Source organism: Actinoplanes sp. NPDC051346 (assembly GCF_040682215.1).
GTDB lineage: Bacteria > Actinomycetota > Actinomycetes > Mycobacteriales > Micromonosporaceae > Actinoplanes.
Genome location: NZ_JBFBAJ010000002.1, coordinates 303,048 through 360,034 on the forward strand (window position 1 = coordinate 303,048; position 56,987 = coordinate 360,034).

The 56,987-nt window shown below is 69.5% G+C and carries 51 protein-coding genes and 2 pseudogenes (1 of these 53 only partly in view); 29 read left to right on the forward strand and 24 right to left on the reverse strand.

The window, feature by feature from the left end; translation table 11 throughout:
• The 3 genes from AB0M36_RS05805 to AB0M36_RS05815 form a co-directional block, all read left to right on the forward strand.
• Positions 1-2,751 (forward strand): fibronectin type III domain-containing protein (locus AB0M36_RS05805; protein ID WP_364153025.1); only part of this gene is annotated, 2,751 nt, incomplete at its 5' end.
• 202 nt (positions 2,752-2,953) lie between these two features.
• The gene (locus tag AB0M36_RS05810; protein WP_364153028.1) at positions 2,954-3,841 is read left to right on the forward strand and encodes a serine protease; all 888 of its coding nucleotides are present in this window, start codon (positions 2,954-2,956) and stop codon (positions 3,839-3,841) included.
• A gap of 208 nt (positions 3,842-4,049) precedes the next feature.
• Positions 4,050-5,039, forward strand: coding sequence for a hypothetical protein (locus AB0M36_RS05815; RefSeq protein WP_364153031.1), 990 nt, complete (start codon positions 4,050-4,052; stop codon positions 5,037-5,039).
• 16 nt (positions 5,040-5,055) lie between these two features.
• Here the strand turns inward: AB0M36_RS05815 and AB0M36_RS05820 are convergent, their stop codons facing one another.
• Positions 5,056-6,546, reverse strand: coding sequence for a protein kinase (locus tag AB0M36_RS05820; RefSeq protein WP_364153034.1), 1,491 nt, complete (start codon positions 6,544-6,546; stop codon positions 5,056-5,058).
• Positions 6,547-6,643: 97 nt separating this feature from the next.
• Positions 6,644-9,073, reverse strand: a complete 2,430-nt coding sequence (locus tag AB0M36_RS05825; RefSeq protein WP_364153036.1) for an EAL domain-containing protein — start codon at positions 9,071-9,073, stop codon at positions 6,644-6,646.
• Between the two features lie 390 nt (positions 9,074-9,463).
• Here AB0M36_RS05825 and AB0M36_RS05830 point away from each other — a divergent pair, with 390 nt between their 5' ends.
• The 5 genes from AB0M36_RS05830 to AB0M36_RS05850 all read left to right on the forward strand — a co-directional run bounded on the left by AB0M36_RS05830 (position 9,464) and on the right by AB0M36_RS05850 (position 13,277).
• Positions 9,464-9,547: a hypothetical protein gene (locus AB0M36_RS05830; RefSeq protein WP_364154264.1), complete on the forward strand. Its 84-nt coding sequence runs from the start codon at positions 9,464-9,466 to the stop codon at positions 9,545-9,547.
• Positions 9,548-9,662: 115 nt separating this feature from the next.
• The gene (locus AB0M36_RS05835) at positions 9,663-9,914 is read left to right on the forward strand and encodes a hypothetical protein (RefSeq protein WP_364153038.1); all 252 of its coding nucleotides are present in this window, start codon (positions 9,663-9,665) and stop codon (positions 9,912-9,914) included.
• A 123-nt stretch (positions 9,915-10,037) separates the two neighbouring features.
• The gene (locus tag AB0M36_RS05840; RefSeq protein ID WP_364153040.1) at positions 10,038-10,580 is read left to right on the forward strand and encodes a carboxymuconolactone decarboxylase family protein; all 543 of its coding nucleotides are present in this window, start codon (positions 10,038-10,040) and stop codon (positions 10,578-10,580) included.
• Positions 10,581-10,742: 162 nt separating this feature from the next.
• Positions 10,743-12,176, forward strand: a complete 1,434-nt coding sequence (locus AB0M36_RS05845) for a phthalyl amidase (protein ID WP_364153043.1) — start codon at positions 10,743-10,745, stop codon at positions 12,174-12,176.
• A 78-nt stretch (positions 12,177-12,254) separates the two neighbouring features.
• Positions 12,255-13,277 carry a saccharopine dehydrogenase gene (locus AB0M36_RS05850; RefSeq protein WP_364153045.1) on the forward strand — a complete coding sequence of 341 codons (1,023 nt, stop codon included), beginning with the start codon at positions 12,255-12,257 and terminating at the stop codon, positions 13,275-13,277.
• Positions 13,278-13,280: 3 nt separating this feature from the next.
• Here AB0M36_RS05850 and AB0M36_RS05855 read toward each other — a convergent pair whose 3' ends face one another.
• The 3 genes from AB0M36_RS05855 to AB0M36_RS05865 are packed head-to-tail and all read right to left on the reverse strand — an operon-like array spanning position 13,281 to position 16,834.
• Positions 13,281-14,648 (reverse strand): FAD-dependent monooxygenase, encoded by a 1,368-nt coding sequence (locus AB0M36_RS05855; protein ID WP_364153048.1) that lies wholly within the window; start codon positions 14,646-14,648, stop codon positions 13,281-13,283.
• Between the two features lie 18 nt (positions 14,649-14,666).
• Entirely contained in the window at positions 14,667-15,665 is a 999-nt protein-coding gene (locus AB0M36_RS05860; protein ID WP_364153050.1) for a hypothetical protein, read from the reverse strand.
• Entirely contained in the window at positions 15,662-16,834 is a 1,173-nt protein-coding gene (locus tag AB0M36_RS05865) for a tyrosine/phenylalanine carboxypeptidase domain-containing protein (protein ID WP_364153053.1), read from the reverse strand. The genes AB0M36_RS05860 and AB0M36_RS05865 overlap by 4 nt, the downstream gene beginning before the upstream one ends.
• A gap of 158 nt (positions 16,835-16,992) precedes the next feature.
• Between AB0M36_RS05865 and AB0M36_RS05870 the strand changes: the two genes are divergently transcribed.
• The 6 genes from AB0M36_RS05870 to AB0M36_RS05895 are packed head-to-tail and all read left to right on the forward strand — an operon-like array spanning position 16,993 to position 21,134.
• Complete coding sequence (locus AB0M36_RS05870) at positions 16,993-17,397, forward strand: YbaB/EbfC family nucleoid-associated protein (protein ID WP_364153056.1); 405 nt, start codon at positions 16,993-16,995, stop codon at positions 17,395-17,397.
• On the forward strand, positions 17,387-17,719 hold the full coding sequence (locus AB0M36_RS05875; RefSeq protein ID WP_364153059.1) for a type VII secretion target: 333 nt from the start codon (positions 17,387-17,389) through the stop codon (positions 17,717-17,719). The genes AB0M36_RS05870 and AB0M36_RS05875 overlap by 11 nt, the downstream gene beginning before the upstream one ends.
• Positions 17,716-19,272 (forward strand): hypothetical protein, encoded by a 1,557-nt coding sequence (locus AB0M36_RS05880; protein ID WP_364153062.1) that lies wholly within the window; start codon positions 17,716-17,718, stop codon positions 19,270-19,272. The genes AB0M36_RS05875 and AB0M36_RS05880 overlap by 4 nt, the downstream gene beginning before the upstream one ends.
• Positions 19,251-19,742: a hypothetical protein gene (locus tag AB0M36_RS05885; protein WP_364153065.1), complete on the forward strand. Its 492-nt coding sequence runs from the start codon at positions 19,251-19,253 to the stop codon at positions 19,740-19,742. The genes AB0M36_RS05880 and AB0M36_RS05885 overlap by 22 nt, the downstream gene beginning before the upstream one ends.
• A complete protein-coding gene (locus AB0M36_RS05890) occupies positions 19,739-20,743 on the forward strand; it encodes a hypothetical protein (RefSeq protein WP_364153068.1) in 1,005 nt (334 codons plus the stop codon). Before AB0M36_RS05885 ends, AB0M36_RS05890 begins: the two co-directional genes overlap by 4 nt.
• A 49-nt stretch (positions 20,744-20,792) precedes the next feature.
• Positions 20,793-21,134 carry a class I SAM-dependent methyltransferase gene (locus tag AB0M36_RS05895; protein WP_364153071.1) on the forward strand — a complete coding sequence of 114 codons (342 nt, stop codon included), beginning with the start codon at positions 20,793-20,795 and terminating at the stop codon, positions 21,132-21,134.
• A gap of 12 nt (positions 21,135-21,146) precedes the next feature.
• On the opposite strand, the gene AB0M36_RS05900 is transcribed toward AB0M36_RS05895, so the two are convergent.
• From AB0M36_RS05900 to AB0M36_RS05915, 4 genes are all read right to left on the reverse strand, one after another.
• The gene (locus AB0M36_RS05900; protein WP_364153073.1) at positions 21,147-22,676 is read right to left on the reverse strand and encodes a hypothetical protein; all 1,530 of its coding nucleotides are present in this window, start codon (positions 22,674-22,676) and stop codon (positions 21,147-21,149) included.
• On the reverse strand, positions 22,673-22,831 hold the full coding sequence (locus AB0M36_RS05905; RefSeq protein WP_364153076.1) for a hypothetical protein: 159 nt from the start codon (positions 22,829-22,831) through the stop codon (positions 22,673-22,675). The genes AB0M36_RS05900 and AB0M36_RS05905 overlap by 4 nt, the downstream gene beginning before the upstream one ends.
• A gap of 122 nt (positions 22,832-22,953) precedes the next feature.
• Positions 22,954-24,300, reverse strand: a complete 1,347-nt coding sequence (locus tag AB0M36_RS05910) for a M14 family zinc carboxypeptidase (RefSeq protein ID WP_364153078.1) — start codon at positions 24,298-24,300, stop codon at positions 22,954-22,956.
• Between the two features lie 118 nt (positions 24,301-24,418).
• The gene (locus AB0M36_RS05915) at positions 24,419-25,816 is read right to left on the reverse strand and encodes an alkaline phosphatase PhoX (RefSeq protein WP_364153081.1); all 1,398 of its coding nucleotides are present in this window, start codon (positions 25,814-25,816) and stop codon (positions 24,419-24,421) included.
• Between the two features lie 113 nt (positions 25,817-25,929).
• Between AB0M36_RS05915 and AB0M36_RS05920 the strand changes: the two genes are divergently transcribed.
• Complete coding sequence (locus AB0M36_RS05920; RefSeq protein WP_364153084.1) at positions 25,930-26,670, forward strand: GntR family transcriptional regulator; 741 nt, start codon at positions 25,930-25,932, stop codon at positions 26,668-26,670.
• An 8-nt stretch (positions 26,671-26,678) separates the two neighbouring features.
• Here the strand turns inward: AB0M36_RS05920 and AB0M36_RS05925 are convergent, their stop codons facing one another.
• Positions 26,679-28,025 carry a phytase gene (locus tag AB0M36_RS05925; protein ID WP_364153087.1) on the reverse strand — a complete coding sequence of 449 codons (1,347 nt, stop codon included), beginning with the start codon at positions 28,023-28,025 and terminating at the stop codon, positions 26,679-26,681.
• A gap of 95 nt (positions 28,026-28,120) precedes the next feature.
• A complete protein-coding gene (locus tag AB0M36_RS05930; RefSeq protein ID WP_364153090.1) occupies positions 28,121-29,719 on the reverse strand; it encodes a methyl-accepting chemotaxis protein in 1,599 nt (532 codons plus the stop codon).
• 135 nt (positions 29,720-29,854) lie between these two features.
• Here AB0M36_RS05930 and AB0M36_RS05935 point away from each other — a divergent pair, with 135 nt between their 5' ends.
• Positions 29,855-30,715, forward strand: a complete 861-nt coding sequence (locus AB0M36_RS05935; protein WP_364153093.1) for an ABC transporter substrate-binding protein — start codon at positions 29,855-29,857, stop codon at positions 30,713-30,715.
• Positions 30,716-30,749: 34 nt separating this feature from the next.
• On the opposite strand, the gene AB0M36_RS05940 is transcribed toward AB0M36_RS05935, so the two are convergent.
• On the reverse strand, positions 30,750-31,079 hold the full coding sequence (locus tag AB0M36_RS05940) for a hypothetical protein (RefSeq protein WP_364153095.1): 330 nt from the start codon (positions 31,077-31,079) through the stop codon (positions 30,750-30,752).
• 178 nt (positions 31,080-31,257) lie between these two features.
• On the opposite strand from AB0M36_RS05940, the gene AB0M36_RS05945 reads away from it, so the two are divergent.
• Positions 31,258-31,959 carry an endonuclease/exonuclease/phosphatase family protein gene (locus AB0M36_RS05945; RefSeq protein WP_364153097.1) on the forward strand — a complete coding sequence of 234 codons (702 nt, stop codon included), beginning with the start codon at positions 31,258-31,260 and terminating at the stop codon, positions 31,957-31,959.
• A 7-nt stretch (positions 31,960-31,966) separates the two neighbouring features.
• Here AB0M36_RS05945 and AB0M36_RS05950 read toward each other — a convergent pair whose 3' ends face one another.
• Positions 31,967-32,578, reverse strand: a complete 612-nt coding sequence (locus tag AB0M36_RS05950) for a hypothetical protein (RefSeq protein ID WP_364153099.1) — start codon at positions 32,576-32,578, stop codon at positions 31,967-31,969.
• A 195-nt stretch (positions 32,579-32,773) separates the two neighbouring features.
• On the opposite strand from AB0M36_RS05950, the gene AB0M36_RS05955 reads away from it, so the two are divergent.
• A complete protein-coding gene (locus tag AB0M36_RS05955; protein ID WP_364153102.1) occupies positions 32,774-33,388 on the forward strand; it encodes a hypothetical protein in 615 nt (204 codons plus the stop codon).
• Between the two features lie 43 nt (positions 33,389-33,431).
• Here AB0M36_RS05955 and AB0M36_RS05960 read toward each other — a convergent pair whose 3' ends face one another.
• Together AB0M36_RS05960 and AB0M36_RS05965 are read right to left on the reverse strand one after the other, a co-directional pair.
• Positions 33,432-34,400, reverse strand: a complete 969-nt coding sequence (locus tag AB0M36_RS05960; protein WP_364153104.1) for a zinc-binding dehydrogenase — start codon at positions 34,398-34,400, stop codon at positions 33,432-33,434.
• Between the two features lie 84 nt (positions 34,401-34,484).
• Positions 34,485-35,387 (reverse strand): helix-turn-helix transcriptional regulator, encoded by a 903-nt coding sequence (locus AB0M36_RS05965; RefSeq protein ID WP_364153106.1) that lies wholly within the window; start codon positions 35,385-35,387, stop codon positions 34,485-34,487.
• A 195-nt stretch (positions 35,388-35,582) separates the two neighbouring features.
• Between AB0M36_RS05965 and AB0M36_RS05970 the strand changes: the two genes are divergently transcribed.
• On the forward strand, positions 35,583-36,869 hold the full coding sequence (locus tag AB0M36_RS05970; protein ID WP_364153108.1) for a M23 family metallopeptidase: 1,287 nt from the start codon (positions 35,583-35,585) through the stop codon (positions 36,867-36,869).
• An 84-nt stretch (positions 36,870-36,953) separates the two neighbouring features.
• Here AB0M36_RS05970 and AB0M36_RS05975 read toward each other — a convergent pair whose 3' ends face one another.
• Positions 36,954-37,346, reverse strand: a complete 393-nt coding sequence (locus tag AB0M36_RS05975) for a hypothetical protein (protein WP_364153111.1) — start codon at positions 37,344-37,346, stop codon at positions 36,954-36,956.
• A gap of 12 nt (positions 37,347-37,358) precedes the next feature.
• Positions 37,359-38,117, reverse strand: coding sequence for an FHA domain-containing protein (locus AB0M36_RS05980; protein WP_364154266.1), 759 nt, complete (start codon positions 38,115-38,117; stop codon positions 37,359-37,361).
• Between the two features lie 360 nt (positions 38,118-38,477).
• Between AB0M36_RS05980 and AB0M36_RS05985 the strand changes: the two are divergent.
• A pseudogene (locus tag AB0M36_RS05985) lies at positions 38,478-38,579 on the forward strand (IS5/IS1182 family transposase); the annotation flags it as partial.
• A gap of 112 nt (positions 38,580-38,691) precedes the next feature.
• Here the strand turns inward: AB0M36_RS05985 and AB0M36_RS05990 are convergent.
• Entirely contained in the window at positions 38,692-39,297 is a 606-nt protein-coding gene (locus AB0M36_RS05990; protein WP_364153114.1) for a hypothetical protein, read from the reverse strand.
• Between the two features lie 634 nt (positions 39,298-39,931).
• Between AB0M36_RS05990 and AB0M36_RS05995 the strand changes: the two genes are divergently transcribed.
• Positions 39,932-40,459: an NADAR family protein gene (locus tag AB0M36_RS05995; RefSeq protein WP_364153116.1), complete on the forward strand. Its 528-nt coding sequence runs from the start codon at positions 39,932-39,934 to the stop codon at positions 40,457-40,459.
• Between the two features lie 216 nt (positions 40,460-40,675).
• Complete coding sequence (locus AB0M36_RS06000) at positions 40,676-41,515, forward strand: aldo/keto reductase (RefSeq protein ID WP_364153119.1); 840 nt, start codon at positions 40,676-40,678, stop codon at positions 41,513-41,515.
• Positions 41,516-41,572: 57 nt separating this feature from the next.
• On the opposite strand, the gene AB0M36_RS06005 is transcribed toward AB0M36_RS06000, so the two are convergent.
• Positions 41,573-42,382, reverse strand: a complete 810-nt coding sequence (locus AB0M36_RS06005) for a tyrosine-type recombinase/integrase (RefSeq protein WP_364153121.1) — start codon at positions 42,380-42,382, stop codon at positions 41,573-41,575.
• On the opposite strand from AB0M36_RS06005, the gene AB0M36_RS06010 reads away from it, so the two are divergent.
• From AB0M36_RS06010 to AB0M36_RS06020, 3 genes are all read left to right on the forward strand, one after another.
• Positions 42,342-43,013 carry a hypothetical protein gene (locus AB0M36_RS06010; protein WP_364153124.1) on the forward strand — a complete coding sequence of 224 codons (672 nt, stop codon included), beginning with the start codon at positions 42,342-42,344 and terminating at the stop codon, positions 43,011-43,013. The two genes, AB0M36_RS06005 and AB0M36_RS06010, sit on opposite strands and share 41 nt — an antisense overlap.
• A gap of 918 nt (positions 43,014-43,931) precedes the next feature.
• Positions 43,932-44,066: a HEAT repeat domain-containing protein gene (locus tag AB0M36_RS06015; protein ID WP_364154269.1), complete on the forward strand. Its 135-nt coding sequence runs from the start codon at positions 43,932-43,934 to the stop codon at positions 44,064-44,066.
• Between the two features lie 716 nt (positions 44,067-44,782).
• Positions 44,783-45,190: a hypothetical protein gene (locus tag AB0M36_RS06020; RefSeq protein WP_364153126.1), complete on the forward strand. Its 408-nt coding sequence runs from the start codon at positions 44,783-44,785 to the stop codon at positions 45,188-45,190.
• A gap of 157 nt (positions 45,191-45,347) precedes the next feature.
• Here AB0M36_RS06020 and AB0M36_RS06025 read toward each other — a convergent pair whose 3' ends face one another.
• Entirely contained in the window at positions 45,348-45,998 is a 651-nt protein-coding gene (locus tag AB0M36_RS06025; protein ID WP_364153128.1) for a hypothetical protein, read from the reverse strand.
• 305 nt (positions 45,999-46,303) lie between these two features.
• Between AB0M36_RS06025 and AB0M36_RS06030 the strand changes: the two genes are divergently transcribed.
• Positions 46,304-46,579, forward strand: coding sequence for a hypothetical protein (locus AB0M36_RS06030; RefSeq protein ID WP_364153130.1), 276 nt, complete (start codon positions 46,304-46,306; stop codon positions 46,577-46,579).
• Between the two features lie 1,087 nt (positions 46,580-47,666).
• On the opposite strand, the gene AB0M36_RS06035 is transcribed toward AB0M36_RS06030, so the two are convergent.
• On the reverse strand, positions 47,667-48,320 hold the full coding sequence (locus AB0M36_RS06035) for a tyrosine-type recombinase/integrase (protein ID WP_364153133.1): 654 nt from the start codon (positions 48,318-48,320) through the stop codon (positions 47,667-47,669).
• A 98-nt stretch (positions 48,321-48,418) separates the two neighbouring features.
• Between AB0M36_RS06035 and AB0M36_RS06040 the strand changes: the two are divergent.
• Positions 48,419-48,799, forward strand: a pseudogene (locus AB0M36_RS06040) (integrase core domain-containing protein); the annotation flags it as partial.
• Positions 48,800-49,066: 267 nt separating this feature from the next.
• Here the strand turns inward: AB0M36_RS06040 and AB0M36_RS06045 are convergent.
• The 3 genes from AB0M36_RS06045 to AB0M36_RS06055 form a co-directional block, all read right to left on the reverse strand.
• The gene (locus AB0M36_RS06045; RefSeq protein ID WP_364153135.1) at positions 49,067-49,291 is read right to left on the reverse strand and encodes a hypothetical protein; all 225 of its coding nucleotides are present in this window, start codon (positions 49,289-49,291) and stop codon (positions 49,067-49,069) included.
• Between the two features lie 122 nt (positions 49,292-49,413).
• Positions 49,414-50,199, reverse strand: a complete 786-nt coding sequence (locus AB0M36_RS06050) for a hypothetical protein (protein WP_364153138.1) — start codon at positions 50,197-50,199, stop codon at positions 49,414-49,416.
• A gap of 140 nt (positions 50,200-50,339) precedes the next feature.
• Positions 50,340-51,935, reverse strand: coding sequence for a M4 family metallopeptidase (locus tag AB0M36_RS06055; RefSeq protein ID WP_364153140.1), 1,596 nt, complete (start codon positions 51,933-51,935; stop codon positions 50,340-50,342).
• Positions 51,936-52,307: 372 nt separating this feature from the next.
• Here AB0M36_RS06055 and AB0M36_RS06060 point away from each other — a divergent pair, with 372 nt between their 5' ends.
• Both AB0M36_RS06060 and AB0M36_RS06065 read left to right on the forward strand, forming a co-directional pair.
• Positions 52,308-54,968 (forward strand): glycosyltransferase, encoded by a 2,661-nt coding sequence (locus AB0M36_RS06060; protein ID WP_364153142.1) that lies wholly within the window; start codon positions 52,308-52,310, stop codon positions 54,966-54,968.
• Positions 54,969-55,014: 46 nt separating this feature from the next.
• Positions 55,015-56,987 carry the 5' portion of a PQQ-binding-like beta-propeller repeat protein gene (locus AB0M36_RS06065; RefSeq protein ID WP_364153145.1) on the forward strand. 556 nt of this gene lie beyond the right edge of the window, so the window shows 1,973 of its 2,529 coding nt (coding positions 1-1,973); the start codon lies at positions 55,015-55,017; the stop codon falls past the right edge of the window.

Consider the following 56,987-nt stretch of genomic DNA (forward strand, 5'->3'; position numbering starts at 1 on the left):
ACGTTGTCGTCGAACCGGTCGATCACCGTCCCGGAGGGTTGCACCGCGGTCGGGGTGCGCTCGTGTGTGTTCACCAACCTGGATCCGACGTTGTCGTACACGTTCCGGGTCGAGGCGGTGGGGCCCTCGGGCGGCACGCTGTCGGCGGCCAGCTCCACCGGGGTGTTCCCGAACAAGCCGGGCGCCCCCGGCAAGCCGACAGTGGTCAACGGCGTTCCGGGCACCGTGACGGTCAATTGGACGGAGCCGGAGTCCGGCGGACCGGTCCTGACGTACTCGGTGCGGTCGCTGCCGGAGGTCAACCCGCCGGCCGGCTGCACCAACCAGGCGGTGTTCAGCTGCACCTTCACGGGTCTCGACCCGGCGGAGTCGTACACCTTCCAGGTCACCGCCACGGGCCCGTCGGGCAGCGAGGTGTCGCCGAGATCGGATCCGGTGTCCCCGGGTGCCCCGGCCGCTCCGGGCACGCCGACCGTGGCCGTCACCGCGCCGAACACGGTGCGGGTCACCTGGACGGCGTCGCCCACCAGCGGGGGAGCCGTCACCGGCTACACGGTGACCTCCGACCCGGTCGTCACGCCGCCCGCGGGCTGCGTGCTCACCGCCTCGTTGAGCTGTGACTTCACCGGTCTCGACGCCGCCAAGGCCTACACCTTCCTGGTGACGGCGGTCGGCGGCGCGGGCCGGACACCGTCGGTGGCGAGGTCGACGCCGATCACCCCGGCAGCGGCCGGGGTGCCGGGCACGGCCACGGTGCAGTTCGTCTCGGCCGGAACGGTCCGGGTCAACTGGACGGCGCCGGTCGGCGGCGGACCGGTCGACAACTACACGGTCACCGCCACGCCGGACGGCGGCAGCCCGCAGCCGGGCTGCACGAACGTGACTGCGCTCACATGTGACATCGCGGGGCTCGACGCCACCAAGACGTACACGTTCCTGGTGACGGCGAACGGCAAGGCGGGTAACACGCCCGCCGCGGCGCAGTCCGCGCCGCTCAGGCCGGCCGCCCCGGGCACACCGGCCGCACCGGCCGTGCAGCTGGGCGGGCCCCACGCGGTGCGGGTGACCTGGGAGGCGCCGGTTGGCGGCGGCCCGGTCGCGCAGTACTCGGTGGTGTCCGACCCGGCGGTGCCCGCGCCGGCGGAGTGCACGAATGTGACGGCCCTGGCCTGCACCTTCGGCAATCTGGACAGCGGTGTGCAGTACACGTTCCGGGTCGTGGTGACCGGACCCGTCGGTGGCGCGATCACCGGCGCGGCCTCGTCACCGATCATCCCGGGGCCGCCGGACGCGCCCGGCCGCCCCACGGTGGCCCTGACCGGTGTCGCCAACCAGGTGCGGGTGAGCTGGGAGGCGCCCAGCGAGGGTGCCGGCATCCAGGGCTACACCGTGCAGTCCACTCCGGGACGGCTGGGATGTGACGTGGCTGCCACGGCGGCCGCCACCTCCTGTGTGGTGTCGAACCTCAGCCCCACGCAGGCGTACACGTTCCGGGTGCTGGCCGTCGGCGTGACGTCCAGTGGCAACTCGGGCTTCAGCCCGCAGTCTGTCGCGATCACCCCGGGCGCGTTGGCGGCACCGACCGACGTCGACGTCGTCGCGGCGAACCGGCAGATCGCCGTGTCGTGGACGGCGTCGGCGAACGCGGGAAGCAAGGTGGCGTACTACCGTGCGACGGCCACTCCGGGTGGAGCCAGCTGCCAGACGGCGGACGGCACCACCACCGACTGCGCCATCACCGGGCTGACCAACCTGACCGCGTACACGGTGCAGGTGGTCGCGATCGGCGTCGAGGGCACGGGCAACTCTTCGCCCAGTGCGGCGTCGGCGCGGGTGCGACCCACTGCCGGCCCGCCCGGAGCACCGACCAACGTGACGGCGGCACCGCGTAACGGCAGTGCGCTGGTCACCTGGGCGGCACCGGCGTCGACCGGTGACGGCATCGCCCGCTACGTCGCTACGGCTTCCGGCACGCCGGACGGCCAGGCGTGCGTCACCCCGGACGGCGTAACCCTCAGTTGCGTCATCACCGGCCTGACGAACGCCAACGAGTACCGGATCACGGTCGTGGCGGTCGGTCGGGCGGCGAGTGGCATCTCGGCGCCCAGCACACCGCCCGCGGCGGTGACCCCGGCGGCCCCGCCCGCGGCGCCCACCGGCGTCACCGTCACACCCGGCACGTCGGACCTGACGGTCCGCTTCACTCCGGGCGAGGGGGGATCGGCGGCCGTGAACTTCACGGCCACCGCGGTCGGCGGTCCGTCCGCCGGTCCCTGCACGACGGCCAACGCGACGACGTACACCTGCCCCATCACCGGTGTGCAGCCCGGCCTCACCTACACGGTGACGGTGGTCGCCAACTCGGCGACCGCGGGCCTTCGCTCGGCGCCGAGCGCGCCGTCCGACACGGTGACGGCGTCGGCCTGGGCCGCGCCGACGCTGCCCAACCTCGCTCCGTCGGGGACCGCCCTGCTGGGTCCGTTGACCAGCTCGGCCGGTACAGCGTTGACGCTGGGTGGCACGACCACGCTGAGTGGGGCGGGGTTCGCCCCGTACGCCCGCCTCACCATCGGGTACTACCCGGGTCCGGGTGTCCTCGGATACGTGGTGGCGGACTCGACGGGCGCGTTCAGCGTGCAGGTGACGTTGAACACCGGAGCCGGGACGCGGACTCTCGTCGTGGGGGGTAGGCAAACCCCCACCTCGACCTCGTCCCGTTACCGGAACCTGACGGTGACCGTCGCCGGGTAGGGCGGTGCCGCTAGCGCGGTAACAGCGGTACACACGGGTCACCCCGGAGCCTCGGCTCCGGGGTGACCTGCTTCCGGGGCACGGGTTCCTCGCGACTGACGATTTACATGAATCGATATCGATGCCAGGATCGTGACACCGAGATCATGCGGTGTCCGCACAGTCGTCGACCCGGCAGCGGCACCCAGCAGAAGGGAACCTGATGCGCCTACGTCGTGCGCTTGCCCTCGGCACCGCCCTGTTTGCGACCGCCGGCAGCCTGCTCGTCGGCACCGCCCCCGCTCAAGCCGCCCCCGCCCCCGCTCCCGCCCCCGCCCCCGCTCCCGCCGGGCAGGCTGCCCCGGCGCTCGCCGCCCGGGCGGTCACGCTCGCCTCGACCATCAGGCTCAACAACTGCTCCGCCTCCCTGGTCCGCTACCCGAACTCCGCCAGCACCGACCGGGCGATGATGCTCACCAACGGGCATTGCTACGAGGGCGGCTTCCTCAATGCCGGGCAGGTGCTGCAGAACCGGTCCAGTAGCCGCTCCGGAACCCTGCTCAACAGCACCGGCGGCGCCCTGGGCACGCTCCGCGCCGACCGCCTGCTGTACGCGACGATGACCGGCAACGACGTCGCCCTCTACCGGCTCACCAGCACGTACGCCACGATTCAGAATCGCTTCGGGACCACCGCGCTGACCCTGTCGAACACCCACCCCACCGCGGGCACCTCGATGAGCATTCCCTCCAGCTACTGGCGCCGGATCTGGAACTGCAAGATCGACACCTTCGTCGGCACGTTGCGCGAGAGCCAGTGGACCTGGCATGACTCGATCCGGTACGACACCGCCTGCGACACCATCGGCGGCACCTCCGGGTCGCCGATCGTCGACGCGAGCACCGGCCAGGTCGTGGGGATCAACAACACCGGCAACGAAGACGGCCAGATGTGCACGCTGAACAACCCCTGCGAGGTTGCCCCGGACGGCACCACGCAGGCGTACGAGGGGCAGAGCTACGGCCAGCAGACGTACTGGTTCACCACCTGCCTCACCAGCGGCCGAGTGATCGACTTGACCATCTCGGGCTGCCTGCTCACCAAGCCGTGACGTCGTGGCCCGGCGGGCTGTCGCCCGCCGGGCCACGATCCGCGCCGGTGGGTCGAATGTGCGGATTCGCAAACCGGCTGGTGGTCGACCGGTGGCCATTTGCCGCGGGCCGGAGTGCGGTGAGCAGATCCACACGTGCGAAACGCGGACGCGAGGCGATGGTCGGCGGAACTAAGCTCTGCGGGCTCACCCCCGTGGACGGAGATTCATGCGCACGAAGCATTTTCTGGCCGGCGCCCTCGCCGCTGTCACCCTGACCGTGATCGGTGGCTGCGCCGCTCAGAAGATCGAGGCTCTGGAGCCGAAGCTGGAGTTGCGTAACGCCGCGCAGCAGCTCGCCGACGCCCAGCAGGCCGGTTTCACCCTCAAGGTCACCGGCAACGCCGACGACCTGATCGCCGCCATCAACATGCAGGCGAAGCAGGACAAGTCGGCCGAAGCGGCAGTGACCGCCGAGGACGCCACCGTCATGCGCCAGCTGTTCAAGTCCTCCTTCACGATCGCCTACGACAAGGCGGGCGCGGGCCCGGAGGACGACCAGTCGATGATCGCCGCGACCGTGGACGGCGTCGCCGGCACCGAGATCCGTTACGTCGACGGGAAGCTGTACGCGAAGGCCCCCGTCGCCGAGCTGGCCACCAAGTTCGGCGCCAGCGCCGCCGAGGTCGAGTCGCTCAGCGGTGCGGCCGTGGGGGACCTGCCCGGCCTGGACGCCTTCTTCGACGGCAAGTGGGTGGCCGTCGACGGCAAGGAGATCACCGACCTGGCCAGCGCCGGCGCCGGGCTGCCGGCGCAGGACCTGGAGCAGAAGAAGGTGATCGAGGAGCTGACCGCCAGCGCCACCAACCTGGTCGAGGGCGCGACCGTCACGCGCGACAGCGCCGACGACAAGCACCTCATCGTCACCTCGTCGAGCACGAAGGCGTACGCGGAGGCCAAGCGGTTCGCCTCGGCTGTCGACAAGGAACTCGTCCGCGAGTTCACCGCGCCGCCCAAGGACCGGCCGATCGTGCTGGACCTGTGGATCGACGGAGGCAAGCTCACCGCGGCCGAGCTCAACGTCCTGCAGTTCGTCGACGGCGCCACCGGCCGGGTCGCGGCCCGCCTTGAGGTCACCACCGGCCTTCCGATCGCCGTGCCGGAGGGCGCTGCCAAGATCGACTTGGCGGGCCTGCTCGGTCCTGGCGCGACCGACTGATCCATGGAGAAGGGGATCACCCCTTCTTCTTTTTGCCACCCTTGCCGTGTCCGCCCTTTCCCTTGTTTCTCTTGTCGTTCTTGGCTTCCTGGTCGTTCTCATGGGCGATGGTCCGAGTGGGCGGCTCGGCCTGCTCGGCGGCGGACAGGACCAGGTCGCATCGGGTGCCGTTCAGTCGGAACTCGGTGGGCAGGGCGGTGGCGGCCCGGTAGGTGCCGTCGAGTCCGGTCGACGCGGATGCTCGCGCGGGCAGGTCACCCCCACGTGCCTGCACCGTGCGACCCGTCTGCCGCCAGGTGGCGTTCCAACCGCGGGTCAGTGTCTGTTCGGCGGGAAAGGTGAACGTCAGCCGCCAGTCCCGGATCGTCGTGGGTCCGGTGTTGGCGATCGTGACGGCGGCGGTGAACCCGCCCTTGACCGCACGTCGGACGGCGTAACGGACGCTGCAGCTCGAATCGGGCTGTTGGGGAGCGGCTGCCACGGCGGGTGGCGCGGCCAGGGCGGGGACTTGGATGTCGCCCGTCTCGCCGGGCCAGGTGACGCCGACTCCGGCCGTCAGTAGCAACGCCGCCGCGCCGGTCAGCGCCAGCGCCGTGCGCCGGCGCCCGCTGCCAGCCGGGATTTTGAGGGTCACCGTAGGACTCTCGGCGCTGGCGGCGGCGCCGGCGATCGGCAACGGGGCGGGCACGAGGCCGGCCGCGAGGGCGAGGACGCGGGCCGCCTCGACCGCGTCGGGCCGGTCGGCGGGGTCTTTGCGCAGGCACTGTTGGCAGAGGTGCACCACCTCAGGCGGCAATCGCGCGATCGGTGGCAGCGGTGCCGGCTCCTCATGGCGGTGGGCCGCGAGCATCTCTCCGGCGGTGGCGGCCGGCCAGGGGAGATGCCCCGTCAACGTCCGGTACAGCACCAGGCCGAGCGCGTACACGTCGGCCGCGGCGCTGACCGGGCCGCCGTCGATCCGCTCCGGCGCGAAATAGGCCGGCGTACCCAGCACCTGGCCGTCAGACTCGTCCGCCTCGCCGACCATGGCCGAGATGCCGAAGTCGACGAGCTTGACCTCGGCGTCGGTGACGAGCACGTTGGCGGGCTTGACGTCGCGGTGCACGATGCCTCGCGCGTGCGCGGCGGTCAACGCGGCGGCGACCTGGGCGCAGACCGCCACCGCCCGGTGCCACGGCAGGGCGCCGTCGACCAGCACCTGCGCCAGCGACGGGCCGTCCAACAGCTCCATCACCACGTACGGCTGGGCCGGGCCGCCGTCCTCAGACAGCTGGCCGTAGTCGTAGATCTCCACGATGTTCCGGTGGTGCAGTGCGGCCACGGCACGGGCCTCCCGGTGCACCTGCTGGAGCACCTGGGGAGAGGGGGCCGTGTCCGGTGTGAGCACCTTGACCGCTACATCCCGGCCGAGGACCTCGTCATGGGCGCACCACACCACCGACATGCCTCCGGCGGACACCCGCCGACGCAGCCGGTACCGCCCACTCAGCAATTGCCCAGCCCTCATGGCCGGTATCGATGCCCGTATGCAGGGGGTCCGAAACGGCGAGGCGCGCGGCTCTTACGTCCGCCAGTTCGTCACGACGGCCGGCGAGGGCGTCGCCTCACGCGGCCGTGAGGTGGGTGCCGTGCGACGAGCCGTCGCCCGGGTCGGAGGTCGCGGCCGTCAGCAGTCGGTCGACGGCGTCGGGGGTCATCGGCCGGTGGAACAGGAAGCCCTGGGCCAGGTGGCAGTTCATGTGCTGAAGGAGGGCCGCCTGCTGCGGGGTTTCGACGCCCTCGGCGATGGTGCTCAGCCGCAGGTTCTCGCTGAGGTGCAGGATGGCGCGGAGGAACGCGGAGTCCTGCGGGCCGGGTGCGATGCCGCCGTCGGAGTGGACGAACGAGCGGTCGATCTTGAGGATGTCGACGGGCAGGTGCCGGAGGTACGACAGCGAGGCGTATCCGGTGCCGAAGTCGTCGATGGCGATGCGGATGCCGTGGTCGCGCAGCCGTTGCAGGCAGTTGTGCACGTCGGTCGCGGCGGAGCCGGTCACCGCGACCAGGGCGGTCTCGGTGATCTCCAGGATCAGGGCGGTCGGCGGCAGCCCGCTGGCCGAGAGCGCGTCGAGGACCATCTGGGCGAACTCGGGGTCGGGCAGCTGGTGGCCCGAGACGTTGACCGACAGGCTCAGGCCGAATTGACGATGCCACGTGGTGGCCTGCTCGATGGCGTGGCGCAGCACCCACGCACCGATCGCGATGATGAGTCCGCTGTCCTCGGCGGCCGGGATGAACTGGTCGGGCGGGACGTTGGTGCCGTCCGGCTTGGTCCAGCGCAGCAGCGCCTCCAGGGAGCGCACCTCGCCGGTGCGCGAGTCGACCACCGGCTGATAGTGCACGCGGAACTCGCCATCGGTGAGGGCGCGGCGCAGGTCGTCCACGAGCCGGACGCTGTCCAGCCGGCTGCTGCGCAGCTCGGCGTCGAAGGCGGAGATCCGGTTACGGCCGTCGGCCTTGGCGACCCGCAGGGCCACGCCGGCATCGCGCAGCGCCTCGGCGGCGGTCAGGGGCGCGTCGATGACGCGGTAGCCGACGCTGGTGGTGACGACGACCTCGCCGTCGCTGCGCGCGTACGGAAGACGGCTGGCCGCCATGATCCGTGCGGCGCGCAGCGCGGGATCGGTGGCCGCCGGGTCCTCCAGCAGCAGCGCGAACTCGTCGGTGCCGACCCGGGCCAGGCTGTCGGACTCGGTGAGCAGGCCCAGCAGTCGGGTGGACAGCTCGACCAGCACCTGGTCGCCGGCCTCGTGGCCGAGCGTGTCGTTGATGTCGGCGAAGTTGTCCAGGCCCACCAGCAGCAACGCGGGCGAGCCGGTGACCGGCCGGCGGGCCAGCGCCCGCTCCAGTCGTTCCAGCAGCAGCGCACGGTTGGGCAGGCCGGTGAGCGGGTCGTGCAGCGCGCGGTGGGTGAGCTGCCGCTGCAACATCTCCTGGTCGCGCAGGGCCTTCGTCAGCTCGACGGCCTGCCGGTCCAGCATGGCCGCCCGGCGCTGGGCGACCCGGGCCAGCATTCCGAGCCGCACGACGAGCAGGGTGGAGATGATCGCGCCCAGCAGTGTCGGCACCAGGGTGTCGTACCAGGCGGTGCTCGCGGCATATTGGTCGACGATCTGCACGCCGGTGACGACGGCGAGAGGGCACAGGAACGCGAGGCCGGCGAAGGCCAGCAGCCGGCCGGAGCGGACGCCACGGGTGGCCCGGCGGACCCGGCCGAGGCCGGCGGCCGAGGGATGCAGCGCGGCGGTGCCGAACAGCAGAGCCCAGGCGAGCCACAGGATGTTGTCGAGGTCGCTCACCGAGATGAAGCCGTCCACGCCCACCCGCGCGAAGTACACGACGTCGCCGGCCAGCAGAAGGAAGATCGAAGCGGTCAGCATCCCGCTGGCCGGGCGCCGGGAGCCGGTCGTGAAGATCAGCCGGGCCAGGCCGGTGAGGACCAGCAGATCGCACACCGCGTACGCCATCCAGATGCCCACCATGGCGGAGCTCGCGCTGGGCTGATGCAGGTACGGCTGCACCACCACGGTCCACCAGATCGCCGCGACGCCCGCGGTGACCACTCCGGCGTCGACCAGCTCGGCCGCCGTCCACGCCCAGGAGCGCCGCGGCACGACCACCGCCAGGCCCGCGATCAGCAGCCCGTACATCACGAAGTAGACGCCGTCGACGATCGACAGGAACACGGCCTGACCGTAGATCTCGAAGCCGACCGCGAACATGGTGTTGGCCAGCATCGACACGGCCAACGCGGCGATCATCAGCCACCACCCGGCGGCGCGCGCGGGGCGGTGCCGCCGAACTCCGATGATGGCGGCCACCACGCCGGATCCCATGACGAGGGCGAAGACCACGATGCCGAGGACGCGCGGGCAGAACCCGAACGCCACCACGGAGACCACGCCCAGGGTGAGGTACGCCGCCCACGCGGTGACACCAGTCAGCCGCTGCCAGGCAGATCCGCCTGTGGGCGGCGGCGCCGCAGACCATTCCATTCAGAACCGCCTTCGACGCTCCCGGGCCGGGGCAGCCCGTGGCCGTTCCACCATCAAACGGTCGGCGCGGTGCAGTTCTGGACCAATTCGGGTGCAACTCGGTTGTCCGTGACCCGCGCCACTTCCGCTGTGCGGACAGCCACCTTTTTGTGGGTGCTAGCCAACGCCTCGGACAGCTCCCGGCCGAATGCCGTCAGGGAGTACTCGGTCTTCAGCGGCAGGCTTGTACCGCCGGCATCGGCCGGTGCTCGACCAGCTCGGCGGTGCACATACCTACCTCGGCGAGGACATCGGCCTGGCCGCCGCGTACGACATCGCGCTCCTCGACCTCTTCTGGACCGCGGCGACTTCTCCGGCGAAGGCAACCCGCTCACCCCCGCCGTATCCTCCGTGGCTCACCTCGTCGAAGCCTCCGAGGCGCACGGCATCGACGCCGGCGTCATGCGCGCCGCCGAGTTCCTGACGCGCCATTGAGCCGGCGGCCTCCGGGGAACCTTTACAGAAGCCTCACATGGCGGCTGAAGACGTCGGTCCACTTGCGACTTATGGTGAGGCTTCGATGTCTCTCCTTTCTCAAGTGAGGTGTGATATGTCGGTACGCACGCGTATGGCAGCGCTGGGCGCGGCGGCGACAATGGCGACGGTCGGATTGCTGGCGGCGCCGCAGCCGGCGTCGGCGGTGACCTACGTGCAGAACTACGGCACCAATTTCCGGGGCCCGACCGCCATGGCGGACTGTAAAGCGTTCGGCGACGCGGGCCGATACAACGGTAGGTGGGACTTCTACCGCTGCACGCCGATGACGGGGTACGTGCTCATGGCCGGCTACGTCTACCTGTAGGCAAGCACCGGGGCGCTCCGGGCACGCTGTGGCCGGAGCGCCCTGGCGGCGTGAGCTACCACTGTGGATTCGCTTCATCTGAGCGAGGATTTCTCGGTCCTGGTGCCCGTGTTAGCGTGCGGCATGGCTCACATCGACCTGGGGGTCGACGAAAAGGAGTTCCCCGGCATCATCGGACCGATGCGGTTCCGGCCGGAGACAGCCGCACCGCTCAACGCGCTCGCCGAGGTTCTTCTCCGCGCCCCGCATTCGCTTCCCGCCGGAGAGCGGGAACTCATCGCCGCGTACGTCTCGGGCTTGAACGACTGCACGTTCTGCTGCTCGTCGCACTCGGCATTCGCCGCGGCGCAGCTCGACGAGGGCATGTCCCTTGTGGAGCAGGTACGTGCCGACCCGGACACCGCCGCGGTCTCGCCAAAGCTACGGGCGCTGCTGCACGTGGCCGGTGCCGTGCAGCGGTCCGGCAAGGCCGTCACGCCAGACCTGGTGGCCGCCGCTCGCGCGGAAGGAGCTACCGACCTGGAAATCCACGACACCGTCCTCATCGCCGCGGCTTTCTGCATGTACAACCGGTATGTCGACGGCCTGGGCACCTACGCCCCACCCAACCCTCAGGCTTACGTGCCGATGGCGGAACGCATCGTGACCCAGGGATACGGCGTCTGATCGCCGGAACGCACCCTGCCCGGCGACCCGAGGGTGACCGCGCTGGTGCTGTGGGCGGTGGGCACCGCCGCCCTGGCGGCATCGGACGACCGCGCTTCCAGGATGGAACCCGATTTGCGGGACGCCACCCCGCGCCGTTGAATGTTACCGGGAGGTAGCCCGATGGCCGAGACCCGGAAACACCTCGTGATCGCCCTCAGCGCCGTGCTGTCCCTGGGAACGCCGCTGGTCGCCGCGACCCCGCCGGCGTCCGCCGCGACGGCCGCCTGCGCGGCGCCGACGCCCAGCACGACCCAGCCGGGATATCTGGTCGCGGACCCCGGCTGCGACTCCAGCGGCGCCCCGTTCGTGCCGCTCACCGACGCCTCCGGTGCGCCGCTCACGCGGATCCACACCGGAATCCACGAAGGCGCGGCCTACCGCGTGGAGGTTCCGGTCCGCTGGAACGGCGACCTCGTCGTGTACGCCCACGGCTACCGCGGCACGGGCACGACCGTGTACGTGGACAGCCCCGGCCTGCGGGCGCACTACATCGAGCGCGGCTTCGCCTGGGCCGCGTCCAGCTACAGCACCAACGGCTACGACGTCGGGCAGGGCGTCCGCGACTCGTACTCCCTCATCGACGTCTTCGGCCGGGTCGCCGGCACGAGCGCCCGGTCGGTCTACCTGACCGGCGCCTCGATGGGCGGGCACGTCACCGCGGTCGGCATCGAGGAATACCCGCGGGCCTTCGTGGGGGCGATGCCCTACTGCGGGGTGCTCGGCGACACCGAGCTGTACGACTACTTCCTCGACGCGAACGTCACGGCCGCCGCCCTCGCCGGGGTGCCCATCGACTTCCCGCTGGCTCCGTCCGCCGACTTCCCGGACCGGTGGCGGGAGCGGATCGCGCGGATCCTGCCCGAGCTGGGTGTCACCGCGGGCGCTCCACCGGTGCTGACCGTGGCCGGGCGGACCTGGTCCGACGTGGTCGAGCGGCGCAGCGGCGGGCAGCGGCCGGGATTCGACGGCGCCTTCGCCTACTGGAGCGCGGCTCGCTCCCTCGCGCCGCTCGACGACCTGCCGTTCCTGTTCGGGCTCTACCCGGGGCTCACCGGCGGCACGGGCGGCATCGCCGACGGCAACGTCACCGACAACCGGTTCACGGTGTACCGCAGCACGGACAAGCGGCGGCCCACCGCCGCCGAGTGGCGGCTCAACGCCGAGGTGCTGCGGGTGCGGCGTACCGATCGGGCCGATCCCGGCCTGGACGGAGTTCCGCGCGTGGACGGCCGACCGCGGGTTCCGGTGCTGTCGCTGCACGACATCGGCGACCTGTTCGTACCGTTCTCCATGGAGCAGGTGTACGCCGAGCGCGCGGCCCGGCACGGTCGCGCCCGGCTGTTCGTCTCCCGTGCCATCCGCGGCGTCGGGCACTGCGACTTCACCCAGTCCGAGCTGCGGCAGGGCTTCGACGACCTGGTGGGCTGGGTACGCGACGGCCGGCGCCCGGGCGGCGACGCCATCCTGAACCGGCGAGCGGTGGCCGATCCGGCGTTCGGCTGCCGCTGGACGGTGGGCGTCCGGCCGGACTTCGCCGAGCCGTGTCCGGCATGACGCGAGCCGGCGGTGGGTCTGGTCCGTATGCTCCGGATTGGTGCGGGACCGCGCCGTGCCGGATGAACCGAGGTGACCATGCTCGAGCTGTGGATCCGACATGAGACGCGCGCGTCCGAGCGGCGCTGCGCGCTGAGCCCCGGGGATGCCGCGACCTTGATCGGTCAGGGTGCCCGCGTCACCGTCGAGGAGTCGCCCCAACGGATCTATCCCCTCGACGACTACGTCGCTCAGGGCTGCGCCACCGCGCCGGCGGGCGCCTGGGAGGACGCGCCCGAGAACGCCGTCATCCTCGGGCTGAAGGAACTGCCGGACCAGCCGGCCCGCCTGCGGCACCGGCATGTGTTCTTCGGCCACGCGTACAAGGGCCAGCCCGGCGCCCGGCAGCTGCTGGAGCGATTCGAGGCCGGCGGCGGCCTGCTGCTCGACCTGGAATCGCTCGCCGACGACGCGGGGCGCCGCCACGCCGCCTTCGGATACTGGGCCGGCTTCGCGGGGGCGGCACTCGGGGTCCTCCAGCAGCACGGCGACCTGCGCGCCCCCATCGAGCCGACCACCAGTGCCGACCTCGTCCAGCGCCTGCGCACCTATCGTGACCGGCCGGACGGCACCGCCCTGGTGATCGGCGCGCTCGGCCGCAGCGGCCAGGGTGCCGTCGCCGCCCTCGCCGAGGCCGGCGTCGCCACGACCCGATGGGACGTCGCCGAGACGCGGCAGCTGGATCGCGCCGCTCTCCTGCGGCACGAGCTGCTCGTCAACGCCGTCCTGGCCGGCGTCGGCACCGAACCCTTCCTGCGGCGTACGGATCTGGCCGACCCGCAGTGCCGCCTGACCTGCGTCGTCGACGTCAGCTGCGACCCGGGCTCGCCGTGGAACGCCCTGCCGCTCTACGACACCGTGACCACCTGGGACGCCCCGGCGACCACGGTCGGGAGCACCGCGGTCATCGCGATCGACAACCTGCCGTCGTTGCTGCCGCGGGACGCCACCGACAGCTTCTCCGCGGACCTGGCGCCCCACCTGATGGACCTCGACGGCCTCGACGGCTCGTGGCGACGCTGCGCGGCGGCCTACCGGGCGGCGGTCGACGCGCTGACCTGACCCTCAGGGGGCGGTCGGAGCCGGCAAGGCGGGGCCGCGCGTGCCGCGAAACACCCGCAGCGCGACGCCGGGGCGGAACAACGCCGTCGGCGGGACGACGAGATACAGCACGTCGGCGAACGCCCGGGCGACGTACTCATCGCGGTTGGCGACATCGGAGGTGCGGTCGAGATACCAGTTTCCCAGCCGGGCCGCCCAGCTCGGCCGGGGGCCCACCGTGGTCGGGTAGCGCAGGTCCGCCCCGGTGGCGATCTGCCAGGGCGCCCCGCTGCACCGCGCGACCGCCGCCTGGGCGACGCGACCGAAGGTGCCCGGATTGGCGCGCAGATGCTTGTCGAGCAGCACCGCGGCCTGGGCGGCGACCGTCATCCCCTGGCCGTACACGGGATTGAAGGTGCAGGCGGCGTCGCCGACCACCAGGAGACCGTCCGGCCAGCGCGGCATGCTCTCGAAGTGACGGCGATGGTTCGCCGTCCGCCGGTAGCCGTGGACCGGGGAGTCCGGGGTGCCGTTCTTGATCGCCTCGTAGAGCACCGGGCTGCGCAGGTTCCGCGCGAACTCCAGAAAGCCCTTCTCGTCGGTGGGTGGTACGTCGCCGCCGAGCCCGCCGAGGGTGACCATCCACTTGCCGCCCTCGATCGGATACAGCACCCCGGCGCGCCGCACATCCGGCGCCTTGGGCATCAGCAGGATGAGCTTCCACCCGCCGGTCGCTCCCTCGGGCAGCGAGTAGCGGCGGCTGGCATAGGCGAGGCCGGACTCGACCCGGCTCTCCTTGGGCCGCCCGTAGCCGAGCTGGTCGAGCCAGTCGCAGGCACGCGAGGTGCGTCCGCTCGCATCGACCACCAGGTCCGCGGCCAACGGCTCAGGCTCCGCGTTCGGGGACCGGCCGCGGAGCATTACGCCCCCGACCGCCGGCGCGCCCGCGGCCGGCAACAACCCGACGACTTCGTGTCCGGTGCGGAACCGTACCCGCCCGTACTCCACCAGGCGCTGGCGCAGCGCCCAGTCGATCAGTTCCCGGCTGGCGCCGACGAGTCGGTGAGTGGCGGGAAACTGGTCCCGCCAGCCGGTGGGGCTCAGGTAGAGGACCTCCGTGGGCGCCGCGACCGGCACCGCGCCGCGCTCGTGCAGTCCGGCGATCACACCGGGAAACAGCCGGTCGAGCGCGTCCTGGCCGGCCGGGATCAGCACATGCAGGTGGTGCGCCTGCGGCAGTCCTTTGCGTACGGCCGGCTCAGCGGGAAAGTCGTCGCGGTCGACGACGGTGACGCTCTCCACGTGGTCGGCGAGGACCCGGGCGGCGCAGAGCCCGGCGACGCTGCCACCGATGACGACAGCGTGGCGAGGTGTGTGCGTGGATAGTGACATCCATCCATCATCTGTGGTTCAGGCCCGAGAGCCGACGCGGCGCTCCAGGGCTTCGATGACGGTCAGGCACACGTCGATCTCGTAGAGCCTCTCGATGCTCTGCATCCCGCCCGGGCTCTCCGCGTTGATCTCCACCACCTTGTCGCCGATGAGATCGATGCCGACGAAGAACATGCCGTCGGCCACGAGCTTCTCGCCCATCGCGTCGATGACGCCGCGTTCCACGTCGCCGATCTCGAGAGGAACCGAGCGTCCGCCCTTGCTGATGTTGGCCCGCGGGTCCTTGCCGTTGGGCACGCGCCGGAAGGCGGCCGCCTTCCCGCCGCGCTCGAGGAGTTTTCCCTCGAGGAGGAAGATCCGGGCGTCGCCGTCCTCACCGCCGTCGACGAACTCCTGCACGAGGGCGTAGCCGTCCTGCAGTACGGCCTCGGTGATCTGCGCGAGGTTCTGTTCCGCCTCGTTGTCGACCATGAACACGTTGCGGCCCTTGGCCCCGTACAGCGGCTTGACCACGGAGCGGCCGACCTCGGAGACGAACTGCTCGATCGCCGCGGGGTCGCGCGTCACGAGCGATCGCGGTCGGATCCTCTCGGGGAATTCCTCCAGGTAGAGCTTGCTCGTCGCGCGGATGAGGGACATGGGGTCGTTGACCACCGTCACGCCTCGAGCCTTGAGCATCTGGCCGAAGACCGCACCCAGGGGACTGGCCCACGGCCGCTGCTGCATGTCGTCGATGGACTCGTTGCGCAGGAACAGGGCGTCGAGGTCGTCCATGACGATGCGTTCGGCGTCGCGCTCCTTGACGGCTGTCATGAAGCTTTCGAGCGTGTCGCCCTCGTGGAAGTCCGCGGCATGGGCGCGGGCGACGAGCCGCCCGTCGCTCTCGCCGAGCTCGACGTCTCCGACCCCGATGTACCAGACTTCATGCCCGGTCTGGCTCGCGGCCCTCGCCAACCGCGTGGTGGCGTACTCGTCGATCTCGGTGGCGACGTCATTGACGAAGAATGCAAGCCTCATGCCGACACGTCACTTTCGTAGAGGTCCGTGACTGACGCACCCGCGCGCAGCCGGTCGAGGCGCTCCTGAGCGCCGGGTACGTCCAGCCATCGTGGCCGTACCCAAGGTGGTTGGAGGACCCCGCGATCGAGCAGGTCCTGAATCAACGGAATGTGGTCGAGCGCGAGCTTGCCGACCAGGAGCGCGTCGAGGCTGACGCCCTCGGCGAAGGCCTCGAGGAGGCGGGAGATGCCACGGAGATAGATCGCGTCCTTCACCGAACCGCCCGCGACGACCACCCGGATGGCGATGATCCAGGCGGTCTTCCTCGGTATCTGGTGCTCCGCCCGCAACGATTCGAAGATGTCCAGGAATTCGGCGCCGTCGAGCATCTTGTCGACCGCCACGACCCTCGCCGCGAGCACGCGAAGACGCCGGGGGTCCAACCCGCCGGTCAGGTACTCGGCGAGCACCGCGAGGCCTTCCTGGGTCTCGTCGTACCCGGGCAGTCCGATCGTCAGCAGTTTCAGGGGTTGCCGGGAGCCGTTCTGGTAGGTGACGACATGGGTGCCGACCTCGTGATGCAGCAACGGCTCGACGCGGTCCGCCCGGAACGTCGCGTCCTCGGGGATCAGCAGCCGGCCGAACGACACCATCAGTTCGGAGATGTCGTCGCGGACGTCGATGTGCTGGGGGAAGTCGGGATAGGCGGCGCGGTAACGATCGATCTCCGCACGCGCCGCGTCGGCGAACGCCCCGGCGGTGACACTGGGGGCGGTAGGAGATTGCGGCGGGATCGCCGCCAGCAGCTCGTGCGCGGCCGACGCGAGAGACGGGGTGATCCCTCCGTACAGTTGAAGCGACCCATGCACGAACCGTGACGTGTCGCGATCCTCCAAGGCCGTGATCTGTCGTGCTATCTCGTCACGCTTCGTCCGCAAGAGCGTGTGCAGCGCGGGGTCGGCGACGTTCTCGATCTCCAGGTTGTAGAGGTCGCGCCGCACGAGATCGGGCTCGAACTCCAGCGGCCTGAGGCGAAGGGTGGGGACGCCGCGAAAGTCGCTCCGCTCGAAGTCGGCCCAGGCTTCCGCCGCGTTGACCGGCGTGGTGTTGAGCAGCAGGTCCACACCGCGCTCGATCTCGGTGAGGCGGGTGTCGATGTCGAGAGCAGGTCCAAGCTGCTGGGTCACAGATGTCACACGACACCCATGCCCACCGACGGCTACGCGCAACCTTTCGGCCATACATGCGAACGCAGCGTGTCGGACTGGTCACCGATTCCGGTCGCGGTTGCCGATCGTGTGACCGGTGATCTAGCTTTTCAGATCTTCACGGGGAGGAGCGACGCATGCTGCACGACATCGACGCCGCGGAGGACTGGCTGGATTCCTGGGCGGCCGGGGTCAGCGCGCAGGCGGAGCGGGCTGCCGCGCTGTCGCGGCGGGTCGCCGGGCTGACCGCGAGTGCGGCGAGCGCCGACGGGTCGATCAGCGTCACCGTCGGCGCGTCCGGCCAGGTGGAGAAGTTCGAGCTCGACGATCGGGTACGGCGGCTGTCCGGCGCGGAACTGGCACAACAGCTCACGGCGGTGATGCGTTCCGCACAGGCGAACCTCTCCACCCAGGTGGCCGGCGAGGTGGAGGCGACGGTCGGCGCGGACAGCGAGACCGGCCGGGCGGTGCTTCACTCGTTCGAATCGCGATTCCCACGCCAGGGCGACGAGGCCGCGGGCGGTGCCGGCGATGGGCGCTGACGGGCAGGTCCAGTTCCCGATCGACCAGGTGCACAGCCACGCGGGCGCGGTCGAGCAGGTGGCCGAGGCGATGGGTACGGCCCGGTCCGCGGTGCACGAGGTGACCATGGACTCCCAGGCCTATGGCCAGCTCTGTCAGTTCCTGCCGACGCTGCTGACTCCGATCTTCGACCTCGGCGCCGACGCGCTGAGCGGCAGCGTCGAAGCGTTGCGGGAGACGGCGGCCAACCTGCGCGGCGCGGCGGCCGACGCCCGGAACACCGACGTGCGTAACGCCCGGACGATCGACGCCGCCGGCAACCGGCAGGAGCTGCCACTGTGAGCAACCCCCTGGTTGCCCAGGAGCACAGTTCGACGACGTGGTACACCGGCCTCGGCCTGATCGAGGACGCGGCACAGATCACCAGCGGCATCCAGAACAACAGCTGGGTCGACGGCACGCTCGGCACGGTGGGCGGCAGCCTCGACATGCTGGGGCTGGCGATCGACCCGATCGGCTCGCTGGTCTCCTGGGGCGTGTCGTGGCTGATGGAACACGTCAAGCCGCTCAAGGACGCGCTGGACTGGCTGGCCGGCAATCCGGACGCGATCGCCGCACACGCGGCGACCTGGGACAACGTCGCCAAGTACACGGCCGACACGCGCACCCAGTACAGCGACGCGGTCACCGCGGCAACCGCTTCCTGGCTGGGCGCCTCCGGTGACGCCTACCGCGAACACGCCGCGACCCACCTGGCCGTGATGGAGGGCATCTCGAACGCGGCGCACGGCATCTCGTACGCGGTGCAGGGCGCCGGCCTGCTGGTGGGCATGGTCCGCGGCATCGTGCGCGACCTCATCGCCCAGTTCATCGGCACCCTCGCCGCCCGGCTGCCGATGTGGCTGGCCGAGGAGGGACTGACCCTGGGCGCCGCCACCCCGCTGGTGATCGCCCAGGTCGGCGCGCTGGTCGCCAAGTGGGTCAACAAGATCCAGCATTTCGTACGGGCCCTGCTCAACAGCTTGCGCCGCCTGACGCCGATGCTGCACCGCCTCGGCGAGGTCTTCACCCAGCTGAAGGCCCTCCTCAACAAACTCGCCCGCTCCAGCCCCTTCGGCGGCGGCAAGCACGGGACGCCCCCCAAAGATCCTCCGCCGGGCGGAAAACCCCACGCCCCCGGGAAGGGCACCTTCGGCAACGACGCTCTCCGCGACGGACCGTCATTCGACGACGAATACGACTCGATCCTGGCCGGCCGAGGCCTTGACCGGGCCGACCATGACAATCTGCGCCTCTCCGCGGCTGACGATTTGACGGAAGCGCAGAAGAAAGAGGTCATCGCGGTCCGCAGCGAGATGACCGCCGAGACCGGCCAGGTCATGACGAAGGTGCTCCACCCCGACGCGGTGGACGCCTACCTGGGCAACGTGGCTGAGATGGGCGGAAGAGAGTTCAAGTCTGACCATGTGGGTGGGTTCGTCGCGCGAGGCAAGGATGTCGCCGATTTCCGCACCCCGGCGGAGCTGAGGGACGGTCTGGCGCTGGACGACGGCGGTGCGGGTTGGACGCCGATCAAGGCCGACGCCGACAGCGCCTACCAGATGCGGTATACGCAGCCAGAGAAACCAGACACGCCGATAGCGTTCGGCGGGCGCACCGATGCCGAGGCCGAGCACATGAGGACCCTGAGCGGCAACGATGGACGGCCTATCCGGCAGGATGACCCATTCCTGGGGACCGGCTATACCGCGGGCAGTGGGGTGCCCGAGTTCTTGTCCCGGGGAACGCGCCTGGAAGAACGCGCGGAGATCTGGCAGATCAACCGCGACGGCAGTGAGAGCCTGGTCGGCGTGTTCGACGAACAGACGAGACAGTGGGCGAGGATAGCGTCATGAGCGAGTTTCAATCGCTGACGGACGGCGGAATGCGGGCGGTCTGGCGCGGGCGAGAATACCGGCTGAAATCCGGCGGCGGGATCGGGCAGCGGTGGCATTTCCTCATCCCGGCCGACCCGAACGAGCCGCACCTCGAGGGGGCCGTATACGACGAGAAACTCGGCGGATACGGCATTCCGATCGACCCGGCGGAGCTCGACGCCTGGTACAGCACGAGCTGGTACTTCGACTGGCGTGGCCAGGGGTTCCGCGCGACGAGCCGGAGCGAAGACCAGATCAACGGCCACCTGATGAGCGGCGACGACCGGTGGGCGAAGGCCAACGGGCTGACGCTGTTCGACCGCGCCTGGGCGGTGGGACTGTTTCCTATCAGTGAAATCGAGAACCTTCGCGAGGAGCGTCACGATCTGCTTGCCAAATGGAAGAGCGAGCGGGCCAGGGCCGAGCTGAAGCGGGGGCAGGGCAAGTGACGACTCCTGGGGGGTGGCGTCCGGGCGAGGATCCGCGTAAGCCGGCGGGGGTCGGGCCGTCTATGCCGGTGGAGAAGCCGCTGCTGCCCAGTGTCGCGGATCTGCACCTGGGTAACACGTCCGTGCCCGGACGGTTCGAGGCGCACCGCACCGGCGGATTCGTGACGCGGATGCGGGACATTACCGCCAGGACCGCCGACGAGGTGGCCGCGAGTCACGGCCTCGACCTGATCGACGGGTGGCCGCGTGGCGGATCCCTGCACGTCCTGCGCTTCCGGGCGGCGTGGCCGAAGCTGTTCGTCACCTCGTTCGGTGGGCGGACGCCGGAGGGCGCGGCACGGATGGGCAGCCCCGCCGTCTATCCCGCGCCGTTCCTGGGCACGGGGTACACCACATACCGGCCGGCCGCGGTGCCGGAGTACTTCATGTTCCTCGCCGACCTTCCCGCGGGCGCCGAGATTCATCGCATCGATCCCAGCGGCGAGCAGACGCTGGTCGGCCAGTATCTCCATCGCCGCGTCGGCTGGATTCCCGAGGGGGAGTCGAGCTTCGGCCCGGCCGGCTGGTGGCGGGCGCCGGTGCCCGCGTACTCCCGGGTCCGCCGGGGACTGTACGTCGTTCATCAGGGCGTCGAATACGAGGCCGACTTCGGTCCCGGCCCGTGTCAGTACACGTTGCACGCCGTCCCGGGGCAGCCGCCCGCCGAAGGTTTCACCGAGCAGCACGGCGCGTGGACCAAAGTCGTCGACGACGTCCAGTGCGACCGGACCATCTACACGCGGCAGTTGTGCACCTGGCGCGACGCGCCGTTCGAGGTTCTCGATGCCGGAGGCGACCACGCCGTGCTGAACTTCCTCGGCGAGAACTACCAGACCGCGTCCGCGCTCGGGCTGGTCGAGGTCGACTACCGACTGTGGCGGACGGTGGCGCGTGCCAGCGAGCTGACCGACGCCCGCGAGGAGCAGACCGAAATCCCACCCCAGGGCATGTACGGCCGCTAGCCCGCACCCTCGATGTGCTTCGATGGCACAGGAAGGAGGTCGGACCCGGATGGCGAACTACGCCCGCATGTACCGCTGGGGTGTCACCCTCTGGGAACGCTACGGAAAGGCAGCCGCCGGCAGCATCGCGGCCGTGCTGGACCGCGAGGAGGCCGAGCGTCCGCGTCCGCTGGGCCGGGCGCTCGACGTCGGTTGCGGTCGTGGCCAGTTCACCCCCGAGCTCGCCGGCCGAGGTTGGGACGCCACGGGTATCGACTACGCGCCGGCCGCGATCGAAGCGGCCCGGAGCAAGGGCGTCGAGGGCGTCACCTACGTCGTGGGGGACGTGGCCGATCTGCGCTGGCCGATGAACAGAACCTTTCCGCGCTGGTACAGGCTTCGCCGCTCCTGAGGGATCAGCGGGTCAAGCGCCCAGCTCGTAGACGGTCACGGAGCCGCTGGAGTAGCGCACCCGCGCGAGGACGGCGAGCCTCGGCGAGACCGGGCCGGCCCGTCTGTCGGCCAGGAGCCACCTCACCCCGTACGCCTCGTGCAACTGCGCCACGTCGGTCGGATCCGCGGTCGTGAACACCCGCTGGTTGAGGGCGTACGTGGACGGGTCCGGCGGCGGTTGCAGCACGTATTTCAAGCCGTCGACGCCGTTGGCCGCGACGGTGGCGTCGGAGTAGCCCCAGCTTTCCACCAGGGTTCGCCGGCCACCGAGCCCGGCGACCCAGAACGCTCGGGCATCGCACGGCTTGGACCGGGCGACGGGCACGCAATGCACATTCGTCGCCACCACGTCGTCGTTGCGGGCGTGGTCGCTCAACCACAACGCGGCCCGCATCTCTTCGCGGGTGATCGTCCGCGCCGTCGGGGGTGGTGGGGCTTCCCGACCGAATGTGCTGCGCCACAGCGACTTGGCGGACGCGGCGGCGCCGGTGGCGATACTCGCTCCCAGCACCGCGGCGGTCACGGCGACCACCAGGAGCCGGAGGGGGCGACGGAGCAGGATGAGCAGAATCGCGGCGACCAGCACGAGACCGGCCACCCGGAGCAGCGGCACAGCGAGCGCCCACGCCCAGCCGCTCTTCGTGTCATTCGCCGGCGCCGTCACCGTCGGCGAGCAGCTGGCCCAGACCGCACCCGCGACCAGGCCGGCTACGGGCGTCCACCAGTGACGGCTTCGCTCGGCGAGCATCCACACCGTCAGCACCACCCCGAACGGCGCCGCGCAGAGCAGGAAGTAGAGCTGGCTGGCGGAGGGATGCCAGAGCAGCAGGGCCGCATCGAAGCCGGCGGCGACCATGCCGCCCAGCAGCCAGGCCGCCGGGTCCGTCCGGCGTCGTAGGAAGGCGACGCCGATCAGTCGAGCCCCCTGCGTCAGCATCCACCAACTCAGGATTCCCACGATGAAGATGGCGCCGGCGGTGCCCGCCCCCTGAACGCCCGGCGCGATCAGCCCGCCGGGAGCGACTCCGTCGTTGCTGCCCAACGTCGACCTGTAGGGCTCCATCCAGCGCAACAGGCTCAGCGGTTGCAGACCGAGCGTGCCCGCCCCACCGCCCGCGAACAGCAGAGCACCGATCACCATGGCGCCGACCAGTGCCGCGAGAAACCCGGCGACCGCTCGGGGAAACCGACGGTGCTGCCACCAGGCAACCAGGCCGGCCAGCGTCAGACCCGCCACCAGCGGCGGCAGCGCGCTGGACTTGGCGCCCGCGCAGGCGAGCGCGAGCGGCGGCACCAGGAACCAGGCCGGGCCCAACGGCCGGCCACGCAGCAGGTCGACCGCGATCGCCACGAGCAGACCCAGCAGAGGCATCGCGTACGTCTGCGACGGGCTCAGGTAGGACAGCAGCGCGACGATCCACGCGGCGGCGACGAGCGCCCATGGCAGGAGCGTCAGGGCCCAGTGCGCGGGACGTAGGGGCTTCGAGAGTGCCGACGTCACCGGGCAGCGGCCGTCTCTCGCTTCCGAGGACTCTGGCCGAGCAGCCCCAGGCAGATCAGCTGGACGGCCGAGAGCAGCAGCACGGCCAGCTTCGATATCACCAACTTCTTGTTGTACATCGGTACGACGATGGGCAGGGCAGCGGCGCTCTTCACGACGTCTCCTCTATGCCCAACAGTCGTGGGCGAGGACCACCCTGCACCATCCGACGCAACGCGCTGACCGCACGAAGCTAAATTTGACGTGAATAAGGTTCGTCCCTGGTCTGGTCGCGCTGTCAGCCTCCGGTCGGGTACGGGCGCGCCGCCGCGTTCGCCAACGCCATGAAGGCGGGCAGGTTGAGGTTCCAGAAGCCCGTCATGCACGAGTAGCGCGGGAAGAAGCCGCTGCAGCCGGAGGCGCTGGGGCCCACCTCGATGGTGAAGCCGGGAACGCCCCGCGTGCCGTAGATCCAGTCGTCGGTCGCCCCGGGCGCGAAGTAGTTCAGGCCGCCGTCGCCGTGCACCACGTCGTAGTGGTTGCCGCGGCTCATGGCTGTGGCGATCGCCCGCAGGTCGTTGTTGTTCGGGGCGAGCGAGTTCGTCCAGCCGTACGGATAGATGTTGAGCTCGGCGTAGCTGTGCAGCGTGACGAACGTGCCGGTGGTGTCGGTGGTCGCCGGCGAGAAGTCGGCGCTGGGCTTGGAGTCGCGGTAGATGCTGGACAGGAAGTTCTGGATGCCCTGGGTCTCCGGCTCGCTGGCCGCGCTCGTGCCCGGATAGGTCTCGCTGCACTTGGTGCCCTGGTTGACATCCCAGTGGTAGCTCGAGTTGCGGTTGAGGTCGACGCCGCGGCCGGTGCCGGAGCAGCCGTTGTCGTGGGCGTTCTTGCGCTGGGAGATCGGGCGGGTCGAGTTCGACGAGACGATGTCGACGCCGTCCGGGTTGGCGATCGGGATGACCCACAGCTCGGTGGTGTCCATCAGCCGGGTCACGTCGGCGTTCCTGCCGTAGTTGCTCACCAGGTGGTCGATCCACCGGTACGCGAGCTCGCCGGTCGCGAGTTCGCGCGCGTGCATCTGGGCCATGAGGGTGAACTTCGGCTTCGTGCCGCCGGTGTTCGTCGCGCAGTCCCCGGTCCGGATCTTGGTGATGCACAGGGACTGGATGTCGTGGCCGCCCCGGCCCTGGGTCTTCAGCCACGACTGGCCGATGGTGCGCAGGGCGACCAGGTCGGGATGGGCCGCGGCGACCTGCTGGTTGTGGGCCTCGTGCCCGGCCACGGTGTGGTAGCCGCCGTAGTAGGTGTCGGCCGCTGCCCGGAACGACGTCGCCACCGGCTGGTGGAGGGGACCGACATAGCGCACCGTCAGGCCGCGGTGCCGTAGTCGCTGGGCGTCCGCGGCGGTCGCCAGGATCGGTACGCCGTGGGTCAGCGGCCCTTCCAGCACGTCGTACCCGCGCTGGATGAGATCGGTGGCCAGGCCGCCGGCGGCGGTGGACGGCGAGCTGACGTCGTAGTACGCCGGCTCGGCCGGGGTCGGGACGGACGCGGCGGCGCTGCCGGGTGTTGCCAGCCCGGCGCCGAGCAGGGTCAGCAGGACGGCCATCGCGGCGAGCGATCTGCGCGACACAAACCTGGTCATCGGTACCTCGATCGTGAGGGTGGGCCCGGTGCGAGCGCACCGGGCCGTTAACTATTCACAATTATCGATATCGACGTTTCCGTCAATCCACCCAGGGCGACGCCATCCGGCTCGGGGGTCAGTGCTCGCGGCGGCTCCATGGCCCGTTGATGGCGAAGACGTAGCCCGGCATCTGCACGTTCGCGAAGAGGATGGCCGCGTCCTGGCTGAACGTCGGGCCCGCGAACTCGCTGTCGTTGAACTCGTTGCGGGCCATCGGGAAGGCTTCGCCGCACTCGGTGAGGCCCACGATATGGCTGAGCCCCTCGCCGTCCTCGGCCAACATCAGTCCACCGTACGGCGACAGCGTGATGTTGTCCGGCCCGTCGTAGGCGATGTCAGCGGTCGGATCGGGGTTGACCCCGAAGATGGTCGTGAGCGTGATGGTGCGCGCGCGGGGGTCGTAGTGCCACACCTGGCCGTCGTGGTCGTTGCGGCTGCCGTCGTCCTTGCGGGCGTAGCTGGCGACGAAGTAGACGCCGTCGTCGCCCCACCACTGGCCTTCCAGCTTGCGGCTGCGGGTGATCTGCGCGTCGGTGAGCTGGTTGCGCACCGACGCGGTCCGTGCGTCGCGGTCCGGCACGTCCACCCAGGTGACGGCGTAGCGGGTGCCGGGCTCGGTGGCCTCGGACAGGTCGCCGATGTGGCGGCCGCCGGAGGAGCAGTTCAACGCCTGAAGGCGGCCGGCGGTGTCGCCGCCCGGGCTCAGGGCGAGTTCCCGCAGCGCGCCCTTGCCTCCGCGGAAGCGCTTCGGCGGTGTCCACCGGTAGTACAGGCCCATCGGGTTCGCGGCGTCCTCGGTGAGATAGATGCTGTGGGTGTGCGGGTCCACGGCGACCGCCTCGTGGGCGTACCGGCCGAGGAACTTGAGCGGCACGGGGTTCCGGTTCGCCTCGCGGTCCAGCGGGTCGACCTCGAAGACGTAGCCGTGGTCCTTCTGGAACACGCCGCCCGCGCGCTGTTCCGTCTCCTCGCACGTCAACCAGGTGTTCCAGGGGGTGACGCCGCCGGCGCAGTTGTTGTGGGTGCCCGCCACGCTCACGTACTCGCGGACGCGGTTGCCCTTGCGGTCCACGTCGATGGTGGTCGTGCCGCCGCCCGCGCCCGGGTCGTACGTGAGGCCCGGCAGGACCGGCACCCGGTAGGCCTCGGAGCCGCCGACCTCGTGGTTGTTGACCAGCGCCCAGCCGTTGCGGGCCCGGAAGCAGGCGGTGCCGTCCGGGTCGCTCGGCGTCGGCTCGCCGGACTCGAGGAGGGTCTTGCCGGTCTCGGCCACGATCTTGTAGGAGAAGCCCTCCGGCAGGGCGAGCAGGCCGGCCGGGTCGGGGATGAGCGGGCCGTAGCCGGCGGGCGGGCGTACGGCGGCCCGGGCCTCGGCCGGGCCGGAGATCGCGGTGAGGCTGCCGCCGATCGCGATGCCGAGGCCGCCGAAGGCGCTCGCGCGTAACAGTTCTCGACGGGGTACGGCACTGGTCATGATGAACACCCTTTCCGGGAGGGTAGGGGAGTGGCCACAATGGACTGTGGATATTTGTCCTGACATTCTGACGACCTGTAGATTGGTCGTGGAGAAGGACCTAGGGGGATCTGTTGAGCACTCCAGTGCACGTGGCGGTCGACCGACGCAGCCCGGTTCCGCTATATTTCCAGGTCGCCCAGCAGATCGAAGGGATGATCGACCGGGGCGAGCTGCTTCCCGGCGCCAAGCTGGAGAACGAAATCGTGCTCGCCGACCAGCTGGGCCTGTCGCGCCCCACGATGCGCCAGGCGATCCAGTACCTGGTCGACAAGGGGCTGCTGGTCCGCAAGCGTGGTGTCGGCACCCAGGTGGTGCACGGTCAGGTCAAGCGGGCCGTCGAGCTGAGCAGCCTCTACGACGACCTGCGCCGGGCCAACCAGCATCCCACCACCAAGGTCATCTCCGCGGGCGTGGTGCCGGCGACGGACGATGTCGCCGTGGCACTGCACCAGCCGCCGGGCACCGAGGTGGTGCGGCTGGAGCGGCTGCGTTACGCCAACGAGGAGCCGTTGGCCATCCTGCAGAACTGGCTTCCCACCGGACTGGCCGATCTGACTCCCGAGCGGCTCGAGGAGCAGGGTCTGTACCAACTGTTGCGGACGGTCGGGGTGACCCTGCGGGTGGCCTCCCAGCGCATCGGCGCCCGCGCCGCCACCAGCAGGGAGGCGACCCTGCTGGCGGAACGGCGCGGGGCTCCGCTGCTGACGATGGTCCGCACCACCTACGACGACAGCGGCCGCGCCGTCGAATACGGCAGCCACGTCTACCGGCCGGCGCTCTACAGCTTCGAGATGGCCCTCGTCGATCGGTGAGCGGGTGTTCACCACCGCGGATTCCAGCCGCTGGTGTCCACGGCCAGCCCGCTCTCGTCGGCGACGTCTTCCCACTCCACGAACTTGAAGTTCGTGTTGGTCCGGACCTCGCCTTCGGGATCCTGGACGTCCGGGGTGTTGACGCCGTCCTGCACCACGAGCAGGCCCTCGTCGAAGTCCGAGCCGAGCGGCACGTTGAGCACCATCGCACCGTCGCACTGCTCGGAGCCGTCCGGGCCGTCCGAGTCCGGCCCGACCCGGAAGTTCGTGACGTACGGGTTGGCGCCTGAGCGCTGGTACACCACGAAGGTGTTGTCACCCTGGCTCGACGCGAGCAGGTAGCCCCGGCCGTTGCGACGGTAGTAGATCGTCAGTCCCTCGACGTCGGCCGAGATGTGCTTGCCGCCCGCGCCCGGGTCGGGTCCGGAAACCTCGCACTCCTCGGTGTCCGGATCGTAGGTGGCCGGCACCCCGAACTCCCGCACCTTGTCCAGGAGCACGGGCGTGCCGGTCAGCGAGGCGGGCAACCGCCAGATCCCCACGTCCTCCTGCCCGGCATAGAGGACACCGGTCTGCGCGTCGACGACCATGCCCTCGACCTGGGGCAGTTCGCCCGGGTCCGCGCACGGCGTCCACGTGGAGCCGTCCGGCAACCGGAAACTGGACGGCAGGCTCAGTCGGCGTTCCACGGCGTAGGTGACCGTGCCGGCCGGCGTGGTGATGAGCCGGACCAGCGAGATCTGGGTGGTGTGGCGGCGGCTGACCAGCGCGTACTGCTGCCCCGAGGCGGGGTCGCGCCAGGTCGCCAGCCCGTACGCCGTGGTCTGGTCGGCGACCTCCTCGGGGCTGCTCGAGAAGACCAGCGGCGCGGCCGGGTCGGTCACGTCGGTCAGCGGCGCCTGTCGGGCCGCCGCCGCGGCGGGGTTGATCCGGTACGTCCGCAGTGTGTCGCGCCCCCGGTCCGACACCACGGCGAGATCCGCCGACGCGCCGGCCAGCCGGACACCGTACGCGAGGTCGACGTTGTTGAACCGCCCCGCCTCGTCCGATCCGGAGGACGCCGGCGCGGCGATGGACTGGAGTTGCCTGCCGCTCAGCGAGTAGACCCGCAGGCCGCCCTCCTTGGCGGTGGCGACGACGACGCTGCGGCTGGAGCTGGTGGGGTGGAGCCAGATGGCCGGGTCGTCGGCATTGGAGTTGTTACCCGCCTCGTCGTCGAACAGGGCCGCCGTTTCCAGTTCGGCGTCGACCTGAGGCAGTCCGGCGGCGTGAGCCGCCGAGGCGAAGAGTGTGGGAGTGGCACAGAGGAGAGTCGTGGCCACTGCCAGCAGGCGGTGACCGGGGCGGAGATGCATGGCGCCTCCCAGCGTAAGGGGTGCCCATAGACCCAATCGCAAGAGACATTACATCAAGATGTCCTGACAAAGAAGAGCTTCGATATAGACGGTCGTCAGCTGAGCTGGAACTCGCGGACCAGCGTACGGAGCTGGACCGCCAGCCGCGCCAGATCGATCGCCGCGCTCTGGGTCTCGCCGGCGCCGACGCTGGTCAGCGACGCGCCCTGCACCACCTCGTCGAGGCTGCTGGTGATGCCGTCGACGGCGGCCACGGCGCGCTCCACGCTGGCCGAGATCTCCGCCGTGGCGCGGCTCTGCGCCTCCACGGCCTCGCCGATGACGTCCTGGGTGCCGTTAATGTCGCCGACGATGCGGGCCACCTCGGCGATGGCGTCGCGCATCGCCTGGGAGTCGCGCTGAATGGCGTCGATCTGCCGGGAGATGTCCTCGGTGGCGGACGCGGTCTCCCGGGCCAGATCCTTGACCTCGCCGGCGACGACGGAGAAGCCCTTGCCCGCCTCCCCGGCACGGGCGGCCTCGATGGTGGCGTTGAGGGCGAGCAGATTGGTCTGCTCGGCGATCGAGGTGATCAGCTTGACCACGTCGCCGATCGCGGCGCTCGACGCGTCGAGGCGCTGAGCGAGCTCGCCGGAGGTCGCGGCCGCGCCGGCCGCGTCGGCGGCGATCCGGCGGGCCTCCACCGTGCGGGAGGCGATCTCGTCGATCGAACCGCCGATGTGGGTGACGCTGGACGCCGCCCCGTTCACCGCCTCGTGGACCGTGCCGGCCGCGCTGGACAGAATCGAGGTGCGCCGCACCGTCGTCTCGGCGCCCTGGGTCATGCTCCCGCTCGTGGCGTGCATCTCCTCCGAGGCGCTGGCCAGGGTGTCCGCCGCCTCGTCGAGCTCGGTGATGGCCGTGCGGACGTTGTCGGTTGCCCGGCCCATCGCCAGGGAGAGCTCCGTCAGCTCGTCCGAGCCGGTGACGTGCGGATGCACGGACAGGTTCTTGTCGGCGATGGCGTTGGCCACCTTCAGACAGTCCGCGAGACGGCGACTGGTGTGGCGAGCCAGCACCACCGCGGAGCCCAGCAGCAAGACGGCGGCGGCGACACTGCCGGCGATCGTGAGGGTACGGGCGGAGCGCTGTGCGGCGTCAGCGTCGAGGCGGGCCTGGCCGGCCTCGGAGGTGATAGCCACCTCGACCGGTTCCATCGAGGCGCTGAGTGCCTCGGAGGACTTCTGGAACTCGGGCAGCGCGGCGCGGGCCCGATCCTGGGCGGGGTCTGTGACGCCGAGGTTGGCCAGGCTCACGACTCGCTGACTCAGCGTGATCAGCAGTTCGACCTTGTCGTCCAGGCTGGCGGCCGCGGCCCGTACCGGGGCCGGTGCGCTATCGGCGTGCAGGGCCGCGATGCTGTCCCGCAGCGTCGCGGCGTCGCCGCCGAGGCTGTCGAGGGCGGCGCGGCGCTGCTCGGGAGTGCGGGCGACCATGGCCGCGAGTACGTCTCCTCGCAGCACCGCCTGTGCGGCGGCGATGGCCCGCTCCGCCCGGACGGCGTCCGTGGCGCGGACCAGGCGGTCCTGGGCACGCTGTTGCTGACCGGCCGCGAGCAGGCCGATCCCGCCGACGGCCAGGACCAGCGCCAGGCCGGCGGTCGCCAGCGCGACGATCTTGCGGCCCAGGGTGAGGCGCGGCGCAACGCGGATCATGGCGACCTTCCGACGGAGGAGTTCCTCTTTTCGAATCGGCAGACTTTTTCGGGAGCTGAGGGTGACCTGATCTCATCTCGCCCTGGCGCCGGCCGATGAGAAGGGCACAAGCTGGCCAATTCTCGGGAGAAGCTCATGCGCGCGATCCGTGTCATGGCGGCGCTGGCCGTCGCGACCGCTGTCACCGTCGGCGGTGCGAGCTACTCCAGCGCGGCGCCGAACGGCCAGAACGCCGCGGCCGCCGCCGTGCCGGCCGACGTCCGCGAGGCCGGCGTGCTCGTGGTGGCGTCGGAGATCGCCTACCCGCCGTTCGAGTTCTACGACGAGGCGAAGAAGCCGCAGGGCGTCGACTACGACCTCGCCGTCGCGCTCACCGAGCGGCTGAACCTGCGCCTGGACTTTCGCAACGTCGCCTGGGACGACATCATCCCCACCGTCGCCGACCACAAGGCCGACGCCGTGATGTCCGGCATGACCGACAATGCCGAACGGCAGGAGAAGCTGACGTACGTCGACTACCTGATCGAGGGCTCGCAGGTCGTGGTGGCACAGGGCAACCCGAAGGGGATCAAGGGTCTCGACGCCGTGTGTGGTCGCCGGGTCGCGTTCCAGGCCGAGACGACCCAGGACGACCTGGTCAAGGCCCAGGCCAAGCTGTGCACCGCCGCCGGGCGCCCCGCCCCGCGCGTGCACGCCGTCGGCTCGGGCGAGGCGTACCCGCTGCTGAAGAAGGGTGCCGTCGACGCCGTCGTGGACGGATACACCAGCGCCGCCGCCCAGGTCGAGGACGGCCAGGGCGCGTTCGAGCTGGTCGGCGTCCAGTTGGAGGCCAGCCCGATGGGAATCGGCCTGGCCAAGGACAGGACCGAGCTGCGCCACGCCGTGCAGCTCGCCCTGCGTGAAATCATCGCCGACGGCACCTACGCCAAGGTGCTGGACAAGTGGGGTCTCGGCGCCGAGGCGCTGACCACCGCCGCCATCGACGGCGGGGTCTGACCTACAGCTGCCGAGCTGATCGCCCGCCGGGCGATCAGCTCGCGTTCGCCGGGGCCTCGGCGGCGGCCTCCGCCGAGCGACGGCGGCTCCGCAGCACGAACTGCGTCGCGCCAACGAGCACCAGGACTCCGCCGACACCGGCGAGGATGTAGCCGCCAGTGGTGTCGTCCTTCTTCTGCTCGTCGTAGGAACGCTCCGTGGTGGACGACCGCTTGGTCGTCGCGCAGGTGTCGCCCTGCTTCATCACCTGGCCGCCGCAGGTGACCTCCGTCGAGGCGGCGTGGACCAGCCCGAACGGGATCAGCGCGAGCCCGACGATCAGCGCGGCCCACCGGTTCTTGGCGATCGTGAACAGTAGATTCATGTATTCCTCCCCGTTTTTCGAACGACACCGTAGCGTCACGGCGCCGACCGCGAGTTACACGAATCCGCCAGAGCACCGGAAAACGGGACGGGGTGTGGCTCAGGTCACGGGATCAGTCGGCTCCCCGCCTGGGCGACGGGGTCTTGGTCGGCGGTGACGCGGTGCGTACGGTCGGAGAATGTCGATGCCCGACGCACCGCGCCCGCGGGTCGTCTCCTACAACATCAAAGGCTGGGGCGGCGACACCGCGGCGCTGACCGCGGCGGTTCGCGACCTCGCGCCGGATGTGCTCATCCTTCAAGAGACGCTGCGGTGGTCCGACCCGCGGACGTGGTGGGTCGACCTGGCCGGCCGGTTCGGCATGGCGCGCGCCTTCGGCGGACTGTCCGCATGCGGCAACGCCGTGCTGATATCGACGGCGGTCACGGCGCGCGGCTGGGGCGTGGTGCGGTATCCGTTGGTCTACCGCCACAGCCCACGCGCCGCGGTGCTGGTGCGCTGTGCCATCGAGGGCGCCGAGTTCGTGGCGACCGGTTCGCACCTGTCGACTGACCGCGCCACCCGGTTGCGGCAGGCCCACATCCTGAAGAAGGCATTGAACTCCGCGGACGCCCCGGTGCTGGTCGGCGTGGACGTCAACGAAACCTCGGCCGGCCCGGCGTGGCGCGTCATCGCCGACGGGCTTCGGGACGCGGCCGAGGAGACCGGGCAGGGCGACGTGCCCACCTACCCCACCCGCGGGCCGGTCCGGCGGATCGACGCGATCTTCGTTGATCCGAGCTGGTCGGTACGCGACTACCGGGTCGTGGACACCTCACAGACTCGTGTCGCGAGCGACCACTTCCCGGTGCTGTCCGAGGTGACGCCGTTGGCGTCGTGACAGCCGGTCAGGCGGTGGCGGTGCGGAATCCTCCGGAGGAGGCGACCAGTGCGTCGGCGACCAGGGCGGCGTCCGCGTCGGCCAGGTCCGCCGGGTACTCCGGCAGCAGGTCGTCCCAGACCACCAGCCACGATCCGTACAGTTGCGTCTGGCCCTCGGGTCTGGCGAAGAACCACATGTGCAAGTGGGCGGCGCCGTCGCCGAAGCGGTACATGTGGGCGCGCGAGATGTGCGGCACCGCCTGCATGTGCCGCACGACGCGGGTGCTCAGCACGCCCAGCTCGGCGGCCATCTCGTCGCTCAGCTCGGCCAGGTCGTAGTGGTCGCGCGGGTAGAGCATGAGGACCAGCGGCACGCCGGCGCCGGTGATCCGGTCCAGCCGCCAGCGTTCATTGAACCAGATGCCCTTGTCCTTCTCGGCGCACATGTCGCAGTCCGCCGGGTCCTCGCCATGTCGCGGCGGCTCGGCCGCCACCGGCGGGACCAGCGGCGAAACCCGCAGTCCATCCTGCTCGAACGGGCTGATCTCCCAGCCCGTCATGCGGGACAGCGGCAGGCGGTGCTCGCCGTTCGCGACGGCGAGCGCGTGCTGATAGAACTCGTCCGGAGTCAAAGCCATGGCCGCAGGGTAGTCGGGTCGAACGGCGCGCCCGCCCCCGGGTGATCATGATGGAGTAGGGCTAATGCCCGATCCGTCCGTGATCTTCAGACAGGTATTCGTCACCGAGTTGACAGCGCGTCCGGCCTCCGGTCGATACTTCGGGCCAGTGATCTTCAACGATCTGAGCCCGAGCGGGAGAGGACCGCAATTTTCATGAGACGTACTGTCGCTGTCGCCGTCGCCGTGTTGACCCTGGCCGGCGCCGGATGCTCGTCCGGGAGCGGGCCGACCGAGGCCGAGAAGCAGTACGCGGCGGCGAAGCCGGAGAAGCCGCGGACCGGCAGCGACTTCGAACGGACCTGCGCGGACGGGTTGGGTTTCCCCGGTCTGACCGCGTACGAGAAGAAGGCCGGTCGGGTGCACCCGATGGCGGTGGTCAAGAAGACCGACGACTCCTGGTACGTCGACTCACCGTCGGGAAGCGACTTCCCGGCGACGTGGATGGTCGACACGGTGGCCGGGACGGACAAGACCGAGCTGGTCGTGTGCGTGGAGCAGACCGCCACCAAGCCGACGTCGCGGATCTGTGACATGGAGGACCGCGAGACCAAAGAGAAGTACAAGATGACCATGTACGACGTCGACTACCGGATCCGGGTGCTGGACGCGCAGAGCGGCAAGAGCGTGTTCGAGAAGAAGGGCACCAAGAGCGAGAAGGACTGCCCGGTGGTGACCTTCCGCCGGTCGGGCGAGGACAAGAGCAAGTACTACCCGTCGATCGACAACAAGACGATCCGGCCGGTGGTCAAGCCGTACGTCGCACCCTGAGCGGACTCTTGGCGGGGTCCCGGCGCTCGTCGTCGGGACCCGGTCAGCCGCCGGGTGACAGCAGCGACCTGCCGATCGTCGTCCGCGAGGTCAGTGCCCGGTGGGCGTCAGCGGCTCGCTCCAGCGGATAGGTGGCGCTCACCACGGGTCGCAGCTGTCCGCGCGCTGCCCGTCGCAAGGCCAGGTCGAGGAGCTCAGACAGGATCTTACGGTCGGGTCGGCGGTCCAGCAGGGGCGTGAACACCCGCACGCCCCGACGCGCGGCGGAGGTGGCGTCCGGATCGGCGAGACCCGCGGCGGTTCCATAGGTGACGAACCGACCGCCGTCGGCCACAGCGTCCACGGCGGCGGTGCCGAGTGCGCCGCCGGCCCCGTCGTAGACCAAGGCGACACCGTTGTCGGTCGCCTCACGTACCCGGTCGATCCAATCGGACCGCGAGTAGTCGACGGTGACCTCGGCGCCCAGCTCACGGGCGAGTGCGAGCTTGGCCTCGCTGGACGCGGCGGCCACGACCCGCGCGCCGGCGTCGACGGCGAGTTGCACCAGCAGCGATCCGGCTCCACCGGCGGCCGCGAGAACCAGCACCCACTCGCCCTCCTCGGGCGCTCCCAGCCGATCGAACATGAGCGCGGTCACCCCGTCGTGCACCAGCGCCGCGGCCGCCTCGATGGCCAGCCCGTCAGGCACCGGCACGAGTTCGTCGACGTCGGCGACGACCTGTTCGGCGTAACCGGTGCTGGCCCGCACAGCCACGCGTCGGCCGACCCATGCCGCATCCACGCCGTCGCCCACCCGCACGACCGTGCCCGCCCCGCCGCCACCCGGCACGTACGGCACCGTGAGCGGGAAGAAATCCTGACCCCAGCCGCCGCGCAGCAGGGTGTCCAGGTAGATGACGTCCGCCGCGGCCATGCCGACGACGACCTGACCGGGTCCTGCCACCGGATCCGGCAGTTCCACCAAGGACAACGTCTCCGGACCGCCGAATGAGGCCACCTGAATCGCGCGCATGTCCGACAGTGTTCAAGCTCAACCAAGGTTGAGGTCAAGCGCCGGGTCAGGCTCTCCGCGGCGGGTCAGGCTTTCCGTGGCGGGTCACGCTTTCCGTGGCGGGGTCGTCGCGGATGCCGGGGCGTCCGGCACGAACCAGCAGTCCGGCATCGACGGCGCCGGGTGGGCGGGAAGCAGGACGTGCTCGGCGGGGACGAAGCCCCACCCGTCCCAGGCCTCGGCGCCGGGCTCGCCGCGATCGCCGCGGGTGTAGTACCAGACCTGGGAGCCTCCCGCCGCCCGGTCCGGCCCCGAGGTCCAGCAGGTGAACCAGCTCCGGCCGGTCTCCATGACGGCGATCTTCCGCGTCCCGCCGGGCTCGTCGTAGAGCGCGACGCCGGTGGTGTTCGGACAGACATAGTCGGTACGCCAGATGTGGCCGGAATGGCGCGCGTCGACGTGGCGTACCCCGGCCCGAGCCTCACAGCGGCCCGAAGATCCGTCGTCGGCCGCCGCGCTCATCGGCGTGGACTTCGGCTCCTCGGCCTTCCCGGAGCGGGCGAGCGCGATCGAGGTGGCGACGATGCCCGCCACGGCGACGAACGCGGCCGCCACCAGCCATCCGCGGCGAAGCCGACCGGACGTCCGGAAGCCGACCTGCCCGCCGTCGGCCGGTTCGGCGGCTGCGGCGGTCGTCGTCGGCGTCGCGGCGGGCTCGCTCCCCGCCAACCGGCTCTCCTGCTCCGCGGTGGCGGTGCGCCACAGCCGGTGCAACTCGGCGATCTCGGCCGGGGTGGCGCCGCATTCGCGCGCCCACAATTCGACGATGCTGAATTTGGCGGGTACGACCTCCCCCGAGGTGTAGCGGTGCAACGCTGATTTGCTGACCGCGAGCCGCTTGGCCAACGCCTCGAAGCTGCGCCCTTTGCGGCGTTTCAGATCCGTGAGCACGGACGCCAATGCGTGCGCCGCACCGGACCGTCCCATCGTCTCCCCCGCAGGATGCATGGTTCCAGGGTAGGGCGCGCCGACCGGGCGTCCCGCTGGCGCGGGAAATCCCTGGTGGACACGGCGTTTCATCCCTTCCCGTCCCGGCGCCTTCCATCGAGGACGGCCAGACGGCAGGCTGTCGCTGACTCTCGCCGGGCCACGGAGAGCCGGGCAATTCGCTGACCCCTCTCTCCCAAATAACTGGAGGAAATTGTGCCTTTGGGCAGTTTCTCGAAGCGTCTCGTCGCCGCGTTCGGGCTGGCGCTCGCCGGCGTCGCGGTGGCATTGCCGGCTCCCGGTCCCAGCCAGGCCGCGGGCCCCCGCCCCTTGTTCAAGTTGCCGTTCCCGTGCGGGCAGCAATGGACGGCGAGCACCCGCAGCGACCACATCCCCAACCCGAACAGCCTCGACCTGATGAAGGTCGGCGGCGGTAGCAACAACCAGCCGATCCTGGCCGCGGCCGGCGGCCGGGTGGTCAAGTCGGCCTACGACGACGGAGGCGGCTGGCACGTCCGCATCGACCACGGCAACGGCTGGCAGACGCGATACCTGCACATGATCTCGGCGCCGGCCGTGTCGCTCGACCAGACGGTCGTCCAAGGCCAGCTCATCGGCCGGGTGGGCAGCACCGGTGACAGCGGCGCGCCGCACCTGCACTTCGAACAGATCCAGGACGGCACCACGGTACGCTCCGCGTTCGACGGCCAGCTGGTCACCGTGGAGGTCGGCCGCTCGCAGGTGCTCACCAGCCACAACTGCGGCGGTGGCGGCACACCGGATCTCGGAGTGCTCGACTTCTACCTCTCCGACGATCCAGCCTCCAGCCAGAACACCCGCGCGGTGATCCACTATGGCAACAGCCCGATGATCCCCGTGGTGGGGGACTGGAACGGCGACGGCACCGACACGGTCAGCGCGTACGACCCCACCAGCGGCCGCTTCCTGCTCAGCAACGATCCCGCCACCGGCGCGGCACAGTACAACTTCCCGTACGGAAACCCGGGAGCCGTCCCGCTGGTCGGCGACTGGGACGGCGACGGCAGGGACAACGTCGGGGTCCGGATGGGCAACACGTTCTACCTGCGGACCAGCCCGGTGACCAGCGGGACGGAGACCACCGTGGCAGTGGCGTACGGCGACCCCGCGGACACGCCGCTGATCGGGGACTGGGACGGCGACGGGGTCAGCAACCTCGGCGTCACCAAGCCCGGCTCGAACCTCTTCTACCTGCGGACCTCGGCCAACAACCAACCCGAGGCCACCCGCACCGTCGCCTACGGAAACCCGGGGGCGCTCCCGCTGGTGGGCGACTGGGACGGCAACGGCAAGGACAACATCGGGGTCCGGATGGGCAACCGCTACTACTTCCGCACGAGCGAGGTGAGCGACAGCGCGGAGGTCACGCACTCCGTCGCCTACGGCAACGGCGACGGCCGGGAGATCCCGATCGTGGGGGACTGGAACGGCGACCGGCGGAACACCCAGGGAATCGTGTACTGACCTGCCGACGGCGGCCGGCTTCACCCGGGGGAAGCCGGCCGCGTCACCGTTTGCCCATCGATCGGCGGACCGGGGGCGTGGCCCTCACATTCCCAGGGCACGCAGGATCGGTTGGCCCAGGTGCCCAAGCTTTCGCGCCAGCTCGATCAGGGGTCCGCTCAGCGACTGACCGGCGGTCGCGAGCGCACCTGCTCGGACCAGGACGGTGCTGAGCCGGCCCAGCCGCTCCGCGAACTCCTCCCGGTCCGGCGTCGGCCGCGACACCGCCGCCTCGGCACCGTCGAGTTCGCGCACCGCCGCCGTGGACGCTCCCGACGGGAGATTCCTCAGCCCTTCGATGACCGCCCGGAGCTCCCTGAGCTCAGGTTGCACCTCCTGGGCGATGGTGACGTTCCCGTGCGCGCCGATGATGTTGTTCTGCTGGCCCTCGACCATGTTGATGGTGTTGGCGTGCTGGTTCGTGACCTCGAACCCCATGAGCGTTCCTTCCTAGTAGGCCTCCGGTCTCGGCAGCCTGTTCAGCTTCCGGCTCCGCGCGGCGGCGACGACGCGCAGCACGATGCCGGCGATCAACACGAACTGACCGATGAAGCCGATCGCGAACCCGATGAGACCGACGGAGACGCCTCCGACCTTGGGGCCGTAGAAGTTGCCGCCGGTGATGGTCTCCTGCGGCGACACCGAACCGAAGTCGTTCATGAAGTCCAGCAGCGGAATCATGAACGTGACAGAGCCGCCGCACACCATGAGAAACCCGATGACGATCAGAATCGTCGCCTTGCTGCGCGTCGCCGCTATCTCTCGAGCGAAGCTCTCCCGCTGCTGAATCACCTGGTTGTAATGGGAGTTGTATTGGGCGCCGTCCACCATATTGATCGTGCCGGCCCTCTGCTCCTGGATGTGATATTCGGCCGACCGGCCACCCGGCCCGTTCCCCTCCGGGCCGGTCGACAGCGACATCACTATGTCGACGTTCCCGAGGCGCAGCCGATCTCCGCCATGGAGCTGGCGGCGCCGGGTGACGGGATCGCCGTTGAGCAGGAGCCCGGCCGAGGAACCAGCGTCCTCGACCCACCAAGATCCGTTGCCCGCGCTGAACCACGCATGATGACGACTCACATATGGCGACGCTATGACGAGATCGGAATCATTGGCCCGACCAACAAGCAGCGGCGCGGTCCCGGGCCGCAACGGCACCCGAAACGATGGCGTGCCAGGTATCGCGATGTCGAGCACTAAGTCGACCATCAGCACCTCCTCATGCTGCTGGGCCGACCATATTGTGTAACCAGCCGCCGGCAGGCACGAGAGCTTTTCCGCTCGCCGACTGTCAGAAATGCGCCACCTTCCGCGGGAGAACGGCCGGGAAAAGATCGTTTAAGCCTTCCAAGGCTCGCAGTTACGGTTGCATCCGCGGCGGGCGTATCCGGGGGGGTGCGGGAGAGCTCGCTGGGCGGGCCCCTGCTGTGGCCGGTTGAGGAGGCCTGGCCGGTGTGCGAGTCCGAGGACGACCACGACGAGCCGATCGCCACGGTCTTCCTGTGCTCCTGACAGCACGCCGCCGCGGACGACCACGCTTTGGGCCGTTCCCGCGCGGCGGTTTCACCACTGGTCGTGACCGCCGGGCATCGTGGTGACAGCCCGCAGTCCAACCCCGTACTTGGTCGGATCCGGGTCGGCCGGCTCAGCGTCGGCCGGTCCCGGACCCGCTTCCCAGCAGTCCTGACCATCACCGTCATCGGCGAGTGGCTATGAAACAGGCCTTCGTTCCCGGGCCCGGACGGCGAGTGTCCGGGCCGGAAACGTCATTGTTGGCGCAGGTTCACGATCGCAGGATCGAGAGAATCTGGTTCAAGAGGTCCACGATGGTCTGCAGTGGCGGGCGAATGGGATCGAGCAGGCCGGCCACCGCGCAGAGCAGGTTGCCGAGCAGGTCACCCGGTCCCGAGACCGCGGTGATGTTGAGGTGAACCCGGTCCAGATGCACGCGCAGGCCGAGCAGGTCGAGATCTAGCGGCCCGAGCACCAGGTCCAGGATGGGGCAGAAGGCTTGGGCCGCCACGCCGGTCGCGCTTGTGCTTCCGGACACGAGAGGGAGTGCCACGCTCTGCGTTTCGCTACCGATGATCTCCCCGTTCGAGTCCACGAGTGTGGCAGCAAGGGAGCCGACCGCGACGATGCCGTCGTCGGCGACCTCGAAGCGCTCGGGAGCGAATGTGCCGCTGGCCGTGCCCACCGCGCCGGTCGCATCGGTGAAGGTGCCGGAAACCGTGGACGTCATCGAGCCGGGCGCTTCCAGCAGGCGTTCCTCGGTTGCGGCTGACCCTATGCGGGGAGCTGCTGCGGCGGGTGCGGCGGCGACGACCGTGGCCGGTAGCGCAAGGCAAACGGCTACGATCAACTGCCAGGGAATGTGCGGACGGTGCATCTCTCTTCCTTTCGGTCGTGACGAGTGACCCAAGCCCGTTGACCGCCACAAGCGAAAGAAAACCCATCGATCTACTTCGCTGTCTCAGATAGTGCTGAATGCAGCTTGCGAGCCTCCCGGATGCCCCGACATATTCAGTCCCATGCATTTGGAATTCGCGAAATAGGCTCACATCGGCAGGTCGGCATGGTCGTCCGGTAACCCGGCGTGGCTGGCAGCCGCCGGTCCGCAGACGGTCGGCGATAGATCAGTGCGTTCGTGCGCGAGGGTCGGGGTCCACCCCGAACTTCTCGATCATGAATCGCCAGAAGAGCGGAACCGCGTCAGCGACAGGCCTCTCGATCGCGTCGTCGTGACCCGTTACGGAGAGGTGCTCGATGCGCACCAAGCCGCTGCCTGGCTCTCGGAGCGAGCCAGGCGCCCGTACGGCAACCGCTCCGTAAGGCGGCTCGGGGATCGGAGTGGGCACCACAATCAAGTCGTGCATTGAACTCGGCATGTCGGCGCGCCCGTCATGGCGTACCGATCACCTCGGATTGCGGTATGTCCGGATGTGGAGCAGCAACTCGGTTGCGGCGCTGACGGTGGCCGTGGCACGGTGCGGATCCTGACCCCTTTCTGTTCCGAGGCCCAGGTGACGATCTACTTTTACGGTGCCGACGAGGTTCCGTATGGCTGCTTCTCGAACTTCTCCGCGCACGGCTTCGACCTGGACGGCCGCTGGTGGCCAACGTCGGAGCACTACTTTCAGGCGCAGAAGTTCGCCGGTACCCGCCATGGTGACCTGATCCGCCGGGCGGCCACGCCGCTGCGCGCCGCGCAGTTGGGTCGCGATCGGTCCCGGCCGCTGCGCCGTGACTGGGACCGGGTCAAGGACGACGTGATGCGCCGGGCAGTCGCGGCCAAGTTCGCCGCCGATGCCGACATCCGCGTGGTCCTGCTGGGCACCGGCGACGAGGAGATCGTCGAAGACACCGACACCGACCATTACTGGGGACGTGGCCGGTCCGGGGTCGGCAGGAACATGCTCGGCCGGATCCTGATGCGCACCCGTACCCGGCTTCACGCCGACCAGGCACACACCGGCGACAAGGGTCATGGCGGCGTCCGCTCCTCGGCACGAACGCGTGCTGGCACGCCGAGACGGCAACAAGGAGCGTGACGGAGAGCCGCTCGCCCGCGCGCACGGCACTGGCCATCTACGAGCGCCCTGCTGCGCAGCGGCTCAGGGAGAGCGACTCCGTAGGAGACCTGGTCATTCCCAGCGCGCACGGAGCGCGGCAGATCAGTGCACTCTTGTTCCTCTCGCGGCCTCGATGCCGGGACAGACGCGAACGGATCGCGTTGCTAGCGTTGCGCCTTCAGCGGGGGGAGCTAGATGACATCGAAGGCGTTCCGTATCGGCGGAGATCTGGAGGTGCGGCGGCTCGGGTTCGGGGCCATGCACCTGCCCACCGAGGCGGGTCCTGCCCGCGAGTCGTCTTTGGCGGTGGCCCGGCGAGTCGTCGAGCTGGGCGTCACGCTGATCGACACGGCCTATCTGTATGGCGGGGGAGCCAACGAGGAGCTTCTCGCCGAGGCCCTGTACCCCTATCCGGACGGGCTAGTCATCACCACCAAGGTCGGTGTCGCGCGATCGGGCCCGCGGGGCGAATGGAAACTGGACGGGCGGCCAGATGTCCTCCGCACGCAGGTCGAGCAGGCGCTGCGCCGACTGCGCGTCGAGCGGATCGAGCTGCTCCAGTTGCACCGGATCGACCCGGAAACACCGCTCGCGGACCAGCTGGGCACGCTGCGGGACATGAGGACCGAGGGCAAGATCGGCCGGATCGGACTGTCTGAAGTCACCGTTGCCGAACTCGACCAGGCGCGGCAGATCGTCGATGTTGCGAGCGTGCAGAACCGGTACAACGTGCTCGACCGCGAGCATGAGCCGGTGCTCAAGGCCTGTGAGCATGCCGGGATCGCCTTTCTGCCGTGGCGGCCTGTCGCGGCCGGTACATCAGGGGAACTGGCGGGGATCGCCGCCGTGGCGTCCGAGGCGGGTGCCACTCCCACCCAGGTCATCCTCGCCTGGCTCCTCAGCCGCTCGCCGGTCATGCTGCCCATCCCCGGCACTGCCCGGGTGGCCCACGTGGAGGAGAACCTCGCTGCCGAGGACCTCCACCTCACCTCGGCTCAATACGCCGCCCTGGATCGGCTGCACCAGCCGACGTAGTGGCTGCCGCGCCTGCATTGCCACGCACTCACTTCGGCAGTTCCGCGCGCTGGTCTGCTATGTGCCTGAGGCCATGTAGGCGGCGAGGATGTACTGGGGGTGCCGGTCGAGGTTCTTGCGCGGACGGTCGTAGCGCATCGTGGTGCGGGGGTCGGCGTGCCGGGCGGCGATCTGAACGTCCCGCAGGCTGACACCAGCGTCGAGCATGGTAGTCAGGAACGTATGCCGAAGCATGTGCGGATGCATCCTCGGCATGCGGATCCCTGCCGCGTCGGCCAGATGCCTGAGCCGGCGAGAGGCCGCATGCCGGTCCATCCGCAGGCCGTGTGCGTTGCGCAGGATCGGCCCGGCCTCGCGGTCGTCGACGGCTCGGTCGATCGCCCGGGCCACCGCTGGCGGCAGCGGGATCAGCACGGTCTTGCTGCCTTTGCCGCGGACCTTGAGCACCCGGTGGCCGTGTTCCTCGCCGAGGTCGCCGACGTTGCTGCGGCACGCTTCAAAGATCCGCGGGCCAGGAGTCCGAGCACGGCGATCAAAGCAAAATCGTTGATGTTCGGCGACAACCTTGCTGTGGTGATTAGGGCCTCGAACCACGGGCCGCCGGCCGGATCGACCGGATCGTGCGCTCGGCGGAGGGGCGACGTGAGTTTGCTCGGCGAGGTGCCGGATCAGGTGACAGCCGTGGCTGCGACATCCTGCGAGCTCTGACCACCCTTGTCGGGACTCTAGGTGGTCACCGAACGATTTGTTGATCTTGATGTCTTGCCCTACGGTCAGCGCCGTCGATCTTCGTTGAGGGGGTCGGCTTGATGCGGGGGAGGACATCGTGAAGTACGTAAGTAGGCGTTTGCGCATGGCTGCCGCCATTGCGGCGATCGCGGCCGGTTTCAGCAGCGTGGCCGCTGGCGGCGCGCAGGCCGCGCCGGCTTTCCAGGTCGACACGATTCAGGCGGAGCCGGAAGATCCAGATGCTCCGCCCGCGATCCCGGGTGGCGGTGACGTCGGAGGCGACGAGGAGCCTGTGGCTGGCTCGCAGCCTGGCAAGGGCGGCCCGGATCGTGCTCCTGACAACTGCACGGCGGTTGTCAAGAAGTCCGTCGCGAACGTGAAGAACAGCTTCGATCGGGTCCAGCGCTGGTCGGATGAGAACAACACGCCGAACAAGGACACGATGGAGGTGCACGTCACCAAGACCAAGAAGTTCGCGTTCCACATCGACATCTCCGTTGAGGAGGAGTTGAAGGCGTGGGTCTTCGCCAAGGTCAAGGCCACCATCAACGGGGGAATCTCAAAGGAGTGGACCACCGAGAGTGGCGCCAAGCGGATCATCACGCTGCAGCCGCGCACTCTGACGACCGTGGAGTACGGGGTGTGGAATGAGGTCGTCGCCTTCAGGAAGTACCAGGTCTACCGCAGTTGCCAGGAGAAGACCCTGAAGACGGGCAAGGCCACGATGCCGTACGAGGAGAGGTTCAAGGTCAGCCAGAAGCCGCTTTAAGCCTCCTGCGCCATCTTGTCCAGTGCCGCCGCGCCCAGTAGGAAGGCGCGGCGGCGCTCTCGTCCAACAAAGATTTTAGGTAGATATGCGACGCGTTGTTCCAGTCACGATCTTCGCCGCTTTCCTTGCCGGCTGCTCCACGCAGGAAAGCGCAACGCCCAGGAATCCACCGACGTCCGTCAAGCCTGTACCGCCATCCTCGACCCCGGCGGCGGAGCCCGTCATCACTCCCACCATGCCTCCAGGCTTCGAAGAGCTCATCCTGCCCGCTAACGGCCAGGAGGATCTAGCTCTGCCGAAATTCTCGCACACGGGCAAGGGATACACGCTGGTGATCCACTGCGTCGGGGGTGGAAAGATCGAGATCAAGCGAGACAAAGAACCTGCACTGAAGCCATGGCCGTGCGACGGAGTGCAAACATTCCACCGGGTTCGCTCCGACGTTCACGACCATAGCCTTACGGTAGATGTGACCGGTCGAGCGCAATGGACCGTCCGCGTGGTCGACGGCCTTCTGAACTAAGTGTGCTGTCCAGGGATGTTGGTCAACCTGGCGATGGGCTGTTGACTATCTCCACGGCTTCGGGGTTCTGTCCCGTCTGCCGTGAATGATCTTGGTTCAGGTGGTCGGGGACACGCGCTCGCGGAACACGTTGAAGCCGCTGTGGCCCATCGACGACGCCCGCGCCGACCCAAGCATCGGGAAGGCGGACGGCGTGGACGCTGGCGAGGACGTCGAGCATCACTGACTGCCGCCGATCAGGCTGATCAGTTCCGCACTGCGGGCCGGATCGCCGGCAGGCCTCTCGTGGCCTAGCCGAACCACAATTGCGGTACACGGCGCTGGATGGTCTCGCGAGCCAACCGGACGCCGATTGGGTCGACGCTGTTGCTCGGTCATTGCTGGACGACGTGCGGATGGTCCTCGGCTGGGAGTTGGGCGGGCTGCGCGAGCGGAGCGCCCACCCCACACTTCGTGCGCTATTGGCCGACCCGGACGAGCAGGTTCGCAAGTTCGCGGCTCGCGGCCTCGCCAGACTGAACAGGACGTAGCCGACCGCTCGATGTCAAGACGACCAATCGCGTTCGCGTCACGAGCATCCAGCGGCATCGGCGCGCGTTCATCTGCCAGGTGTGACCAGGTCATTCCCGCTGACGACGAGGCAACCGAACATGTCGGCCAGAACGGAGCCTTGGAGGTCGGTCGGCGGGTTCACGAATACCGCGACATGCACCCCGCGCTCCCGGCATGCTCGACCGACTTCGCGTGCCTTACCGGGGCCCAGAAGAGTGCGCCGGGAGAACGGGTCGGCCATCTTGGTCGCACCGCCGTGCGAAACACCTCGCCGCTGAACGTGCCGGCTGACCACCCGCCCACCAAGGGCCTCCACCGACGCGCCGAGCTGGTCGAGCTTCGCGCCGACATCTTGTTCTTGCCGGAGAACAGGCCGATGATCGCGACATCGGCTCCGGTCAGCCCGGCGGCACCGGGCCCGACCGTGTCCCATCGCACACGGACATCATGGCAGGCGGCATGCGTCCGCACATCGGCCAGATCAGGACGTGGGCCGCCATGCGGCCGACCACCGTGCGTGACGGCTCACCCTGGTCGGCGCGCATCGCGGCATGTCAGGCTCATCGGCAGGTTCGGACGCTGGCCGCAGAGCCAGCCGTCGGCACGGAGGGCGACAAGCTGACGGTGGTCGCCGCGCACAGGCGGCAGATCCGGATGCTGGGCGGGAGGACGCGAGGTAAGCGAGAATGCGCTGGTGAGTGATCACCAGCGGTGCCGCCTTTCGGTCAGTGGAGACGAGTTGGAACTTAGCGGCCCACCTGGTGCCCTTCGCGCCCTCGGCGGGCTGCTTCGCCGGCATGTAGAGCGTGTCGAAGTGACGATCACTGGTGGGACCGTCGCCCAGGAGGTGACCGCCGGGCCGCTGCTGATCGGTCTGCGGGACCGGACCATGCTGCGTGTCTCCGGGGGCCGCGAGTACCTCGACATCCTCTGGGACGCGCTCGACGGTGTGGCTGAGCAAGCCGAGACTGCCGATAGCCGGGGCGTCAACCGGCACCAGCACATCGAATACTTTCCTGGAGACGACTTCCGATCACCGGACTCGGTTCCCTTGGTCATCGTGGCTGACTGGCCGGACGATCCGGTGCGAACAATGCCTTGATCTCGGCAGGTCATCCATGAAGGAGCGAGGTCGGCCGGTCATGGAGCGTGACGGAGAGCCGCTCGCCCGCGCGCACGGACGGCGGAAGAAGAGTGCACCCAGAAAGGCCAGTTGAGGCGTCGGTCGTGGGCGGCTTAAAGCGGCCCCGCTGGGGCAGTTATCCGTGCCCCCCGCAAAGATCTACTGGAATAGGTTGGGTGATTCGCATGGCGTCCGGGTCGAACGCGATGGCGATCGAGCCCTCATCGGTGGCGATGCGCACAGAACCGGCTTCGACCGACTGGATTGCTTGGTAGTTCGCCGATGCCTCCGAGAACAGGCATCCTGCGTACGCCTCGGTACCGCGTAGGCCGTCTCGACGGTAGACGACGACGTCCCAGCCGGGCTCACCCAGCACGGCCTGCCAGGAGAACACCTCGACTTGGTAGCGGCCGTCCGCTGATGACCCGAGATCGATCCGGTTACCGTGCCGGCCTGACGATCCGATCCCCAACCCGAAGAGGGATGCTGTCAGAGCGATGCAGCCGACGAGTAGGACGGCAAGCCCGGTACCCCCAAACGCCCAGGCGACGGCCGATCGGCTCCGAAGGTCGGACGGAACAAGCATCGTCACGGCCATGGCGAGCAGCACCCACAACGCGGGTCCGAAGACCAAGGTGGGAATCGGATGGTCATGCAGAACCACGAGGTCGACCATATTCCCGTACGCCAACACGAGAAGGACCGTCGCCAGGAAGGCGACGCCAGCCCGTACCGGCGCCCAGGTCCGCGGCGGAGACGGCACTACGTTCAGCTCGATCTCGCGCATCGGTTCTCGACCAAGCTCACTCGACGACATGGAGAAGGCCGGCGAGAGGCAGCCGTATAGCGGGTGGTCTGGGCAGCTCAAGCACCAGCGGAGCTTAAGGTCGACGACCTCCTCGGCACGTCAGCCGATCAGCCCCACGGCCTCACCGCTGCGAGTGCACCACGGGTCCGGTCGGCCGAATTGACCGTGCCACGCCGCCGTGCACCGACCCAGCTGGGCGAACGCCCCCGGAGCTGCACACGGGTCCCGCGCGCACGGACGGCGGCACGAGAGTTAACGGCATGCAATGAGGAAGGATGATGTCCATGGCTGAACTCTCGCTATCCGTGCCTGCATACGACGCGTCAGTTGGAGTCGTGGCCCCCGCCGAGGGCGGCACGGTCACCGTGGAGGTGGTGAACGGTTCGGTGGAGATCTTCGGAGACCCTGCTGGGCTTCGCGATCTCGCCCGGATGTGCCTCGCGCTCTCTGATGCCCAAGCCCCGAACGAGGCGCACATCCATCTCGACGCGGGTATCAACCCGCTGGACCTCGGCTTCGCTTCTCTGACGCTTGCGCGCGATCCGCACCGGCCCGCGTAACAGGCACCATCAGCGGCACGACGGGACACTGGTAACCTCGCCGGACTGATTCTGACGGTCATCAGTGGCCCCACCTGGACGGGGCGGATTCTGGCGGTCGTCGCAACACTCCAGGTGAGCGACTACGAGGTTGAGCTTAGCGTTGCCGCCACAGCGCCTTCAGCGAAGGACCGCCGCCGGCTTCCGCCAGACGCCCGGATCGCGGCAGATCCGGATACCGGCGCGGGCGGTTCACCTGGAGGATGGATGTCTTTGTCGGAGCACCGCCGGTCGGCTGCGAGAGCCGCCTTGCACGGATGCCTGACGCTCGCCGCAACCGTCGGGTTGGCCGGCGCGTGCGCGCAAGGAGAACAGGGTCCTCCTAGTGGAGGACGACCGTCGCCCGGGCTGAGTCCTTCACCGGCCAACGAACCAAGCCCCGATCCCTCGGGGCCGGCGACGGTGGTGGAAGGAGGATGCAATACACCACCCCCCACCATGAGCAAGGCGTACATGTGCCTACAGACCGGCCCACCGCCCACAGTGATAAGGCTTCCAGACGGCACCCTCATCACACAGGAACAACCACGGCGCGAGTCGTCATCGGCGCGGGCCCGCACGGGTTCGGAAATGCCTGTCGGTGCCGGCTAGACCTTCAGAGGTGGAGGGCGACGCCCGCTACTTTCCAGTCAGCCACTCGTCGATGGCCGCGACCGCCTGGTCTCGGGCCGATGAGTCGGTCGTCCACACCGGTACGTTTCGGGCTGGTAGCACTATCAAAGTCAGCGATTGATCACTAAACGTGGTGAGCCGCAATCGAGGCGGCCTGTCGGCTTCGACGCTGACTTTTTCCACGTCTTTCCGCGCGAACCGTCGGCTACGTCCCAGGCCTGCCAGGGGCGTGAAGGTAACCGCTTCGTCAGTCAACGTAAGTGTTGCGCCCAGCATCGAGAACCGCCACCACGGGATGCTCGCTACCCACTCGCATTCGTTACCCGCCAAGGTGCTCGTCCTCCACTCATCTGCGCCTGCGGTGCACCCGAAGCGTGGTACCCGTAGCGCCCACAACCGACGCATTCTCATCGGCACGGTCGGGCGTTGACTCCGGCTACGTTCCGGAGGCCATGAAGCCGGCGAGGATGTAGTTGGGGTGTCGGTCGAGGTTCTTGCGGGCGCGGTCGTAGCGGATGGTGGTGCGGGGGTCTGCGTGGCGGGCGGCGATCTGGACGTCGCGGAGGCTGACGCCGGCGTCGAGCATGGTGGTGACGAAGGTGTGTCGCAGCATGTGCGGGTGCATCTTCGAGATCCGGAGGCCAGCGGTCTCGGCCAGGTGCTTGAGTCGGCGTGTCGCTGCATGCCGGTCCATCCGCCGACCGCGCAAGTCGCGCAGGATCGGGCCATCGTCGCGGCCTTCGACGGCGCGGTCGATTGCCCGAGCGACCGCCGGTGGCACCGGGACCAAGACGACTTTGCCGCCCTTGCCGCGGACCTTGAGCACGCGGTGGCCGTGTTCCTCGCCGAGGTCGGCGATGTTGGCGCCGCAGGCTTCGAAGATCCGCAGTCCGAGGAGGCCGAGCATCACGACCAGGGCGAAGTCGTTGATGTTGGTCGACAGTCGGGCTGTGGTGATCATCGCCTCGAACTGCAGATGGCTGAGGCCGAGCGTGGGCGACTCGGGCGGCACGAGCGGCCGGCGGACGTAGTCGGCCAGCGAGTGCGGCAGGATCTGGTCGATGATGCACACGCGGTAGAAGCCGATCACAACCGACAGCCGGCCGTGACTAGCAATGGATCACCAACCGGCAACCAGCACTCTCATAACCGGCGGACCACCAACCGGGGCCCAGTCATCAGCGTTCATTCACCGCAGACGCCACCGTCAACGTCCTCGACGACCTCATCTCCGCACTGGGACGCCGCCCGGAACACATCCGGATGGACAACGGGCCCGAACTGACCGCGCACGCCCTACTCGACTGGTGCCGCTACGCCGGAGTCAGCCCCGCCCACATCGACCCAGCATCACCGTGGCAGAACGGCATCTGCGAATCCTTCAACGGCAGATTCCGCGACGAGTTCCTCACCTGCGAACAGTTCGACAACCTGCTCGAAGCCCAAGTCCTGGCGGAAGACTGGCGTATCGAGTACAACACCTACCGACCCCACGGCTCCCTGGACTGGCTCACCCCCGACGCCTTCCACAGCCGATGGACCACCAACCGGCAACCAGCACTCTCATAGCCGGTGGACCACCAACCGGGGCCCAGTCAGAGGAGCACTGCGGACAGTGCCGTGACCAGCTGACATGTTCGCCTGATTGCCGCACGGGACGCCGTACCTCGAGCTTGAACCAGGGCTGACCACCGCCGGGACTCGTCCCGGATAGCGGCAATGGCGGCGGCTATGTGCTCGTCTGTCGACCCCGACACTGTCGTGCCTCCCCGCTGCTCGACCGGCGCTTGGTGGGCCAGACTACGTGAGCGGATCGAGCAACATGCACACCCACGGTCATCTCACGGGAGCGGCGCGCCGCCTGCGCCACTTGGTGGTGTACGGCAGCGCGAACAAGTACAGACCGGTGAAAAGAAGCAAGGCGAGCGGGAGCAGCGGCACGTAGGACACCCAGACGACAGGCTTCTCTTGTGTCAAGGCGATGAAAGTGACGATGACGGTCACGGTGAAGGCGATGGCCAGCCAGCGGTGGATCTGCCGAACCCACTTGTTCCAGTTCAATGGGATCTCCTCCGAAGGCGAGCATCCCAGGGCCCCAGCGACCTGCCGGGTGGGATGTTCACGGAGGTCACGCTAGTTGTGGCTCGGTGGCCGGCGCTTCTCGATTCCTGATCGATCCGGGGTCACGGGTGGGAGGTGACGATGCCGACCGTGGCGCGGCCGAGGGAACCGTCCAGCGGCCAGGAGCGCACGGTGAAGTCGCCGGCCTCCCGCAGCGGCCCGATGGTGAAGTCGCCGGGCCCGAACGCCACACCGCGATAGGCGACGGCGTCGCTCCGTGCCCGGCGTACCTCGATCCACAGTCCGGGCGTCGCGCCAACCTCGCGGGTGGTCAGGTCGAAGCCGGTGACGCGCAGGGCGACGAACTGTTCGGGCGTACCCGGAAAACGCAGGTCCTTGTCCTGGCCGACCCGGTCGTAGCCCACCTGCCGGCCGGGGCCGTCGACCCGGGTCGCGCCGATCACCTGACGCGATGAGACGGCGGCCGCGACCCGCAGGGTCGAGGTGGTCTGGATCGGTGCCAGCACCAGCGTGTATGTGCCGTCGCGGGACAGGGTCGGCACCGGCACGCGGAACGTCGGCCGAACCTGTGGGCTTTCGGCACTGAAGGCCGCCACGACGGCGCCGTCGGGATCGAGCACCGTCGCGCGGCTCGCGTAGCCGCGCCAGGTGCCGTCGTCGAGCGGGATGTAGAGGCCGATGACCACGTCCTGCCCGATCCGTCCCTCGAACGGGTAGCAGACGGCCGCCCCCGGCTCGGTGGTGGTGGCGTACGCGGTCTCGCCGTCCACGGTCAGTGGAGCCCTGGCCTGGCAGGCGGGTCCGGCGGACGCCGCGGTGGGCGGGCCGGCGAGGGTGGCGCCCAGGGCGGCGATCACGAGCGCGGACATGATGCCGATTCTTCGCATGGCTCCACCCTCACCCGGTGCCCGGGCACCGGCCAGCGATGTCGACATGTCTTCACCGGACGTTGTCATGCCTGTAGAAGTGGTCACTTGCCGCGGCGGGCGTCCCTGTCGAGACGCCCGCCGCGGGGTGCTGGTGTATGTCAGGCCGAGCAGGTCGGATCGCCGGACTGCGCCGGCACGCTGACCGCGTCCCAGGCCGCCTTGACGGCATCGAACTCGGCGCAGCCGCCCGTGAAGAGATTCTTGGCCGCCTGCAGCGTCCACGTCCGGTACGACGGGTACGAGGAGTCGGAGGTCTTCATGAGCATCGCGGCGTACATGATCTTGGACGCCTTCTCCAGGCCGACCCCGGTGACCGAGGAGTCGTCGCAGGTGGGGCTCTCCGGCTGGCCGTTGGTCGGCTTGCTGCCCTCGGCGAGCAGGTAGAACCAGTGGTTGCCCGGTCCGGCGGCCGCGTGGACCTCGTCGTTGTCGGTGTCGCCGGAGTAGCAGTTGTCGTGGCCGATCTTGGAGGGGTCGTACATGTTGCGGATCGGGCCCTGGCCGATGAGATCGACGGCCTCGCCGACGGTGTAGTCCGGCTCGTCGAACTCCTGCGGCTCGTTGGCGTACCACTCGGTCATCGCGCCGAAGGTGTCGGCGACGAATTCCTGGGTGCCCTTGCCGGAGATGCCGCCGGGGGTGTGGTCGTCGATGCCGTGTCCGATCTCGTGACCGACCACGTCGAGCGAGGACACCCAGCCGCCCTGGGCGTTGTGCCCGAGCACGATCTGGGTGCCGTCGTAGAAGGCGTTCTGGTCGTCCAGGCCGACGCGGATCGGCCAGGCGCCGCCCTCGCCGTCCATGCCGTCGCGGCCCAACCATTGCGTGAGCATCTTCGCCTGGGTCTGCGCGACGAACAGCGCGTCGGTGCATCCGGTCTCACGGCTGTCGGCCTTGCCGTCGCCCCACAGGTCGTCCGGACCCTCGAAGATCTTGTCGCCGTCATAGTCCTGACATGACAGGTTCTTGGTCTTCGGGTCGGTCATCGAGAAGGTGCCGCCCGACGAGGTCGTGTCGAGTTTGAGCGGGCTCGGGCCGTTCAGGGCGCCGGTGCCGTCCCCGCGCAGCACGTGATCCTGGGTGTGCAACACCGCGCCGGTCGCGGCGTCCACCTCGACGGTCAGCCGGCTCGGCCCGTCCTCGCCGCGGCCGACGACCGTGCTCTGCCAGGCCAGGCGCGGGGTGCCGGACAGCGCGAACACCACCAGGCGGGTGCCCTCCGTCTTGGCGACCTTCGGTAGCTGACCGCGCGCCACCTTCTCCGCGCGGGCCGACGTGAGTTTCGGAGTGAGCGAGATATCGCCGATCGGCCGCTTCTGCGCCACGGAGGTGTACCGGGCGTTGCCCGAGGAATCGGTGACCACGACGAAGTCGCCACCGACCACGGGCAGTCCCCGATGCGTGCGCTGGTACGGCACGAACCGCAGCGGACCGGACGAGAGCACCGGCTGCGCGGTGAACGCGTCGTTCGCGCTGGCGTGCAGGTAGGCCGGGCGGTCGGCGACGAGGGCGCCGGCGACCTTGGCGGCCAGGCCGTGTGCCTGCCCGGTGTCCGGCGCGGGGTTCGGCGGCGTGGGTGTGGTCGCCGCCGTGGCGGTCGCCGCGCCGCCGATGATGAGTCCGGCGGCGGTCATGGTGGCGACCGTCGCCCGCACCGGCATCCGCGGTCGCGTACGCCTGTGAGCTGGTGACATCTTGCCTCCTCGGCGGAACCGCCATTCAGTCACGAGAGGGTGACCGAACGGTCGGATCCGTTCATCGAATGGCCATCACCGTATGAACAAAAGATCGATGAATGCAAGTATTGAAATGGGACGCAATAGTTGCTACTACGCATGCGCCCGCGATGAGAGCGCTCTTTTGGCACCCCGGAAAGCGTTGCCCGGCGCCGAGTTGCGATCGAGCGCCGGATCGGTTCAAATCGGGTAGTGCGTCCGCGCGGCCCGCGTCTACAAGCGACATGGATACTGACCCAGACCTGACAGATGATTCACGGCCAGATAAATAGGATCTAGTCTCTGTCCCATGTGCGGGGTTCAGGCATCCAGTAGAGGTGCCCATTGACGGTGCTCAACCGACCCGCGGTCGTCGATCCGCCCGCGGTCCCTACTCTTCCCGTCGGCGACATTCGATGGAAACGCCCGCCCCGCGCCGGCCTCAGGTTTCTGCTCCGCGCCTCCGTTCTGGCGGCCGTCGGCCTCGGTGGGTGGTACCTGTGGTGGCGGCTCGGCACGCTCGAGGGCACCGGCGTGCCGGGTGCGGTGCTGCTGGTCGCCGAGGCTCTCTGTTGGCTCCAACTGGTCTGCACCGCGGCGCTGATCATGCGCGCCCGCTGGCGTGCGGGACCGCCGGCGCCACCGTTCGGCACGCTCGACGTGTTCATCACGGTGTGCGGTGAGCCGGTCGAGATGGTGGAGAACACGCTGCTGGCGGCGCTGCGCATCAACTATCCGCACCAGACCTACCTGCTGAACGACGGCCGGCTCGCCGGCAAGCCCGGCTGGCAGGAGATCGACGCGCTGGCGGCACGGCTGGGGGTCGTCTGTTTCACCCGTACCGGCGGCGCCCGCGGCAAGGCCGGCAACCTCAACCATGCCCTGGAGTGCACCGACGGCGACTTCGTGGTGACATTGGACGCCGACCACGTCGCCGAACCGGATCTCGCCGAGCAGACGATCGGTTACCTGCGCGACGAGGGGCTGGCGTTCGTCTGCACCTATCAGCGGTTCGCGCTGACCCGGTCGGATGTGCTCAACAACCGGGAGACCTACTTCTACACGGTGATTCAGCCCGCCAAGGAGCGCGCGGGCGGCGCCATCTCGTGCGGCAACGGCACGGTGTACCGGCGGGCCGCGCTGGCCTCGATCGGCGGTTTCAGCGAGTGGGGCTTCGTCGAGGACCTGCACACGTCCTACCGGCTCCACGCCGCCGGCTGGCGCAGCGTCTACCATCCGCGTCCGGTGAGCACCGGGACGGCGCCCGAAACCGTCGCGGAATACCTGTCCCAGCGGCAGCGCTGGGCCATGGACAGCCTGCGCCTGCTGCTGCGTGACTCGCCGCTGTGGCGCCGCGGCCTGAGCTTCTCGCACCGGCTCCAATACCTGGACACCACGGTCAGCTATCTGTTCGCCGGCCTGCAACTTGTCTTCGCCGTCTCCTCTCTGAGCTACGCCGTCACCCGGTTCTCCATGCTCAAGTCGCCGGGCGACGCGGCGTACCTGTGGCATGCCGGCCCCTACCTGGCCGCCCTGTTCCTGTTCATCGCCGTGGCTCACCGGGGTGTGGTGGCCGGGCTGCGGTCCATGCAGATGACGCTCTCCAGCGCGGTGATGTTCCTGTCCGCGGCGGTCCGCGTGCTCCTGGGTCGTCGGCCGGGCACGCTCATCTCCGTCAAGTACCGTCAGCGACGCTTCTCCGGACTGCTGGTACCGCCGCTGCTGCTCCTGCTGGCGATGATCGGCGGGCTGGCACTGCTGCTGCGTGACGGCCGCGCCGGGATATCGCCGATCGGACTGTTCTGGACGGCGTTCATGGCGCTGCTGCTGAGCGGTCCCACCACCGCGGTGACCTGGCGGCCGCACCAGTCTGCCGGCCTGCGGGCCGGCCTGCGCCTGGGCATCGCCACGTCGATAGCGGTGACCCTGTTCGTGCCGGCCGCGGCCCAACCCAGCTGGCAAGGTTCCCTGGTCGCCGACTCGCAGGTGCCGGCGGGCGCGTTCGTCGTGCCGTCGCCTCCCACCGCGCGGGAGCCCGCACCCGGCGCGCCTCGCCGCCTGGTGCCGCCGACGACCGGTGCGTACTTCGGCCTGTCGCACGGCGACTCCAGCGTCACCCCGGCCGAGGTCCTGCACACCTACCCGAAGGACCGGATCCACCTCGTCCAGTGGTTCCAGCAGTGGCGCAGCGGCGAGGTGCGGCTGCGCGAGGACTGGCTGAACTCCGTCGCCCGCTCCGGGTCGGTGCCGATGATCGTCTGGGAGCCGTGGGCCCGCCCGCCCGGTGGCTACTCCAGTCCCGACCAGGCCGCTGCCAGCGTCGACACCATCGCGTCCGGCCGCTATGACGCGTACATCCGCAGTTGGGCCAAGGGTCTGGCCGGCTACAAGCGACCGGTCCTGATCAAGTTCATGCACGAGGCCAACGGCTGGTGGTATCCGTGGTCGGTCGGCCTCAACGGGAACACGCCGCGGGGTTACGTGCGGGCGTGGCGCCACGTGCACGACATCTTCCGAGCGGCCGGCGCGACCAACGTGTCCTGGGTCTGGTCACTGAATTCCGGGTACGGGATCAACCGGCCCTACTCCCCGGACAAGTTCTATCCCGGCGATGACTACGTCGACTGGCTCGGCGTCAGCGGCATGAACTGGGGAACCGCGCAATCGTGGAGCACGTGGACCGACGCCGGCACCATCTTCGCCGGCGACTACAAGCAACTGCGCAAGTTCGGCAAGCCGATCATGGTCAGCGAGGTCGCGACGGTCAGCCAGGGCGGCGACCAGGCCGCGTGGATCACCAAGGCGCTCGACACGTTCCGCAAGACGTACCCGTTGATCCGGGCCGTCGTGTGGTTCAACCTGCCCTACGCGCCGCCGGTCGACTTCACGCTGGACGACCGGTCGCGGCGGGCGCTGACCCGGGCGCTGTCGCGTCCGTACTGGCGCCCGGATCCGCGGTTGGTGCCCGCGGACGCCCGACCGGTCGTCGCGGCCTCACCGCGACCGTCCTAGACTTCGTTCGAGTGGCCGCGGCGCTCACAGGCGGGAGGAGTCCGTGGTGTACGGGCTAGGGGTCGATCTCGGAACCACGCACACGGCGGCGGCGGTATCCGTCGACGGCCGTGTCGAGATGATCCGGCTCGGCAGCCGGCGGCTCGAGATCCCGTCGCTGGTCTTCCTGCGCGACGACGGCGAGGTGCTGATCGGCGAGGCGGCCGAACGGCGCGGATCCGCGGAACCGGCCCGGCTGGCCCGCGAGTTCAAGCGCCGTGTCGGCGACTCGGTGCCGCTGCTGGTCGGCGGTTCACCCTTTGCGGCACATACGCTGATGGCCCGGCTGTTGCGCGCCGTGGCGCAGACCGCCGCCGGCTATCAGCAGGGTCCACCGGCCGTCGTGACGGTGACCCATCCCGCCAACTGGGGTCCGTACAAATGCGAGCTGCTCGGCCAGGCCGTCCGGATGGCCGGCATCGAGGACGCCCGGCTGCTGAGCGAACCGGAGGCCGCCGCCATCCAGTACGCGGCCGGCGAGCGGATGCGGCCCGGCGAGGTCATCGCGATCTACGACCTCGGCGGCGGCACCTTCGACGCGGCCGTCCTGCGCAAGACCGACACGGGCTTCGCCCTGCTCGGACGGCCCGAGGGGATCGAGCAGCTCGGCGGGATCGACTTCGACGAGGCCGTCTTCGGCTACGTGCTCGACGCGATCGGCGGCGCGGTCGGCGAGCTGGACCTGACCGACGAGGGGGTGACCGGTGCCCTCGCCCGGCTCCGGCGCGACTGCACCGAGGCCAAGGAGGGCCTGTCCTTCGATACCGCGGTCACCATCCCGGTCGCCCTGCCCCAGCTGCACACCCGGGTCCGGCTCAACCGCTCCCAGCTGGAGAGCATGATCGCGCCGGCCCTCGCCGACACCGTGGAGGCCACGCGCCGCGCGTTGCGTTCCGCGGGTGTCGCACCGGGCGAGCTGAGGTCGATTCTGCTGGTCGGCGGCTCGTCCCGGATACCGCTGGTCACGCAGGCGCTCTCCACCGAGTTCGGCTGCCCGGTGATCCTCGACGCCCAACCCGAGCACGCGGTCGCCCTCGGCGCGGCCCACCTGGCGACCCCCGGCGTCGCGCGGCCGGCTGTCGCCCGAGCGTCCGCGCACGGGTCGAGCACGACGGCGCCATCCGCGCCGGTGTCCCCGGCAGCGCCGCCCGCGAAGGCCGGTGTCCCGCCGGCGAGCGCCGTCGTCCCGCCGGCGAAGGCGGTTGTCCTGCCGGTGAGCGCCGTCGTCCCGCCGGCGAAGGCGGTTGTCCCGCCGGTGAGCGCCGCTGTCCCGCCGGCGAAGGCCGTTGTCCCGCCGTCGGTGGCTGTCCCGGTGTCGGCGGTGACCGTCACCGCGCCGCTCGCGCCGCTCGCGCCGCTTGCCGAGCCCCGCGCGGCGGTTCCCGATCCGCCCGCGCGCCGGACCGGGGCACCGTGGCTGGCCGGGGTGGCAGTCCTGATACTGGTGGCCGTGATCGGCGGACTCGCGGCCTGGTCCCGATCGAACAGCGGTCCCCGCGCGGCCGGCGCGCAGCCCTCGGCGACCGTGGCCCAGCCGAACGGGACCGAGAAATGGAACGTCCCCACCGGACGGCCGATCACCGGCCGACCCGCGGTCGCCAACGGTCTGCTCTACTTCGGCAACCAGAGCGGGACGTTCTACGCGGTCGATCGCAAGAGTCGGTCGGTGCGGTGGAAGTACGAGACAGGCTCCTCGGTCACCTCGTCGCCCGTGGTCGTCGACGACGTCGTGTACGTCGCCAGCCAGGGCAGCGCACAGCAGGGCGGCTACGTCTACGCGCTCAGTGGCGACCGCGGCCTCCTGCGCTGGAAGGCCCCGGTCAGCGTCGAGTTCTCCTCGCCGGCTGTCGTCGGCGACGCCCTCTACATCGGCGGCAGCGACGGTGCCGTGTACTCGTTCGACCTGACCGGCCGCGAGCGGTGGCGCTTCGCCACCAAGGGCGTCATCTGGGGGACCCCGGCCGTCGTCGCTGGCACCGT

Bases quoted from the DNA above. Each gene is read 5' to 3' on its own strand.
- AB0M36_RS05950 (WP_364153099.1), bottom strand. From the start codon at position 32,578: ATGGCTTTGACTCCGGACGAGTTCTATCAGCACGCGCTCGCCGTCGCG.
- AB0M36_RS05840 (WP_364153040.1), top strand. From the start codon at position 10,038: ATGGCTCACATCGACCTGGGGGTCGACGAAAAGGAGTTCCCCGGCATC.
- AB0M36_RS05925 (WP_364153087.1), bottom strand. From the start codon at position 28,025: ATGCATCTCCGCCCCGGTCACCGCCTGCTGGCAGTGGCCACGACTCTC.
- AB0M36_RS05935 (WP_364153093.1), top strand. From the start codon at position 29,855: ATGCGCGCGATCCGTGTCATGGCGGCGCTGGCCGTCGCGACCGCTGTC.
- AB0M36_RS05850 (WP_364153045.1), top strand. From the start codon at position 12,255: ATGCTCGAGCTGTGGATCCGACATGAGACGCGCGCGTCCGAGCGGCGC.
- AB0M36_RS06030 (WP_364153130.1), top strand. From the start codon at position 46,304: ATGGCTGAACTCTCGCTATCCGTGCCTGCATACGACGCGTCAGTTGGA.
- AB0M36_RS05990 (WP_364153114.1), bottom strand. From the start codon at position 39,297: ATGCACCGTCCGCACATTCCCTGGCAGTTGATCGTAGCCGTTTGCCTT.
- AB0M36_RS05870 (WP_364153056.1), top strand. From the start codon at position 16,993: ATGCTGCACGACATCGACGCCGCGGAGGACTGGCTGGATTCCTGGGCG.
- AB0M36_RS05825 (WP_364153036.1), bottom strand. From the start codon at position 9,073: ATGGAATGGTCTGCGGCGCCGCCGCCCACAGGCGGATCTGCCTGGCAG.
- AB0M36_RS05960 (WP_364153104.1), bottom strand. From the start codon at position 34,400: ATGCGCGCGATTCAGGTGGCCTCATTCGGCGGTCCGGAGACGTTGTCC.
- AB0M36_RS05955 (WP_364153102.1), top strand. From the start codon at position 32,774: ATGAGACGTACTGTCGCTGTCGCCGTCGCCGTGTTGACCCTGGCCGGC.
- AB0M36_RS06055 (WP_364153140.1), bottom strand. From the start codon at position 51,935: ATGTCACCAGCTCACAGGCGTACGCGACCGCGGATGCCGGTGCGGGCG.
- AB0M36_RS05815 (WP_364153031.1), top strand. From the start codon at position 4,050: ATGCGCACGAAGCATTTTCTGGCCGGCGCCCTCGCCGCTGTCACCCTG.
- AB0M36_RS05975 (WP_364153111.1), bottom strand. From the start codon at position 37,346: ATGGGGTTCGAGGTCACGAACCAGCACGCCAACACCATCAACATGGTC.
- AB0M36_RS06025 (WP_364153128.1), bottom strand. From the start codon at position 45,998: ATGCGCGAGATCGAGCTGAACGTAGTGCCGTCTCCGCCGCGGACCTGG.
- AB0M36_RS06000 (WP_364153119.1), top strand. From the start codon at position 40,676: ATGACATCGAAGGCGTTCCGTATCGGCGGAGATCTGGAGGTGCGGCGG.
- AB0M36_RS05945 (WP_364153097.1), top strand. From the start codon at position 31,258: ATGTCGATGCCCGACGCACCGCGCCCGCGGGTCGTCTCCTACAACATC.
- AB0M36_RS05810 (WP_364153028.1), top strand. From the start codon at position 2,954: ATGCGCCTACGTCGTGCGCTTGCCCTCGGCACCGCCCTGTTTGCGACC.
- AB0M36_RS05845 (WP_364153043.1), top strand. From the start codon at position 10,743: ATGGCCGAGACCCGGAAACACCTCGTGATCGCCCTCAGCGCCGTGCTG.
- AB0M36_RS05930 (WP_364153090.1), bottom strand. From the start codon at position 29,719: ATGATCCGCGTTGCGCCGCGCCTCACCCTGGGCCGCAAGATCGTCGCG.
- AB0M36_RS05860 (WP_364153050.1), bottom strand. From the start codon at position 15,665: ATGAGGCTTGCATTCTTCGTCAATGACGTCGCCACCGAGATCGACGAG.
- AB0M36_RS06005 (WP_364153121.1), bottom strand. From the start codon at position 42,382: ATGGCGGCAGCCATGCGCAAACGCCTACTTACGTACTTCACGATGTCC.
- AB0M36_RS05910 (WP_364153078.1), bottom strand. From the start codon at position 24,300: ATGACCAGGTTTGTGTCGCGCAGATCGCTCGCCGCGATGGCCGTCCTG.
- AB0M36_RS05940 (WP_364153095.1), bottom strand. From the start codon at position 31,079: ATGAATCTACTGTTCACGATCGCCAAGAACCGGTGGGCCGCGCTGATC.
- AB0M36_RS06050 (WP_364153138.1), bottom strand. From the start codon at position 50,199: ATGCGAAGAATCGGCATCATGTCCGCGCTCGTGATCGCCGCCCTGGGC.
- AB0M36_RS05980 (WP_364154266.1), bottom strand. From the start codon at position 38,117: ATGGTCGACTTAGTGCTCGACATCGCGATACCTGGCACGCCATCGTTT.
- AB0M36_RS05965 (WP_364153106.1), bottom strand. From the start codon at position 35,387: ATGCATCCTGCGGGGGAGACGATGGGACGGTCCGGTGCGGCGCACGCA.
- AB0M36_RS05915 (WP_364153081.1), bottom strand. From the start codon at position 25,816: ATGACCAGTGCCGTACCCCGTCGAGAACTGTTACGCGCGAGCGCCTTC.
- AB0M36_RS05875 (WP_364153059.1), top strand. From the start codon at position 17,387: ATGGGCGCTGACGGGCAGGTCCAGTTCCCGATCGACCAGGTGCACAGC.
- AB0M36_RS05820 (WP_364153034.1), bottom strand. From the start codon at position 6,546: ATGAGGGCTGGGCAATTGCTGAGTGGGCGGTACCGGCTGCGTCGGCGG.
- AB0M36_RS06015 (WP_364154269.1), top strand. From the start codon at position 43,932: ATGGTCCTCGGCTGGGAGTTGGGCGGGCTGCGCGAGCGGAGCGCCCAC.
- AB0M36_RS05835 (WP_364153038.1), top strand. From the start codon at position 9,663: ATGTCGGTACGCACGCGTATGGCAGCGCTGGGCGCGGCGGCGACAATG.
- AB0M36_RS05855 (WP_364153048.1), bottom strand. From the start codon at position 14,648: ATGTCACTATCCACGCACACACCTCGCCACGCTGTCGTCATCGGTGGC.
- AB0M36_RS05895 (WP_364153071.1), top strand. From the start codon at position 20,793: ATGGCGAACTACGCCCGCATGTACCGCTGGGGTGTCACCCTCTGGGAA.